Below are 56,711 nucleotides of genomic sequence, written 5' to 3'. Positions count from 1 at the left end.
CCTTCGCCGACTGCGAGGTCGTCGTCGAGCTGGCGTTTGACAACCCCCGGATGACTGCGGCCCCGCTCGAGCCTCGCACGGCCCTTGCCTCGTGGGACGCCGGCGCACAGCGGCTCACCTACTGGGCATGCACCCAGTTCCCGCATCAGACCCGCGACACCATCTCCGCCTTCTGCGGGCTGGAGCCCAGCCAGGTGCACGTCATCACGCCCGATGTGGGCGGCGGATTCGGGGCCAAGAACGCCCAGTACGTCGAGGATTTCGTGATTGCCCGCCTGACCTGCCGTCTCGGACGGCCGGTGCGCTGGGCCGAGACACGTTCGGAGGCCATGATCGGCTTCACGCACGCTCGGGCAATCTCGTATGCCGCACGCCTCGGGGGCACCCGAGACGGCGACGTGACGGCATACGAGGTGGATGCGCTGCAAGACGCCGGCGCCTACCCGATGGTCGGTTCGGTACTGCCGATGTTCGTCCGCATCATGGCGACCGGCGTCTACGACATCCCGAACGTGGCGGTCTCCACGAACTCGGTCACGACGAACACTGCCCCGGTGGGCGCGTACCGGGGCGCTGGGCGCCCGGAGGCGGCGCTGGCGATCGAGCGGATGATGGACCTGTTCGCGGCGGAGATCGAGATGGACCCGGGCGAGCTGCGCCGCCGCAACTTCATCCCTCCCGAGGCGTTCCCGTTCACGACACCGACCGGCGCGGACATGGACTCGGGCGAGTACGCCAAGGCCCTCGACGCCGTGATGGAGGCCGCGGACTATGCCGGCCTGCGGGCCGAGCAGGAGCGGCGCCGCTTAGCGGGCTCGCCGAGGCTGCTCGGACTGGGCTGGAGCGCGTACGTGGAGATCTCGAACCCGATGGGCGCGCCCGAGTTCGGCAGCTTGGAAGTTCGCGACGACGGATCGGCGCTGGTGCTCACCGGCTCGTCCAATCACGGCCAGGGCCACCACACGGCATACGCCCAGATCGCGAGCGACCTCACCGGCATTGCGTTCGAGAAGATCGAGGTACGCCACGGGGACACCGACGAGGTCAAGCGTGGCGGCGGCACCGGCGGCTCCCGCTCGCTGCAGACGGGCGGGGTGGCAGTCTTCGAAGCAGCGCAGGCTGTGGTCGAGCAGGCCAGGGAGGCGGCCGCGACGATGCTCGAGGCCGATCCCGCCGACATCGTGCTGGACGTCGACGCGGGCACGTTCGCCGTGGTCGGCACCCCCGCCTGGTCACTCGATTGGGCTCAGATCGCTGCTCATGTCATCCGCTCCGAAGGCGGCGAGCTGCACGCTGAGAGCGATTTCCAGCCGCCGGCCGCCACGTTCCCCTTCGGCGTGCAGCTCTCGGTCGTAGAGATCGACAGCGACACCGGCCAGGTCACGCCGCTGCGCCATGTGACCTGCGACGACGCCGGCGTGATCGTGAACCCGATGATCGTGGAAGGCCAGGTGCACGGCGGGGTTGCGTCGGGGATCGCCCATGCGCTCGGCGAGGTGTTCGTCTATGACGAGGACGGCAACCCGCTGACCGGCAACTTCATGGACTATGCCATCGCATCAGCCGCGGAGCTGCCGAGCTTCGAGCGGATCCCGCTCGAGACCCCGACCGATCGCAACCCGCTCGGCGCGAAGGGGATCGGCGAGTCGGGCACGATCGGGGCTACACCGGCAGTGCACAACGCCGTGGTGGATGCGCTGTCGCATCTCGGTGTGCGCCACGTCGAGCTGCCCTGCACGCCCGAACGGGTCTGGCGGCACCTGCAAGAGCACTAGCGACACCCATGCCGCGTGGCGGCGCTTGGGGGCAGGTTCAGCGCGGCTCGGTGGTGTTGAGCCCGCTCGCCAGCACGGCGATCAGGGCTGCAACGCCGATTCCGGCCGAGGCGAGGTAGGTGGCAGTCGGGCTGACCGTGAAGAGTGGCAGCCAGACCACCGAGCCGATGGCGTGGCCGACGAAGCGGTGGGACAGGGTGAACGACAGCGCACCCCCCCGGTTGTCAGGCGCAGCCACCGAGGCCAGCGACTGAAAGCTGACCACGACGGTCTGCGTCGCGGCGCCTGCGACAAGCCAGATGGCCGCCAGCGTCCAGGCCGATCGGGCAGCCGGCAGCATGGCGACCAGTCCCGAGCAGACGGCGATGGCCACGGTGGCGGCCTGGCGCCCGCCCCAGCGATCCAGCACGATCCCCCACAGCGGCGCTGCTGCCATGCCGGCCACCCCGCCTGCGAACAGCAGCAGGCCGGTCCTGGATCCCGTCAACCCGATGACGTCGCGACTGCTCAGGCCCACGAGCACCCGCGCCCCGATGGGTCCGAGGGCGCTCAGCAGCGCGGTGGCTGCCAGCAGCAGCACCGGGCGGCGCAGCAAGGTACGCATGCGGGGACGTGCGCCGAGCGTCTGGGTCGTGCCGGCAGCGCTGGTTCCTGCGTCGGCGGGGTTCGGCATCAGCAGGGCAATGGCGGCACCGACGACGGCCGTCGCCAGGAACGCCAGCCGCCAGTTCACATCGGCGCTCAGGCCGCCCAGTATCGGAGCCGTCAGCTGGCCGAGCGCCTGACCGGCGGCATAGCGGCCCACGATCCGGCCCACGCCCGATGCGGCCACCGCCTCGGTCAGCGCTGCCAGCAGCAGCGGGGTGATGAACGCGTTCATCGAGCCTTGCGCGACACGAGCCACCAGGAACCACAGGTATGACGGGGCGATGGCACATGCCGCCGTCGCGACGGCGTACAGGGCGATCGCCGGACGGAGTATCCGGGATCGGCCCCAGCGGTCGGCAATCGTGCCCGACACCAGCAACAGGCCTGCGAACGGCAGCAGGTAGCACCACAGCGCCCACCCGATCTGAGCGGTCGTGACCGAGTAGGTCGTGCGCAGCTCGGGGATCATCGGCAGCATCACGAAGGTGCCGAGCGGCCCCATCGAACCGCCGAGATAGAGCAGCGCACGGCGCCACTCGCCGTTCACCGCCGTCTCCCCATAAGCCCCCGCACGCTACTTCGCAGCCGCTGGAAGGTCGGCTTCGTAGCGCAGGTCGCTATACCTGTGGCGTGACGCAATTGGTCGTACAGGTTGATGACGGCCTGCTCGTCCAGCTTGACGAGCTTGTAGCTAGCGGGGACGCACAGTCCCGCTCAGATGCGATAGGGCGCGCCGTTGAAGAGATGCTTGACCGAAAGCGACGGCGCCAGACTGGCGAGGCCACCGCCGAGGCGTATCGCCGTATCCCCGAGTCCGACGACGAACTGGAATGGACCGCCCAAAGCACTCGGGCGATGATCGCCGAGGAGCCGTGGTGACACCCATCACACGTGTGCGGCGCGCTCGGCACCATGGTGGATTGCTGAGTCGTCCAACAGTTTGTGGGCCTTCTGGCCTACAGATTGTCGGCGCTTAAGCCAACAAACCGATCCAGACACCCGTGGGTCAACACTCGGATGAGCGAGGCACCTCAGGCGGAGGCGGCAGCTTGGACGGTGGTGGTGACCTCGGGCGTCAGGTCGAGGCTGTGGAAGTTCTGCAGGCGCTCGATGGTCTCCGCGTAGCGCTCACGCTTGCGGGCGTCCCGCTTTGGGGCACGCTCGGCGAACTCGGGCATCACCTCGTTGGCGAACAGCTCCATTGACTCGCAGATGTCCTCGTGGCGGTTGCGGCCCGCCTGGCTCACGAAGATCAGCTCGTCGACGCCGGCGTCCTCGTAGGCCCGCACGAACTCGCGGATCTGGTCCGGTGTGCCGATGCAGCCCCGCAGCGAATCCAGACCGCCGGCCGAGACCAGGTTCTCGGCGCCTTCGGAACCGACGGCTGCCTGCACCGTGGCCGTCAGCTTGGCGAATCCCATCTCCTCGCGGTTCTCCTCGAACTGACTCCAGATGTCGGTCGCGCCGGGCGTGTGGGTGCCGAAGGCGTAGTAGTGCAGCAGCGAGTACGCGAAGAAATGGAAGCCGTCGAGGCCCCGGTCGATCGCCGTCTGCTCATCGGGGTGGCACATGAAGCCCGTCGTCACCGCGATGTTCGGGTTCGGCGCCAGTCCCGCCGGGTCGGTGCAGGCCTCGAAGGCGGCGTAGTAATCCGACACCCACTGACGGGCCTCGTCAGGGTCGATGAACGAGAAGCTCAGCGCACCGAGGCCCCGCTGGCCCGCCATCAGGATCGTGTCGCGCTGGCTGCACGCCACCCACATCGGCGGGTGCGGGCGCTGCAGTGGCTTGGGCACCACGTTGCGCGCCGGCATCGAGAAGAACTTGCCGGTGTGTCCCTCGTACGGCGACTGCGCCATCATCTTGGCGATCTCAGGCACCGCCTCTTCCCACATGGCGCGCTTGTCGGCCCGCTCGATCTCGAAGCCGCCGAGCTCCATGTCGCTCGACGTTTCGCCGGTGCCGAACTCGACCCGGCCGTTCGAGATGATGTCGAGCGTGCCGATGCGCTCGGCCACCCGGGCCGGATGGTTGTAGCCGGGCAGCACCGGAACGATGCCGTGGCCGATGCGGATGTTCTGGGTGGTCGCAGCGCAGGCCGACAGGAACACCTCCGGCGCCGAGGAGTGCGAGTACTCCTCCAGGAAGTGGTGCTCCACCTCCCACACCGTGCTGAAGCCCAGCTCGTCGGCGAGCTGCACCTGCTCGAGGGCCTCGTGGATGACGCGGGCCTCGGCGCCGTCGTCCCAAGGACGGGGCAGTTGGTGCTCGTAGAAGATGCTGAAGCGCATGTCGGTTCCTTTCGCGTTCAGTCCAAAGCTGCGATGCTGGCGAACGCAGCGTCCACGATGCGCCCGCCCCGCGGATCGCCGGTGATGGCTGCATCCATCCTGTTCATCACGTAGGCCACCGACGCTCGCACGTCGAAGTCCACCACGGCAATGGATCCGCCCCAGCCGCCCCAGTACATGTGATTCGGATTCGGGCTGGTCACCCAGCCGTCGAGCTGGCGGGCGAATCCCAGGCCGTGCCGCAGGTGCAGCAGCAGCACCTCGTCGACATTGTCGATCTGCTCTTCGAGGCCCCTGCGCGCCCCGGCCTCGGACATGATCCGCACGCCGTCGACGGCGCCGCCGCACGCCAGCATCGAGTGGATGCGCGCAACCGCACGGGCATTGCCGATCCCGCCCGCAGCGGGAATCTCGGCCGCTCGCCACTCACGCGTGCGAGGCTCGGTGGCGTCCAGCGCGCAGCTCGACAAGGTGCGCACAGCGACCGAATCGGGGTCGATCGGCACGCCGCTCGCCTCGAGCACCTCCAACAGGGACGGCGGCGGCAACAGCTCGCCGACTCGGTGATCCTCCGAGGCGGGCAGGCTCATCCAGAAGTCCGCATCCAGCGGCTCGGCGATCTCCTCGCGGAACCAGTCGGCCATGCGCTTGCCGGTGATGCGGTAGAGGATCTCGCCTTCGAGGTTGCCTTGGGTGACAGCGTGATAGCCCGATTTGGTGCCCGGCTCCCACCACAGCTCTTGGGCAGCCAGCCGTTCGGCGATGGCATCAAGGTCGTACAGGTCCGCAGCCGTCACCGGCGGCACGAATCCGGGCAGCCCCGCCGTGTGCGACATGACGTGGCTCACCAGCACGCCCTCCTTGCCGTTCTGGGCGAACTCGGGCCAGTACTCGCACACGGGCGCATCGAAGTCCAGCTCGCCGCGGTCGGCCAGGGCGAGCATGCAGGTGGCCGCCATGGTCTTGGTGGTGGAGTACACGTTGACGATGGTGTCCCGTTCCCACGGGGTGCCGTGCGGGTCGGCATCGCCGGCCCAGATGTCCACGACAGCCTCGCCCTCGAAGGTCACCGCCGCCGCCGCGCCTACTTCGAGGCCTTCGGCGAAGTTCCGCTCGAAGGCGTCGCGGACAGCCTCGAAGCCTTCCTTGCACGTCCCGTGAATGTCCATGACCTGCCCTCTCTGCTGTGCCGGCCCGCATTCGCTGCGGTTTGCGGGCACATGATGGCAGCGAAGTCCCGCCGAGACGCAACGCCGCCCAGCGGGCACGTGACGCGTAGCGTGTCGGTGAGGTCAGCAGATGAGCATCACGGAGACTTCAGCTTCGAGCGTCCCTGACGGCAGCGGCGTCACTGCGGCCGCGCTGGACGTGCGGAACCTGGTGGCCGGCTGGGGCGGTGTCCCAGCGGTGCGCGGACTGTCGCTGCACGTGCATCCGGGCGAGGTGGTGGCGCTGTTGGGTCCCAATGGCGCCGGCAAGACCACGACGCTGCTCACCATCGCAGGGGTGCTCAAGCCCATCGACGGCGAGATCGACGTGCTCGGCTCGCCCCTCGGACACGCCAGCGCTCACCAGATCGCCCGCCGCGGCGTGGCGCTGCTGCCCGAGGACCGCGGCATCTTCTTCCAGCTCTCCGTGGCAGAGAACCTGCGCCTGCACCGCCACCGTCACAGCGAGGTCGCTGAGGCTGATGTGATCGGCTGGTTCCCGGCCCTGGAAGAGCTGCTGGACCGTCGAGCCGGGCTGCTCTCGGGCGGCGAGCAGCAAATGCTGGCACTGGGATGCAAGCTGATCGCTGACCCCAAGCTGCTGATGGTCGACGAGATGAGCCTGGGCCTCGCGCCGATCATCGTGGAGCGCCTGCTGCCAGTGGTGCGGCGCATCGCCGACGAGACGGGCACGGCCGTTCTGCTGGTGGAACAGCACGTGCACGCGGCGCTGGCCATCACCGACCGGGCCTACGTTCTGAACCACGGCGAGCTGGCGCTGTCGGGCACGGCCGAGGAACTGTCGCAGCGGCCCGAGGTGCTCGAGGCCAGCTACCTCGGGGAGCGCATGCTCGACCAGGAGTAGCGTCGGGGCCGCTATGCGCTCTGCACTGACACGATTCCTGGCCCTGCTGCTCACCCTCGGGCTTGTTGCCGCCGCGTGCGGTGGTTCCGGCGACGGCGACGACGGCGCCGACACCAACGACCCCGCGGCCGCGTCATCGCCCGACGACGACACCGGCGATGAGGCGTCGGCGACCGACGGCGGGGACGGCGCATCTGCCGGCACAGCGGGCGACGACGACGGCGCCGGCGATGCCTCGGCGGCCACGGCCACCATCGACCGCACGGGCGAGGTCATCAAGGTCGGCTACGTCAACAACGAGGGCGGCAACATCTCGCTGCCGGAGCTGCGCATCGGCGGCCAGGTGGCCATCGGGGTCATCAACGACGCCGGCGGGATCCACGGCGCCAGGATCGAGCCGGTCATCTGCCTCTCCGACGGCACGCCCGAGAGCGCCATCAACTGCGCCGTCAAGCTCATCGAGGAAGACGTCGTGATGGCCTACATGGGCGTCGAGCTGGCCTCAGAAGCAGCGCTCAGCCTGTGGCTGGACGCCGGTATCCCCTACGTCTCGTCTCATTCGTGGGGCCCCACCGAGCGCAACAGCCCCGGCGCCTTCCTGCTCCACGTCGCCACCGGCGCCTTTGCCGTCGGCCCGGCCAAGACCTTCAAAGAGCTCGGCATCGATCACATCGCCGTGGTCATCCAGGACTCGTCCACCGCCCTGGACTTCATGGACAACATCATCGCCCCGGTCCTCGAGCACCACGGCATCAAGATGACGCGGGTCGTGGTGGACATCGCCGCGCCCGACTGGACCGCCGCGATTGCTGCGGCGCAGTCCGCCGGCGTCGAAGGCATGATGGGCCAACTCGACGAGTTCGGCTGCATCGGCATGGTCGGCTCGGCCGCCGCGAGCGGCTTCGACAAGCCGATCTTCGCCGGGTCGTGCACGCTCTACATCGACGTGCTCGGGCCTGCCGCCATAGGCACCTACACCCAGGGCGACCAATGGGTCCCGTGGGTTGCCGAGTTCGCACCGCCGGAGATCCAGGAACGCCTCGACGAATATGCGGATCACATGACAGCGGCCGGGCACGAGCAGCTGATCGAGGGCTTCGGCATCGCGCCGTACGGGGCATGGCGCGAGATTGAGTTCATCCTCGAGACGATCGAGGGCCCGATCACTGCCGATTCGATCACCGATGCGTTCACCAATGCGGGCGAGACGCCCGGCTGGTTCGGCCCCAACCTGCGATGCGGGCTGGCGCCGTGGCCACCGGAGTCCTCGCACTGCATGTCGCACATCATGGTGTGGCAGGTCGTCGAGGCCGACGACGGAACGCTGCGCCGGATCGTGCTCGGCGACGGACTCTTCGACGCCTACGAGCTGAGCGGGCTCTAACCGCCATTATCCACACCGCCTCCGGCTCATCTGCGAGCATCTGCGGATGAGTGATCGGCGGCTCTGAGGTGGATCAGTACCTTCTCTTCGCGATCATCGGCTTGGGTTCGGGCTGCATCTACGCGGCCCTGTCGATGGGCCTCGTCATCACCTACCGGGGCACGGGCATTGTCAACTTCGCCACCGGGGCAATGGCGATGTGGGGCGCCTACGTGTACGACGAGCTCAACCGCACCGGCGACCTTGTGCTGCCGGTGGTCATCATTCGCAGCCGCGTAGGCCTCGGGGGATCCTCGGGCTCGGTGCCGTTCGCGGTGGCGATCATTCTCGCCGTGCTGTCATGCAGCCTCATCGGGCTGATGGTGCACTTCTTGGTGTTCCGGCCGCTTCGACGTGCCCCGATCCTGGCCCGCGTCGTGGCATCGGTGGGCGTGCTGCTGGTGGTGCAGGCCCTGATCGTGATGCACTTCACCAGCGGGGCCCGGGTGGTCGCGCCGATCCTGCCCAACGAGCCGGTCAGCTTCGCCGGCATCAGCTTCCCGCGTGACCGCCTGTGGCTCACCGGCGTCGTGCTGGCGACGACGGTCGCTGTGTGGGCGTGGTTCCGCTTCACCCGCATAGGCCTCGCGACGAGGGCGTCCACCGAGAACGAGCGGGCAGTCAGCCTGGCTCGCTACTCGCCGCAGGTGCTCGCCGGCTCCACCTGGGTGCTGTCGGCCACCGTCGTCGGCTTCCTCGTCATCTTGGCGTCGCCGATCGCCCCGCCGAACCCCAGGACGTACATCCTCGCGATCGTGCCCGCGCTCGCCGCGGCGGTCATCGGCCGGCTGCTGTCCATCGCGGTCACTGTGGCCGCCGCCTTCGCCCTCGGCATCTTCCAGTCGATCGTGGTGTATCAGAGCACCAGTCCGTGGTGGCCCGACTGGGCCGTCTCCGGGATACCCGAGGCGCTGCCGTTCGGTGTCATCGTGATCGCCCTTTTCGGCCTGGGGCGCACGCTGCCGACCCGTGGCGCTGTCCAAGCCGACCCTCTGCCCGAGGTCACCAGGCCCCAGATGCGCGCGGGAGTGGTCGCCGCGATGGTGGCGACCGCCGGCGTGCTGATAGTGGTGGCCCAAGGCGGCTACCGCATCGGGATCATCACCAGCATGATCATGACCATCGTCATGCTGTCGCTGGTGGTGCTGACCGGGCTGGTCGGCCAGATCTCGCTGGCACAGGCCGCCATCGCCGGCGCCTCGGGCTTCGCGCTCAGCAAGCTGGGCGACTCGCTCGGCATCCCGTTTCCCGTCTCGCTGCTGCTGGCGGCCCTCATGGCCACCGGATTCGGGCTCGTGGTGGGCGTCTCCGCCCTGCGGATCCGCGGCGCGCAGCTCGCCGTGGTCACCCTGTCGGGTGCCGTGGCGCTCGAGGAGTTCGTCTTCCGCAACACCGCCATCACCGGCCTGTTCGGGAACCCCATCTCGGGCCCGACCCTGCTCGGGGTGGACCTGAGCATGCGGGAGGGCAGGAACTTCGCACGGCTGCAGTTCGGGTTCCTGGTGCTGGCCGTGGTGACCGTGTGTGCCGTCGCCGTGGGGAACTTGGCGCGCAGCGCCACCGGGCGACGGTTCCTGGCCATCCGATCGAATGAGCGTGCCGGCGCGTCCATCGGCATCTCGGTCGCGAGGACCAAGATGCTGGCCTTCGGGATTGCGTCGTTCCTGGCCGGGATAGGCGGCGCGTTCATCGGCTTCAGCCGCGGCCAGCTGTCTGCAGAGAGCTTCGCCGTGCTGATCGGCCTGAGCTTCCTGGCGCTGGCCTACCTGTGCGGCATCACCAGCGTCGCGGGGGCGATCATCGCCGGGCTGTTCGCACCGCTCGGCATCGTGTACATCACCGCCGACCGGGTCGCCCCGCTGGGAAGGTGGTACCAGTTCGCGGCCGGAGTCTCGCTGGTGGTCGCGGCCATCTTCTTCTCCGAAGGCGTGGCAGGCGCATACCGTCAGAATCTGCGCAGGCTGAAGGCGTGGCGCGCCGCTCGGCGAACCGTCAGCGCCATCCGGGAGGGCAGCGATCCTCTCGAGCGGCTCGGCGACACCGCTGAGTACCCGAGCGGTCAGATCCCTGCTGGATCGCGCTACCGGCGCAAGCTGCGCCCGACGAGCTTCGCTCATGCACCTGTCGTGCTGGACGTCGCCGATCTCACGGTGAGGTTCGGGGGGCTGAAAGCCGTGGACGGCGCATCGCTGCAGATCCGCGAGGGCCAGATCGTCGGCCTGATCGGGCCGAACGGCGCCGGCAAGACGACGTTCGTGGATGCGCTGACCGGCTTCGTCCCCTCACGCGGGCAGGTCACGTTCTGCGGGAAGCCGCTCACCAGCGAGCCACCGCATGTGCGCGCCCAGCTCGGCCTGACGCGCACATGGCAGTCGCTCGAACTGTTCGACGACCTGACCGTGCGAGAGAACGTGCAGGTCGCTGCCGAGCATTCCTCGTTCGGCTCGGTGCTGGCCGACTTCGTGAAGCCGACGAGACCCGCCGAGGAGTCCCGGGTGGATGCAGCGATGGAGCTGGTCGGGCTGGCGCGTGACACCGAGGCGAAGCCCGCAAACCTGCCGCTCGGCAGCCAGAAGCTCGTGGGCGTCGCACGCGCGATCGCACCAGCGCCGCGGGTGATGCTCGCCGATGAGCCCGCTGCGGGGCTGACCACGCCGGAGAGCATCGCGCTGGGCGTGCGGCTGCTGGATGTGGCGTCGGAGGGCGTGTCGATTTTGCTGATCGACCACGACATGGGCCTCGTGCTGGAGGTGTGCGACTACATCTACGTGCTCGAATTCGGCCGGATCATCGCGCAGGGCAACCCGGCTGAGATCCGGGTCAACGAAGCCGTGGTGGACGCCTACCTCGGCTCAGGCGCCCACGCCTGATCTGCTCACGCCGGCTCAGGATCGCGGCGCCGGGCCACCTCAGCGGCGATCAGGAGCGTCGCTATGGCGGCGACAATGCCGAGCACCAGCACAATCACCCGTGCAGCGGGATCATCCGCATCGGGATCGAGCGTTGCAGCATCCTGCAGGATGTCATCGAGCAGCGTGTTGACGTCAGTTTGCAGCGCGAGCGTCGCCTGACGGCCAGACTCGATCGACTGCGCCTCCTGAGCGATCAGGGGAAGCCGGTGACGGAGCGAATCGAAGAGGTTCTCATCCCCATCGCCCAAGGCGATGAACTGGCGTACCAGCGGAACCAGTTGCGGGTGTACCTCGCTTCCGCCCTCTCGCTCCAGGTACGCGGCGCTCGTCTCGAGGCGGTGCGCCGCCGTGGCAAATCTCTCCTCGGCTTCGGCGATCAGTGTCGGCTCGGAAATGACAAACGTGATGATGAATCCTGAGAAGGTTCGGAAGAGCGAGCTGAATACGAGCGTGAGGTGCCGGTACCGCATGAGCTCGGCATGCGACAGCGGATCCGAATCGGCCGGCGCGCCCTCGGCGAACTCGCTCCTTCCGGTCAGCATGTAATACAGCTGATTGTCGAGGCTCGACACGACCGCCGGCCGAAGCTGGTAGTCGAAGAACGCCCTCAGTTGCGCCCGTTGACCCTCGGCGGCCTGCAGTGCTCCCACGAGCTCCGGGCGGCCGTCATGGATGTGCTCGACGTCGGCCTGCACCTGGTCGACCGACGTGCGCATCCGGGCGACGGCGTCACCGTGGCCCGCGGCATCGAGGATGTCCAGGTTCTGGTGGATGCCGGAAATGTCGGCTGCGGCAGCATCCCGGGCTGCCGGCAAGTCGCCCAGCGGCGTCGTCGGAGCGCTACGGACCGTGGCAGCCGCCGCGACGGAGCCCACGTGCTGGTCGACGGCCAGTGCTGTATTCAGGACTTCGGCAATCCCGCTGTACCCGTCGACTGATCCGATGCTGGCAATCGCTTGGGAAAGGAACGTCGCGGCCTGCGTCTGCAGTGACGCCAAGGTCTGGTTGAGGGCAGCGATGTTCCTCGCTTCCTGCACGCCTGAGCCCAGGCGCACCTTCATCAAGTCGACCATGTTCGCATCGCCGTAGGCAGCGTCCACCAAGCCACGTGAGAGCGGAATCAGCGTCGGATCCAGATCTTGGTGGGTGTCTTCGGCAAACACCTCGAGGCTGTCGGACAGCTGGTACATCACGAGATCGATGTTCTCTTCGACCGTGGCGACGAAAGCGATGTTCGGCTGCCTCGCTGCGACCTCGAGAAGGACCGAGCCTTGGTCGACTTGCTGCGTCATGAGCGCGAGGCGTGAGTACCGCAGCAGGTCGTCGGGTGTGACGGCATCGCTGCGGCCGCTGATCAAGCCGAAGAACACGTCGTCCTCGCTCGCCACTGACGCGGGCACGAGTTCCCAATTGGTCATGGCGATGATCTCTTGCCGACGCCGTTCCGATTCGCGGAGAACCTCTGCAAGCTGCGAGCGGCCGTCTTCGATCCCCGACGCCCTGCTCACCAGCTCGTCGGTCAGCTCGCGCATACCCGCCGAGGCCTGCTCGTAGCCGGCGCTCTCCAGTACATCAAGCTGCCCGTACAGCGCCTCGACTGCAGCGTCCATGGACGCTCGGGACTCCGCGAGCACGTCCGGCGTCATTCCTCGATGAGTTCTCGCCGTGGCAGCGTCCGCCAGGGACTGCACTTGCCGCACGACTGCCAACGCCGTGGTCACCGCCTCAATGTCGGGTTCGTCGGCTGTCTGGGCGGCCGAGTCGCCGACGGCAACCCAGGCCACAGCCGTGCTCGCAGCGATGACCGCGAACACGACCAGCGTGATCGTCGCCAGCCTGGCCGAGACCCGCAGACGGCCCATTACTGCGTGTCCCCAAGGTTGGCTGCCGGAACGAATCTGCCCTCGTCGTTGATCACGGTCAGCAGCACTACGTCCGAGCCCTGATTGTCGCCGGGCCCGTAGTGCAGGCTGACACCCGAGAGGTCGATGGACGCCAACTCGCTGAACGCGCCCAGGAAGCACTCACGTGTCAGGTCTGCCCCGCACGTCTCCAGTGCGACGATGGCCAATCGTCCCGCCAAGTACCCCTCCAGCGAGACGAAGCCGGGCACAGCATCGGGGTCGAACTCGCTGATCGCTGAGCGATAGTCCGCGACGACCGGTGTGTCGGCGTCATCGGGAATCGGCACCACCTGTGTGACATACACACCGCCCGCGTCGTCGCCCAGTTCGGTTGCCAGCGCGTTGCTGCCCACGAACGACACCGCCATGAAGACCGGATCGACGTCCTCGCGAAGCAGCGTGATCGCCTTGGCCACCGGCTGGTAGGCGCCGATGAAGATGACCGCTTCGGGTTCTGCGGCTGCGATATGGAACACCGCGGCCTTCACCGCACTCGAGTTCCGCTCGTAGTACCAGGTGGCAACGGGTGCGAGCCCCCGCTTGTCCAGGGCCTCGGTCACCCCGTTCAGGCCTGACTGGCCGTAGGAGTCGTTCTGGTACATCACCGCGACCCTGGTGACGCCGAGGTCGGCGGTGAGCCGCTCCACCATGTGCTCGGTTTCCTGCGCGTAGGAGGCTCGCAGGTTGACCACCGAGTTGAGGTCGGGATCGCGGAGGAAGCCGGCACCGGTGAACGGGGCCACGAACGGCACGGCCCGCGACTCGGCGAGCGGCACTGCGGAGCGAGACGTCGGCGTGCCCACCTCGCCGATCAGTGCGAACACCCGCTCCCTGGTGATCAGGTCGCGCGTGTTGGCGAAGGCGAATCCCGGCTCGTACCGGTCATCCATCGTGACCAGTTCGAGCATGCGGCCATGGACACCGCCTGCCTGGTTCTGTTCGTGGAAGGCAGCCTCGATGCCCAGGCGCATGGAGTGCCCCAGTGCCTGCGCCGGGCCGCTGAATGCCGCCGACTGTCCGAACAGGACACGATCGTCGAAGACGCCCGGCGTGGCCTGATCACCGGCCATCGGTGCTGTGGTCGGCGCAGAATCTCCGGCGGCGTCGGCCGGCCGCGCATCATCGGGCGCAGTGCCGGTACACGCCGCCGCAAGGATGGCTACGCCCGCAACCAGAGCTGCGAGCCCTCGGCTTCCTGGGCGGGGGTTGGCCATGACTCTGGGCATAGCGTCGTTCCTTTGGCGAGCGTCGCGGGAGCGATCCGTCAATCGATGGATGGCGCGACCGTAGATGCGCCGCAGAGGCATCCCGTGATAACCGCGCGTATCCGAATGAGCGTTCTTAGTCGTCAGCGTGAACGTCAGTAATGCGGCCTAGCAATGGGCTTCTGTTGAGAGCGCTGCGTGGATGCGGGCGGGGCTCAGCGGCAGCTCGTCGATGGTGATGCCCAACGGCGCGAGCGCGTCGCAGACGGCATTGGCGATGGCGGCATAGGGGCCGAGCGTGCCGCCCTCGCCGACGCCGCGAATCTGGTTCAGATTGTGCGCCGGGTCGGCCACGTGGCCCAGCTCGATGGACGGCATCCGGTCGGCGGTGATGGCCAGGTAGTCCATGAAGGTGCCCGAATGCAACTGGCCGTCGGCGTCGTAGACGAAGTGCTCGTACAGCGCCCCGCCCACGCCTTGGGCGATGGCGCCGTGCATCTGGCCCTCCACGATCATGGGATTGATCACGCGGCCGGTGTCCTCCACGCAGACGATGCGCTCCACGTCCACCTCGCCGGTCTCGAGGTCCACGGCGACTACCGCAGCCTGCGCACCCGCCGCGAACGTGCCGGTCATAGGGTCGTAGAAGCGCATGGCCTCCAGGCCCGGCTCGAGGCCGGGCGGGAGACGGTGGGGCTCGAAATATGCCACATGGGCGACCTCTGCCAGCGTGACGCCGACGGCGGGCGCATCCTGCGTGTGGATGAGGCCGTCGTCGATGCTCAGCCACTCGGGCTCGGCTTCGAGCAGATGCGCCGCTATGACGAGCGCCTTGGCCAGCACGGCGCGAGCTGCCAGCGTGGCTGCGCCCGAGCCGATCACGCCTTGACGGCTGGCGAATGCGCCCATCCCGAACGAGATGCGGTCGGTGTCACCCATCTCGACGATCACCTGCTCGACTGCCACGCCGAGCTCGGCGGCCACGACCTGCGCCATCGTCGTTTCCAGGCCCTGGCCCTGCGAGGTGACGCCCATGGCGGCAGTGACCTTGCCCGACGGGTCGATGCGCACTTCGGCGGACTCGTGGCCGGTGCGGAACGGCAGTCGCGGGCCGGCCGAGGCCTTCTGGCCCAGCCCGGTCAGCTCGTTGTAACAGGCGAAGCCGATCCCGGTGGCTGCCGTCTTGCCAGGGGTCGTGCTGGGGGCCGGCCCGGATGCTGCGGCACCAGCACTGCGCGCCGCCTGCTGGGCCTTCCGGAAACCTTCGTAGTCCACGAGATCAGCCGCCTGTTGCAGGCACTCCACGTAGGTGCGTGAATCGTGCACCAGTCGCGTGGGTGCCGTGTACGGCAGATCCTCGGGTGCAACCAGGTTGCGACGGCGGATGTCGAGGGGGTCCACGCCGAGCGCGGCGGCCGCGTCGTCCAGCAGGCGCTCCATCACGAACACCGTGGCCGGACGGGCCACACCCCGGTAGGGACCGGTCGGCGTGGTGTTGGTGGCCACGCCCAGCACCTCGCAGCGGTAGTGGGCGAGCTTGTAGGGGCCGGTCAGCAGTCCCCCGGCCATGAGCGGCTCGATGCCCGCTGTCCACGGCGGCGAGCTGTACGCGCCCACGTTGGCATGCAGCACCGCGTCGACCGCCACGAGCGTGCCGTCGGCGTCGAATCCGGCTCGCACCGTGTAGTGGTGGTCGCGGGCGTGCAGCGCCGTGGCCATGTGCTCCGAGCGGGTCTCCACCCACCCGATCGGACGGCCGAGCCGCCGCGCCAGCTGGCTCACGGCGGCATCTTCGGGATACAGCGCTCCCTTGATGCCGAACCCGCCGCCGACATCGCCGACCATCATGCGCACGGCGCTGTCGGGCAGCCCGAGCACCTTGGCCAGGCCGCTGCGATGCAGATAGGGAACCTGGGAGGTGGCGTGCAGCGTCAGCTTGGTGCCGCCGGGGTCCCAGACGGCCACCGCGCCGCGGCCCTCCATCGGCGTCGCACCGTGCCGGTTCGTGCGATACGAGCGCTCCACCACCAGGTGCGAACCGGCCAGCGCTGTGTCGACATCACCGGAATCGAACGTGCGGGTGACGATGAGGTTGTCCGGCGCGATGTCGTGCACCGGCTCGACCGGCTTCGCAGCAGCGGCCACGGCATCGACGTGCACCCGCAGCTCGTCGTAGACGACCTCCACCAATTCGGCGGCATCGGCCGCTGCTGCAGCCGTCGTGGCAACCACCGCCGCGACGGCCTCGCCCTGGTAGCGCACTTTGCTTGCCGCCAGCACGGGCTGCGGTGTGTTCACATGGGTCGGCAGCGCCGACTCGGCGACGAGAGCCAAGCCTGCGAAATCGGGGTCGGCCCCAGTTGCCACATCCACCACGCCGGGGGCGTGCCGAGCAGCCGAGACGTCGACCGAGACGATCCGCGCATGAGCCACAGGACTCCGCACGAACGCCACTGCAAGCTGGCCGTCATAGCGGACATTCGCGACGTAGCGGCCGCGCCCTCGCAGCAACCGGCTGTCTTCGCGGCGGGGCACCGGCTGGCCGAACGGTCCGCCGCTCGTGGGGACCGTCTCGTCGAGTCTGAACGGCTCGTCTGTCACGCTGCACTCTCCCCGGCCGGGGTTCCGGCGCCGTCTCGACGGTCGACTGTCGTCCGATCGGCCGCTCAGACCATCGAGTAGCCGCCGTTCACCGAGACGGTCTGGCCGGTGGTCCATCCCGACAGCGGCGAGGCCAGCAGCAGCACCATCGGCGGCACGTCGTCGGGCACGCCGACCCGCCGCAGGGGATACATCTTGGCGATGCGGGCCATGCGTTCGTCGTCGGCATTGCCGGTGTGGTGGGCGAAGCGTTCTGAGCGCACCAATCCGAGCGACACCGTGTTGGCGCGGATCCCGTTTCGGCCGAACTCCTTGGCGACCGACTTCATCAGACCCATTGTGGATGCCCGCGTGGTGGCCACTCCCGCCAAGCGGCTCTCGCCCACCCGGCCCGAGTCGCCCATGAGCGACACGATCGATCCCGCAATGCCGGCGTCCACCAGGTGACGCACGACCGCCTGGGTCATCCGCATGGTGCCCATCACGGTCACATCCACCATCCGCGCCAGCTCGTCGGGGTTTGCGTCGACGAATGGCCCGGTGTCGGTGTAGGCGGCATTGTTGATGAGCACATCGATACAGCCGAACTCGCTGACCACCTGGTCCACCGTGCGCTCCACATCGTCCTGGCTGGTGACGTCGCATCGGACGGCGAGTGCTGCCCGGCCCGACTCCTGGGCTGCGGCAGCACCCTTCTCGGCGCCTTCGCTCGAAGCGTTGTAGGCGAAGGCCACGTTCGCGCCCTCGTCGGCGAACGCCGCAGCGATGGCCAAGCCGAGCCCCTGGCCGGCTCCCGTCACCAGGACGTTCTTTCCTGCCAACTGCAGATCCATCACACGCTCCGCTCTGTGAACCGCCGCCTACCCGAGGCAGCGCAAGTCTGCCGCGAGCGGAGCGGGAGCGCCCACGCAACATCAAGCCGCGCCGCCACGACGGCCAACAAGTACAGCCGTAATCCGGTGCAGCCGCTCCGCGGGCTACCGCTATGGTGGCGAGCATGGGGTACGAGCCGACGGAATACCATCCGGCCTTCGAGGAGTACTCCGAGACGGTGTACGAGCTGGCGGAGGACGGCGTCGAGGTCATCCAGGCCCGCATTGCCGAACGGCTGGAGGTCTCGCGCCCGGCAGTGTCGGAGATGATCCGCCGGATGCAGCGTGAGGGCTTGGTCAACGTGGATGACCACGCCCACATCAGCCTCACCGACGAGGGTCAGCAGATCGCCACGACGGTCGTGCGACGGCACCGGCTGGCCGAGCGGTTCCTGACCGACATCTTGAAGCTGAACTGGGCGGATGCCCATCACGAGGCCGGCCGCTGGGAGCACGTCATCTCGCCCGTCGTCGAGCAGGCGATGATGGAAGTGCTCGAAGATCCGAACACGTGCCCGCACGGCAATCCGATTCCCGGTACCGACTATGTCGCGCCCACCGATGCCAAGCCGCTCGCCGAGATCGGCGCCAGCGGCGCATTCACCGTGCAGCGCATTCCCGAAGAGCTCGAGTTCGAAACGGGACAGCTCGAGTTCCTCGAGCAATCAGGGCTGATGCCGGGTCGTGCGGGCGAGGTCCTGTCGGTGGCTCCCGACGGCACCGCCACCGTCCGGATGCCCGAAGGGACGGTCGGCGTGAGCGCCTACACCGCTGCCCGCATCCTGGTCACTGCCGCGATCTGAGCCAGCCAGTCGCGCTCGCAGGCCGAGAGTGAGCCTTGCGTTTGCGCGACCTCATTGCGCTTGCGGCGTTAGCGATGCCTAACATGGAGCATCAAGATTGCGTGTACCGCCCGGCGGTGTGCGCATGAGTCGCCCGAGAGGCCGCCGTTGCCATGATCGTCTGCCAGTGCCTCGCCACGAACGAGGCAACCATCCGGCACTTCGCGACACACGGTGCGGTGACGGTGGCGGACATCGGTCGGGTGTGCGGCGCAGGCACCGATTGCGGCAGCTGCCTGATGACGATTCGCGCCGTGCTGGATCAATGTCGAGATGTCGAGCTTGATCCGGCGCACCACACGGTGCACTCCATCGCGTTCGACCCGATCGCCGTCGGCACCTGACCGCTGCAGGCGGAGCACGGCGCGACGTGCGCTGCGACGATGGGCGCATAGGGTGGAGCCATGCGAGGTTCGCCTGAAGTCATCGAGTTCTTGAACGAAGCGCTGACAGCCGAGCTGACGGCCATCAACCAGTACTTCGCCGCCTCGAAGATCGCCGAGAACTGGGGCTACGGCCGCTTGGCGTCGCAGTATCACGAGGAATCCGTCGAAGAGATGCGCGATGCCGAGAAGCTGATGGAGCGCATCCTGCTGCTGGACGCGCTGCCCAACATGCAGCGGCTCGGCACGGTGATGATCGGCGAGACCGTGCCCGAACAGCTCGCACTCGATCGCCAACTCGAAGAGAACGCCATCGAGCGGTACCGCAGCGGCGTGCGCCTGTGCCTCGACCACGGAGACGCCGGCACCCGCGAACTGCTGGAGCACCTGCTGGTCGGCGAGGAAGAGCACCTCGACTGGATCGAGACCCAGCAGAGCCTGATTGAGGACATCGGCGTCGAGCGGTACCTGCAGAGTCAGATCGGCGACGACTAGGGCCGCAGTTCGATGGCAGGGTCGTAGGCGGCGGCTGCGAACCAGAAGGTGTCGATGTGCTCGATGGGGACAAGCTGTGTTCCTGCCAGCGGGCCATCGAGCGCTCGGCCCAGCACGGACCAGGTCGAGCCGGTCTGATCGTCGGTAAACGCCCCCGGCCCCTCTGAGCTGGCGGCGTCGGGCAGTCGCGTGAAGCTCAGCACCTGACCGTCCACCATGGGGTCGAACACGCCGGTTGCGCCGACATCGCGGCCGAACGCCACCTGCACGCTCTGGATGGGCGTGGCCGTACCGGGAAGATGGAACACGACCACCGGCGTCCCGCCCAGGTCCAACGGCAGCACGCCCTCGGACTGCAGCGTGTCGAGCTGCACCGCGACCGAAGCGCCGCCGTGGCGCACGACCAGCACACGGGTCTGCGGCGGCAGGCGCGAATCGGGAGTGCCGCTGAAGAAGAGCGGGTTGCCGTCCGGCTGGTCGTAGTTGGCGTACGGATTGGTGCCGTATTGCCGGCCGAAGCCGCCGGGGCGCGTCATCACCAAGCCGTTGGGATGCTCGTCGAGGAACGTCTCCCAGGCGACGGTGGCGACGGGGATCAGCTCGAGCTGGGATCCGGTGAGCGCGCCAGCGATGGCCTGCCCGGTGTAGTGCGCCCACAAGCTCTCGGTCTGGCGGTCGTACATGACGAGCGCCGAGTTGTAGAGCCGGCCCGAGGTGCCGAAGTCGAAGATGCGGTCGCCGAGCTGCCGGTAGTAGCCGATGGCCGTGTTGCACAGCGGGCAGTAGGTGATGGTGACCGGCTCGCCGCCGACGGTGTCGTTGACGATCTCGTGCCACAGCAGCACCTGCGCGGGGTAGGCGCGAGCGTCGCCGTTGAGAGTGAGCGTGACGACGGCTTCCTGGGGCTGCAGGAAGCCGACATCGGTGGCCCGTTCGAACTCCGGCGCGTCGATGGACGGGATGCCGTCGGGCGGCGGCCCGCCGGAGAGCACGTCCAGAGGCGATACCAGCGGCTGGGGCAGCAGGGGTGCGGTCATGCCCTCGCGCAGCGCGGAGACGGTGGACTCGCGAGGTCCGCCGGGGATCTGCGTGACCTTGACGTCGACAATCACCTCGCCAGGAGTCGTCGACCGGGGTGCTGCGGCCGTTGTTGCCGGCGCCGTGTCGGTGCTCGCTGCCCCCGTCGCATCCGAGCCAGTGGTGTCCGACCCGGTCTGCTGATCGTCCGATGAGGCATCAGCGCACCCCGCCGCGATAAGCATGAGCGCCGCTGACAGCAGTACCAGCACGCCGCGGGCACCATGCCGTCGTGCGGCCGCTGACGTCAGCCGGAACCGATCCGGACGGTGGCAGGTCGTCGTGCCAGCGCGGATGTCGGCCGGTACCGATGCCGCTGTCGCAGGAGCCATCGTGCGACGGTACTCCGGCTGCCCGCGCCGCCATGTTCACACGCCGATGCACCTGCGTCCGGCCAGCCGCCACAGCGCCCAGGAGGCCGCAGGCTCATCGATGAGATGCCGGGCGTTCGTGCAACGCTGCGCCAAGTCATCGTCTGCGATGACCAGCTCGGAGCAGGGTCGGTCTCCGGCATTCAGCGTGACCCGTTCGTGAGCGATCTCGGGCAGCTCCAAGCGGTAGAGCCACAGCGCGTAGTCGGGCACCGACGTCCGGTCGTGGGCGAGGCAGGTCAGGCCGTCGTCTTCGACCGCGTCCGACACGGGTTCGGCGGCGGCGACCTGGTCTCGTGCGACGGCGCCGACGTCGGCAAGGTGACGGTGGTTCGACACCGTCGCAACCGCTCCAAGCGCCAGCACCGCTGCAATGAGCGCTCCCACCGCGATCTCGGGAACATGTGCTGCGCGCGGAGACGTCGCCTCCCCGCTGGTCGGTGCTCGCCTGCGCAGCGCGACGGCGACGAGCAGTACACCGAGAAGCGTGGAGACGAGGGCTGCAACTGCCACTGCGCCCAGACGCTCGCCGAGCCACGTCCACGCCGGGCTGAACGACAGCGTCATGATGCGGCGAGGTGCCGCGTCGTAGCCGCCTGCGACACCGATGACTGCAGCGCACGCGAGTACCGCCACGGCCACGGCGGTCCCGACCACGGCCGAACCGCTTGACGGCAGCGTGCTCCGAGGAATCGCGGGCGGACATGGAGAAGCAACGATGCCGGACGTCGCCGATTCGCTGCGAGGCAGTGCTGGCCGGGCCGCAAACCATGCCAGAGCGGCGACGGCCAGCGGCACCGCCCATGGGTCGACATAGCGCCCGTAGAGCAGCGCATCGGCGCGCTCGCTGCCGGTCAGCGTCCATCCGCCGAGCAGCACCGCTCCGAGCGCTCCGAGCGCCAGGCAGACCAGTGCAACGGTGAGCGGTTCGAGTCGCCGCGCGTGGGCTAAGCCGATCGCCATCCATACGCCAGCAGCCAGGCCGATGATGCCGAGGCCGACGGTGCCCCCGCCCAGCGCCAAGAGCTGCCCGGCCACCGTCAGGATCGGCTCGGCGCCGCGGTCGAGCTGTGCCGCTTCGCTCAGCCGTTCCGTGGGCCAGGTGCCGGTGAGCGACAGCGCCACCGCGGTTGCGGCGCTGCCGAACAGCAGACCGCCGCCGAGACTGGCCCACGCTCGGCGGCCGATCCGGCACAGCAACGCCGTCAGCACCACGGCAGCCACCAGCACGATCATCCGGGCGTGCAAGGCGACGGCCAGCGTCGCTACCAGTCCTGCCCGGGCCCACGCCTGCCGGCTGGCCCCAGAACCGGCCGCCTTCGCGGCGAAGGCCACCGCGAGCGCCACAGTCAGCACCGCCAGACCCAGCAGTGTCTCGGGCCAGGCGATGCGCGAGGCGCTCGACAGCGACGGGTGCACCGCGGCGATCAGACCTGCTGCACCGGCCACCTGCCAGCTTTGTGGCCCCAGCCGTTCTGTTGCGCCGACGACCCTCCGGCGCTGCGAGCAGACCAGGCCCAGCCGGCCCGCCACCACCACGGCGGCCGTTGCAGCCAGCGAGTTGACGACCAGCGCGAGGTAATGCACCACCTCGCCCTGGGTTCCCAGCAGCGAGACCTGCGAGATGGCCACCAGCGGCGCGATCAGCAGTCCGTACCCCGGCTGAAAAGGGATGCCATCGGGGGTGAGCCCGTCGCCGCCGACCCACTGGGCGATGCCCAGGTATGCCGGGATGTCGGGAACCGCCACCGGTCCCCCGGCCACGACGGCCGTGCGCAGGTGCACCACGAGCACCGCGAGCAGCACGCCCATCCCCACTGAGGCCCACACAAAAACCTGCGGTGTGTCGCGCTGCATGTCGCTGGGAAGGCTGTCACACCCCGGCGCGCCGCTGGGCGCCTCCCCTAACATCGAACGGGGCACTACGGAGGTCGCACGATGTCAGAGGGCCAGGTGGCAACAGAGGCGGGCACGCGTCCGGCGATCAGCATCGACCCGCAGACGGGTCGCAAGATCTTCAACACCAAGGCGGCGAAAGCCTCTGAGAAGATTGCCGGCAAGGGCTACTCGGTCAACGCCGACGAGCACGCGAAGGAGCTGCCGCCTCCCCCGCCGGGAGCCGTCTTCAACGCCGAGGAGCAGGCCAAGTACCGCGACTTCAAGGAGGCCCGCCGGGGCGCGGCCGACTACATGGCCATGGAGGGCGAGTTCTCGCGCTACCTCGAAGACGTCTATTCCGAGCCGCCCATCGAGCGGGAGGCGCTCAACGACGAGTGCGAGATTCTGTGCATCGGCGCCGGGTTCGCCGGGCTGCTGCTGTGGCACAAGCTGCAGGCCGCCGGCTTCACCGATGTGCGCTTCTGCGAGAAGGGCGGCGATGTCGGCGGCACCTGGTACTGGAACCGCTACCCCGGCATCGCCTGCGACGTGGAGTCGTACAGCTACCTGCCGCTGCTCGAGGAGATGAAGTACATCCCGACGATGAAGTTCGCTTCAGGCTTCGAGATCCTCGAGTACTGCCAGGCGATGGCCGACAAGTTCGGCTTCTACGACCAGTGCCTGTTCCACACGACGGTGGATTCGACGGTGTGGGACGAGGAGACCGGCCGCTGGACCGTGTACACCGACCGCGGCGACGCCATGAAGGCCCGCTACGTGATCCTGGCGAATGGCATCCTCACCAGCCCGAAGCTGGCGCGCATCGACGGCATGGCCAGCTTCGCCGGCGAGTCGTTCCACACCTCACGCTGGGACTACAACATCGACCTCGAAGGCAAGCGGGTGGGCATCATCGGCACCGGCGCCACCGCCGTGCAGGTCATCCCTGAGATCGCCAAGGTGGTGGGCGAGCTGTACGTGTTCCAGCGCACGCCGTCGTCGATCGACGTGCGAGACCAGCGGGCCACCGATCCTGAGGAGATCGCCGAGTGGTCGAAGGAGCCCGGCTGGGCGCGGGCCCGGCGCAAGCGGTTCTCGCGCATCTCGTCGGGCCGCACGGCCATCAAGGCCAATGACGACTACCTGGCCGGCCGGGTCGACGATTTCAAGGAACGCAAGCAGCACGCCCGCAAGCTGTCGCCCGACGAGCTGGTGCAGAAGCAGCTCAACACCAACTTCCGGATCATGGAGCAGATCCGGGCCCGTGTGGACGCCATCGTCGACGACCCGGCCACCGCTGAGGCGCTGAAGCCCTACTACCCCTACGGCTGCAAGCGGCCCACGTTCCACGACGAGTACCTGCCCACGTTCAACCTTCCCCATGTGCACCTGGTGGACACCGCCCCGATGGGCGTGCAGGAGATCAACGAGCGGGGCGTGGTGCACGAGGGCATCGAGTACCCGCTGGACGTGCTGATCTACGCCACCGGCTTCCAGTGGATGGCGACGTCGACGTTCAACATGATCAGCGGCCGCGACGGCGTGACGCTGAGCGAGAAGTGGCAGACCGAGGGCACCAAGACGTTCCTGGGCCTGCACAGCCACGGCTTCCCGAACCTGTTCATCGTGTCGGGGCCGCAGGGCGGCGGCGGCAGCTTCAACTTCACCGACGCCATCGACACCCACGGCGACTACATCGTGTGGATGCTCACCGAGATGCGCGACAAGGCGTGGAACGTGGTGGACATCACCTCCGACTCAGAGGTCAACTACGCCGAGCACTGCCGGGTGGCTGACATCACCACGGCCCCGCTGCGCGACTGCCTTTCGTATTACAACGGCCACGGCGACGCTACGCCCGGGAGCCTGGCGTACTACGGCGGCGGCTACTGGCACAAGTGGCGGATCGCGGCCCAGGAGTCGCTGGACCCGTACCTGTTCGAGTTCAAGTCCGACCAGGTACCCCAGCCCGCCGGCTAGCGGCAGGCCCGTTCAGTCCAAGGAGCGGCGAGCGATCAGGGTCTGTGATCGACCCCGACCACGAAGATCCTGTCCTCGACCGATCTGTAACTGCCGTCGCGCACCTCGCCTCGATGCGATTGGTACAGGATGCGTCGCCCGTCGGGAGACCAGTGCGGGTTGAAGTGATCTTCGCCTCGCGGCGTGATGTCGGTGGCAACTCCGCTGGCGACATCGACGATGGCGATGCTCTCGTCTTCGGACATCCGCCCGGAGGGTGCAACGAGGCGGCGGCTGATGGCGATGCGGGTGCCGTCGGGAGACCACGAGATCCTGCTGCCGCTGAACCTGAGCCCAACGTCGAAGAGCACGCGGAAGTCGTCCTTGAAACTCTTGGCGTCCACGTTCGCTATCGCCAGCCGGTGCATGTACTTGAACGCGATCTGCTTGCCGTCGGGCGACCAAGCCGGTTCCGATTCCCACGACCACGCCGTCCGGTTCGCCCAAGCGGCGTCGGCCAATTCGCTGAAGATGCGCTTCAGTCGCTTGCCGTCGGACGTCATGGTGACGATGTAGCGCTCACTGCCGCCACTGCGGGTCGCGAGATCACCGAATTCGAGACGATGGAAGGCGATCTTCGTCCCGTCAGGCGACCAGCTCGGGTGTTCATCTTCAAAGGGACCGGACGTCAACTGCTTGAGGTTCGAACCGTCGGTCGCCATGACGTAAATGTGCCCACGTTGTTCCCTGCCAGCGGCAGTGGTAACGAACTCCAAGTCCGAGAACGCAATCCTTGTGCCGTCAGGCGACCAGTCCGGGTCTCGAGGATGAATGCCTGAGGGGGTCGAGACTCTGGTGGCGCCGCTGCCATCCGCGTCGGCCAGCCACAACTGCCCACGCTGAGTGAAGGCGATGCGCCTGCAGTCGGGAGACCACACCGGCGCGGCGACGGAATCGCGGTCCCGGAACAGCATCGTTGGCGGGTCGGTGCTGCTCCCTCCGCAGTCCAACGCGTCATAGGCATCGAGCGCCTGCCAGGAAACAGCGGCTGCTCCGCCGAAGACGGTCATTGACACGGGCGCGTCGGCATCGGCGCGAACGTCGTCGAGGAACGCAGACGTGCTGGACGGAATCTCACCGGGTTCGGTCAGCAGCAGCGGCGCGCACAGGCGCGCAAGCAACGGCGCAGCGCTGAACGAGTCGAAGGGCACACGCGCACGCGCCAGCCCGACCTGGCTGCCATCGAAACAATCATTCGAGAAGGTCCGATCTGCGTGGGCGGCCGTCATAGTCGCCGTCTCGAATCGTGAAGCACCCGCAATCCGGTCCACGGCGAAGCCGATGGCCGTGAGCTTCCTTTCGACCTCCTCCGATATTGCCGCCGTGCCTCCCATCAGAAGTACGTGGCGAAAGCCTGCGTCGGCCAGATATTCGGCAACATCGGGGTGGAGCTCGGCTTGGGGCGTCAGCAGCACCGGCACCTGTGCCTTCGCCGACATGGGGCCTGCGACGAGCGCGTCGGCGAACACCTCGCCGCTCGCGACAATCGCCGAAGGCCCCGTGTCCGACAGTGAGCCTGGCGATGCCAGGGTTCGAGCCACTGCAATGCCCGTGAGGTACCTGTCGGCGCCGCCGACGCGAGTCGCGTCGATGCCGGCGTCGTCGAGCGCCGAGAACACGAATTCGGATACCGTCGTATCCGCCCCGATACCGCTCGTCACCACGGTGACCTCCGTCACCCCGACTCGCTGCAAGAACTCGAGCGCATCGGCGCGCAGCCGGTCGGGCGGCGTGATGAGCACCGGGGCGCCCGCGGCGCCCGCGATCGATGCCGCGACGACCGCATCGGCCCAGTGCCCGCCCGACACCATCACCACCGATTCCAGCTCGCCGCCAGCATCTGTTGCGACGGCTTCGGCTATGAGCAGCGAGGTGGCGTACCGGTCAGCGCCGCCGTAGCGAGTGATGTCGACGGTCGCGAGCGAGGCGTTGGACTGCGCCGCCGCCGGAAACGGGACGACCAAAGCCGCTGCGCACACGGCGAGCGCCATGGCCGCCCGGATCAATCGCACGTGTGTCATGACGGGCGAACGTAGTGCTTCGCCCCATTCTGGCGCGTTCGCTGCGGTGGGCGGCGTTCAGCGGTTGGACCATTTGACTTGGCGGCGTTCGAGGAACGAGGCCATGGCCTCGCGGCTGTCCTCGGTGAGCGAGGACATGATCTGCGTGCGGTTCTCGAGGTCGATGCCGGCGCGCAGGCTGCCGATCTCGAGGTTCGACCACATGACCTCTTTGGTCATCCACACGCCGAAGGGGCTGTTGGCGGCGATCTCGGCCGCGACGCCGAGGCAGGTGTCCATGAGGTCGTCGTCGGGGGTGACGGCGCTGACGAGCCCGATGCGGTCGGCTTCGGCGGCGTCGATCACCCGGCCGGTGAGCATCAGCTCCCAGGCTCGGGAGGCGCCGATGAGGCGGGGCAGCATCCAGCTCACGCCGATGTCGCAGCCCGAGATGCCGAGCCGTACGAACGCGGTGCCGAACTTGGCGCGCTCTGCGCAGTAGCGGATGTCGGAGGCGCAGGCGAGCGCGAACCCGCCGCCGGCTGCCGCCCCGTTGATGGCGGCGATGATCGGCTGGCGCACGTCGCGCATGTGGTGCACGAGCTCGGCGATCTCCTGCTGCACGGCCATGCCGCGCTGGGGCGCGCCTAGGTCTTCGGTCCCGGGCACGCCGCCGAACCCGGTGAGGTCGAGTCCGGCGCAGAAACCGCGGCCGGCGCCGGTCAGCACGACCGCACGAGTGTCGTGGTCGGCGTCGACGGCGCTGAATGCGCTGTGCAGATCGGCGACCAGCCCGTGGGTGAGGGCGTTCAGCCGCTCGGGCCGATCCAGAGTGATGCGCGTCACGCCCTCGGCGGGAGCGTCGATGCTCAGGTTCTCGTAGGTGTCGGCCATCTCTGCATCCTCTCGCCGGCGTATGCGATGCGGCGACAGCACAGTAGCCAGCGCCGTCGCAGCGCTCCCGGGCCGTACCGCAGAATGTGGCCGTGACAGGCAGGGACGGCACAGGTCGCGGTGGGCGACGGGGGCGTTCGAGCCGGGTCGCTGCGCGCACCGCAGGCCCGGTGCTGTCTGCGGAGCAACCCACACCGCGCCGCCGCATCCCGCCGTATGAACTGCTGGACGATGGCGCGCTGACCCGCTTGGAGTCGCACGCCGACTGGATCCTCGACGAGATCGGCGTCGAGTTCCGCGGAGATGACGAGGCGCTGGAGCTGTTCCGGGCGGCTGGGGCGCGGGTCGACGGCGTGCGGGTGCGCTTCGACCCCGGTCTGGCTCGAGAGCTCTGCGCCACCGCGCCGAACCGGTTCGCTCTGTGGGGCCGCGACGGACGGCGCGTCGAGATCGGCGGCGACCACGTCGTGTTCACGCCGGTGTACGGGCCGCCGTTCGTCACCGATCTGGACCGGGGCCGGCGCTATGCCACCATCGCCGACTTCGAGAACTTCGTGAAGCTGACGTGGATGTCGCCGTGGCTTGCCCATGGCAGCGGCACGGTGTGCGAGCCGGTGGACGTGGCGGTCAACAAGCGGCACCTCGACATGGTGGACGCCCACCTGCGCTGGTCGGCCAAGCCGTTCATGGGCGCCGTGACCGCTCCGGAGCGGGCCGAGGACTCGATTGCGATGGCCCGGATCGTGTTCGACTCGGCATTCGGTGCCGACTTCATGGACACGCACTGCGTCATCCAGGGGAACGTGAACGTCAACTCGCCGCTCGTATGGGACGACACCATGAGCGGTGCGCTGAAGGCCTACGCCCGGGCAAACCAGGGCTGCCTGATCTCGCCGTTCATCATCGGCGGGGGCATGGGCCCGGTCACCCAACCGGCGCTGATCGCGCAGGCCCACGCCGAAGCCATGACCGGGATTGCGCTCACCCAGTTGGTGCGGCCCGGCTCGCCGATGATCTACGGCAACTTCCTGACCACCATGGACCTGCGCTCGGGCGCGCCGACCTTCGGCACCGCCGAATCGTCACTGGCCACCTATGCGATCGGCCAGCTCGCCCGGCGGTTGGGGCTGCCGTTCCGCTGCGGCGGCCACTACACCGCGTCGAAGATTGCCGACGCCCAGGCCATGCAGGAATCCGCCGATGCGATGACCCCAGGGCTGCTGGCCGGTGCGAACTTCATCCTGCAGGCGGCCGGCTGGCTCGAGGGCGGCCTGACTGTCGGGTACGAGAAGTTCGTGATGGACGCCGACCGCTGCGGGATGCTGCACCGCCTGCTAGAGGGCCTCACCATTGACGACAACGAGCTCGGCGGAGCGGCGTTCAGCGAGGCCGGGCCGGGCGGGAACTACTTGGCGACGGCTCACACCATGGCCAACTTCGAGTCGGCCAACTTCGAGGCAGCGCTGTGCGACACGCGCTCGTTCGAGCAGTGGTCCGAGGAGGGCGCGCTCGACATGGCCCAGCGCGCCAACCAGCAATGGAAGCAGATGCTCGCCGCCTACGAGCCTCCTCCACCGCTCGATCCCGCCGCCGACCGGGAGCTGCAGGCCTTCGTCGAGGATCGCAAGGCATCGGTGCCGGACGCCTGGTACTGAACCGTGCGAGCCCATCCGGTTTCGGGCTGCCCAACTAGCGTCCCGTAACTGAGCAAGGAGCACGGTATGGCGCAGTCGCTCAGGTTCGGGATCGTGCACGACTTCCGCTGCCCGCCGGGCAGCGACGTGACCATGCCGCAGGTGTACGCCGAGACGTTCGAGCAGGTGGTGCTGGCCGAGCAGCTCGGGCTGGAGCAGTGCTGGTTCACCGAGCACCACTTCATCGAGGACGGCTATCTGCCCAACTTCGTGCCGGTGGCCGGTGCGGCGGCGGCGCTGACCTACACGATGCGATTCTCCACCGACATCTGCCTGATGCCGTTCCGCGACCCGGTGCGGCTGGCCGAGGACCTCGCCGTGCTCGACAACATCTCGGGCGGGCGCATGGAGCTGGGCATCGGCATGGGCTACGCCGCGCACGAGTTCGCTGGCTTCGGCCTGCCGGTCAGCCGGCGGGTGTCGCTGACCGAGGAGGCCATCGATGTTCTCCGGCTGGCGTGGTCGGGCGAGCCGTTCAGCTATGAGGGCAAGCGCTACTCGTACCGGGACCTGCGGGTCACGCCCGACCCGGTGCAGCCCGGCGGTCCCCCGCTGTGGGTGGCGGCCACCAGCGAGGCGGGTGCGCTGCGGGCCGCCCGGTTCGATACGAACCTGCTGCCCCAAGGGCCGAAGGCCGCTGTGCTGGATCCATGGAAGGAAGCGCTGGCGGCTGACGGCCGGAATCCCGGTGACAAGCGGGTGGGGATCATCCGGGGCGTGTACGTGACCGATGGCCGGGACCCCGCCGAGGATCCGACGTGGGAGGCGATCGCCGCTGCGGAGAAGTACCGGCGGGATGTCTACATCGGCATCATCAAAGCCAGCGCTGACCACAAGGCGACCGCCCGTGAGCGTGCTGCCCGCACCGGGCCACGCCAGCCAGATCCGCTGAACCCGCTGGTGTGGACCGTCGGCGGCGCCGACCACTGCGTGGCCGAGCTGACCTCGATGATCCGGGACCACGACGTCACCGACCTGGTCACGTGGGGCGGCCCGCCCGGCCTCCCGCCGTCGGTCATGAATGCGTCGCTGGAACGATTCGCCAGCGACGTCATCCCCCGGGTCCGCGCCAACCTCACCCGCTGACCGTCCGGTCCAGCAATCAGGGCCTTCGGCCGCGCTCGCCGGGAAGCGCACGCATCGACTCGCCTATGGTCCCCGCATGGACATTGCTGACCGTCTGGAATTGCACGAGCTGCCGGGCCGCTACGGCGACATCATCGACGACCGCGACTGGGACCGGCTCGGGACGATCTTCACCGACGATGCGGTATTCGATCTCACCGATCTGGGGGCGCCGCGGCTGGAGGGCCTGACGGCGATCCGGGATTTCATGGCCGACGAGGCCGAGCACCCGCGCACCCACACGATGACCAACATCTACGTGAACGAGACGGACGCCGGGGTGGAGCTGAAGTTCAGGATTCTGGCGCTGCTGGGCGGCGGCAAGGTCGGCACCGCCTCGTATCACGACTTGGTGGTGAAGACCCCCGACGGCTGGCGAGTGCAGGACCGCATGCTCAAGCACCGCCGCACCCAGGTCCACCCCGACTGAGTCGTCGCGAGCCCGGTTCTCGGGCTCGACAGGGAATCAGTCGATGCGTCAGTCGGTCTGCGGGGCGCGGTCGGCGAGCCAAGCGCGCCAGCCAGCGTCGTCGCGCTCAGCCGCTGCGGCGGCCTCGGGGCCGTAGAGGTAGAGCCAGACCGAGACCATGGTGAAGCCGCCGCCGTCCTCGGACGTCAGGAAGGCCGTGCCAGGTGCGGGGGCGTCGGCCAGCAGGCTGATGCGGCGTGGGCCGGTGTCGATGACCGTGCCGCCCAGCCTTGTGTCGTCGCCGGCGGCAACGTCGAGCCGGTCGCCGACCGCTGGCATCTGGTCGATGCCGAGCCCGCCGGCGAGGATCTCCCACCCTTCCTCGGGGGTGACCGGCCACATCACCATCGGCAGCGCAGAGGTCGCGGTCTGGCCGGCGAAGTGCTCGAGGTGGAGCTGCAGGTTGGCCATGAACAGCTTCCAGCCGTCCACCATGGCGTCGTACTGCGGATCGCCCTCGGCGAAGCCGGCGTTGTGCAGGTGGACGGTGCAGGTGTTGTCGTCGTGCGGCTCGACCGTCCACTCGAACGTGAGCCCGCCGACACCCTCGCCGCCGTCGAACACGATCCGGTGCGGCGGCTCCCACACGGCGACCCGGCCGGCGATCTGCATCTCGGGCTCGGGCCCGAACGATGCGACCCCCGCTCCCCCAGCACGTTCCTCAACAGTGTGCGGCACATACCACGACGAGATCCCCGGGCCCGTCGCCACCGCCCGCCACACCGTCTCCACGTCGCCGATCACCTCGACCGACAGATCAATCACACGTCCCGCGTCCGTCATGGGTTCAGCTTGCCCGATCGCGTCGATCTACGCACACACGACGCGTGTGTCTCTAGACGGCAGACGGCGGGGTTGGGGACAGGGTGTTGAGCCAGAAGTTCGTCATGTCCTCGACGAAGAGGGGTGCGAGTTCGGGGGTGCCGCCGATGTGGGCGCCGCGAACGCCGTAGCCCGCGTTGATGGAGTACAGGAAGCCGTCGAGATCGACCAGCGACGGGTCAGGCTGGTCGGAGGTCGGCGGGATGAAGGCGCCGTTGTCGGCGATGTACACGGTTGGCGCTCCCGGGGTCACGGCGGCGTCGGGGATGTGCTCGAGTGGCGTCGCACGGTCGAAGCTGTGGTGGGCGTCCGCCACGATCCGCAGCGAGGTGTCGCCGCCGGCCACCCGCATGGCGTGGATGTGAGCCTGCACCTGCATCGGCGAGCACCAGTCGTCCTGATCACCGATGATCGCCCGGACACGCGTGCTGCCGACCGCGGGGTCGGCGAACTGGTGGCCCGACCACGGATAGGCCGCATAGACGCCTGCCAGCTTCGGGGCGCTGGACGCTGCGGCGAGATGCACCGACGCGGCGCTGAGCACTGCCGAGCCGCCCCGGCTGTGTCCTTGCGCGCCAATGCGGGACGCGGCGATGTCGGGCCGGGCCGCCAGCACTTCGGCTGTGGCCAAGACGTCCCAGGCACTCGCCGCAAAGGAGAACTGGACCTGATTGGCGACCGTCGAGGTGACGCTGCGCGGGCCGAAGGGATCAATGCCGCACGCGGCGATGCCGAGGTCGGTGATCGCCGACGCATGAGCGAGATGGTGGGGCTGAAGCCCGAGACTGCCAGGTACGACGATCACCACCCCGAACGGCCCCGGTCCGTCGGGCAGGAAGAGCTTCGCCCAGATGTCCTGGCGGGGCATGGCGTCGGGCTCGGAGATGGCTTGGTGGAAGTTCGTCGGATTCGCCGAGGGGACGGTCAGCGCTTCGCCCGCGCGGCCGTTGACCAAGCGGTGGTCGTCTTCATAGACAGCGTCCACGTCGGCCGGTTCGGCCGGCACGTTGCTGGCGTCCTCGGTGTCTGGCACCTACACAGCCTGCCGCGTCCCGACCCGGCCGGCGTCCACGAAGGGCCGGCACGCGCGTCAACGGCCGCTCGTCAACCGCAGCGCGCTGCCAGACTCGCCCCGTGTCTGACGAGCTTGAGCCGTCGCAGCCGGGGCCGTACCTTGGCGTGACCAGCGCAGGGCCCTTCCGGCGCTTGACGGCTCACCTGATCGATGGGTTGTTCGGCCTGCTGGTGTTCATGTTCTGGTGGTTCATCTTCGTGTACCTGGCGTGCTGGCTCTTCTTGCTGGCATGGGGCCAGACGCCGGGGAAGTTCCTCACCGGCTTGGTGGCCGTGCGATCCGACGGCACCCCATTCGGCTGGGGCCGTATGTTCGTCCGGGAGATTTTCCAGCGCCTCTTCTGGAGCGTCTCGCTGGGTTTCGGGGCGATCTTGGACGCGGGTGTCCTGATGCTCAGCGGCGACCGCCGGTCTGTCACCGATCGGGTCGCCGGCAGCACCATCGTCCGCGTCTCGGCTGTGCGGTCCTAACCAACCCCATCTCATCAGCTGTCTGCGAGAATGCCGGCCGTGTCAATGGAGCCCGAGACTCCGCCCGAGCGCGAGATCTCGCTCGATGACTTCGCCGCCGGACCCTTCCGGCGCCTGACGGCCTATCTGATCGACAACTTCCTGATCCTCACGGCCCTCGTCTTCTGGTTCCTCATCTTTGTGTATCTCGCGTGGTGGCTCCTCGTGCTGGGACGAGGACGAACGCCCGGCAAGCAGCTCGCCGGGATCTTCGCCGTACGGCGAGACGGCTCACGATTCGGCTGGGGCCGGATGTTCATCCGCGAGAACTTCAAGCTGCTCTTCTGGACGTTGACCCTCGGGCTCGGCAGTGTCGCCGACATCGCCGCCATCCTGTTGCGCAAGGACCGGCGATCCGTGACCGACCTCGTCACAGGCAGCGTCCTCGTCTACGCCCCCAGTGGGTGAGATTCCCCACAGACGAGACAGCTGCCCACCGCCAAACCCGCAAGGGCTACCTGCGCGCAGGCATGGCGCTGGGCAAGCACCGGCGATTGCCCAGAAAACCAGCGCGATGCAATGCAGCGGCGCCTCTACGGTCGGCGGGATGAACCCGGCCAGGCCAAGCCTTGAGACACCGGCGGGAACACCCTCCGTCCTTCCGGGTGTGCTGGAATCTCAGGATTTGCTACAAACGTCGCATATATGCGACACTTCTCTCATGGAAAACGTGGCCTCACGGGAGCTTCGCAACCAGACTCGCGAGCTGCTTGATCGGGTCGCCGCGGGCGAGTCGATCTGCATCACTGTGCACGGCAGACCGGTCGCCGAACTGAGGCCCATCGAAGAACGCCCTCAGTGGATGAGCCGCGAACGCTTCCTCCGCGATGTCTTGGCCCATCAGGCCGACCCCGGCTTGGCCGATGACTTGGCAGATCTCAAGTCCGAGACGACGGACGATCTGCCGTGGCCATGAGTCAGGGGTTGGCGGACACCTCGCTGTTCATCGCACGCGAGGCCGGTCGCCCCATCCGCAGCGACGCACTCCCCGATCGGCTGAGCGTGTCAGCCATCACTATCGGCGAACTTCGCGTCGGTGTGCTGAAGGCATCCGACACCGTCGTGCGCGATCGCCGACTCTCCACGCTCACGAGCGCACTGGCGCTGCATCCGCTTCCCGTGGACGGCGACGTGGCTGCGGCATGGGCACGGTTGCGGGTCACTCTGCGGGAACGAGGCTTATCAATGCCGATCAACGACTCGTGGATCGCAGCTACGGCGGTCGCCCACGGAGTTCCTGTCGTCACCCAGGATGCCGATTTCCTTGAACTCGACGATTTGGGCGTCGTCAGAGTGTGACCCGAAGAATCGGTCGTCGGCGATTCGGCGTCGGGAGCATCTAGCTTGCGGGCGTGTCGAACTTTGAGGTGGCGGTTGTCGGGCGCGGGCTGATCGGCAGTGCTGCCGCCCGCCATCTCGCAGAGGCCGGGCGCTCGGTGGCGCTCATCGGGCCTGGCGAGCCGGAGGACTACGCCACGTCAACCGGTCCGTTTGCTAGCCACTACGACGAGGGCCGGATCACTCGGATGATCGACCCGGATCCTGCTTGGTCGCACTTGGCCATCCGCTCGATCGGCAGGTACGGCGACATCGAGGAACGCTCGGGCATCCCGTTTCACACCGGCGCCGGGCTGGTCTATTCGGGTGCCGATCCGCAGGCGGATCTTGCCCACGCGCTCGAACTCGACGTCGACGCGCGTGAAGTCACCGCTGCCGAAGTTGCGGAGCGCTACGGGATCGACATGTCGAGTGCGGACACGATCATCCTCGAAGCTGCACCGGCGGGCCACATCAACCCACGGCGGATGGTCGCGGCGCAGAGCCGCCTGACGGCCGCAGCGGGCGGGACGGTGGTGGACGCGCCCGTCTCCGCTGCCGTGCCGACGCCCGGCGGCGTGCAGCTGACCGTCGGGAACGACACGCTGCTCGCCGATGGCGTGCTGTTGTGCACCGGGGCGTGGGCGGCCGACCTGGTCGGCGTCGACCTGCCGCTCGAGCGCAGCCTGCGGACCATCCTGATGGCCGAGCTCGACGACGGTCCGGCGCTGCCGAGCCTCATCTCCCGCACCGAGCCGGCCACCTGCGAGGAAGATCCTCGCCACGATGTGTACTGGGTTCCGCCGGTCCGGTTCCCGGATGGACGGGTCATGCTGAAAATCGGCGGCTACGACCCCGCCGCCACCTTCGCCGACGATGTGCCCGCCGTTGTCGACTGGTTCCGCAGCGGCGGGAGCCAGGCCGAGGCCGATGATCTCGAGGACCGTCTGCGGGAGTTCCTGCCCGACCGCACGATCCTGTCCAAAGACATCAAGCCTTGCGTGGTCACGAACACGCCGCACGATCTGCCGTGGATCGACTGGGTCGACGATCGCGTCGCTGTTGCAGTGGGCGGATGCGGCTCGGCGGCGAAGTCGGCCGATGAGATCGGGCGGCTCGCGGGCATGCTCTTCACCGAGGACGGCTGGACCGACCGGGTGCTCAAGCTGGAGTCTTTCCGGCCCTGATCGACGCCCGCTCAGGTGTGCGGTTCCAGCAGCTCTAGGCGGTTGCCGAATGGATCGTCCACATAGACGCGGTCGTAACCCTCGAGCGGTTCGTCTCGCACCGTGACGCCTGCGGCTCGCAACCGCTCGACCAAGGCGGCGAGATCGTGCACGAGCAGGGCGGGGTGGGCCTTGCGGGCAGGCCGGAATGGGTCCTCGACACCAAGATGAATCTTGACAGCGCTCGTTCCCGAATCGCTCTCGAACCAGCAGCCGCCACGGACCTCCAGGTGCGCCGGCTTGGGCACCCGGGGCAACCCGAGCAGGCCCTCGTAGAACGCTTGCGCGTCAACCTCACGGCCCGGCGGCATCGCCAGCTGCACGTGTTCGATGCCGACGATGCTCATGGCGCCTTCCTGAGACCGAGGCCGACAGTCCGCGCACGGCCAGCGCAGCATGAGTCAAACGATGTGTAGGCGGCACACCTCGGATGCGCCATGCTGCCATCCTGCCAACTGTGACGAGCGATCGGCATCAGGCAGCAGACGCCGGCGGCCGCGGCATGCGGGAACAGCGCGGCAGCGTTGGGAAGGGAAGGCGAGCATGAGCAGTGTGGTGGTGACGGGGGCGAGCTCGGGGATCGGCGAGGCGATCGCCCAGCGATTCGCGGCTGATGGCTGGGACGTATTGACCGGCAGCCGCAGCGAGCCGAACATCCAAGGCGCAGCGTGGCTGCAGACCGACGTCGCCGACCCGGCCCAAGCCGACGCCCTCGTCGCTGCCGCAGTCGAGCGATTCGGTTCGCTCGACGCCGTGGTCAACAACGCCGGGGTCCAGGTCGAGAAGACCATCGCGGACACCACCGATGAGGACTTCGATCTCGTCGTGGGCGTCAACGTCCGGGGCGTGTTCAACATGTGCCGGGCTGCGGTACGCCAGATGCCTGACCAGCCCAGCGGCGGCGTCATCATCAACATCGCGTCGATCGCCGCCACGCACGCCGATGCGAGCATGGCCGTCTACAGCGCGTCCAAGGGCGCTGTCGAGGCGCTCACCCGGGCCATCGCCATCGACCACGGCCACGAGGGCATCCGCTGCGTCGCGGTCAGCCCCGGCTGGATCAACACCGCCCTCGCCGACGCCGCTTTCGAGATGCAGGCCGACCCCGAAGCAGCCCGCATCGAAGCCCTCCGGCGTCATCCGGTTGGGCGTCTCGGCACACCCGACGACATCGCCGAAGCCGTTGCGTGGCTGGCCTCCCCGATGGCCGGATTCGTTTCGGGCAGCGTGTTAACTGTGGACGGTGGTCTCACCGCCCAGAGCCCCATCGGTTGAGCTGGCGACCGAACTGTCCGCAGGTGCCGCGACCCAGCATGGCGCGGCCGGCGACATCACCACCTACAACCCGCACCTCGGCAACCGGCTCGGCATCGCCGACGCACCTGCAGTGACCGGCGCGGCGATCGACAGGCGGGAGATACACGTCGATTTCGCCGATGGGCAGCACCGAGCCTTCGCCGGCCAGTGGCTGCGGCACTGCTGCTGGTGCCCAGACTGCGGCAACCCGGCCGACGGCATCCGATTCACGACGGTTGCCAGCTTCCCGTCGGACATCGCGCCAGCCCATGCTGAGGTCTGCAATGGCGACTTGGTGCTGACATGGCCGGATGGCCACCGGTCCACCTACGGCAGCGACTGGCTCATGGCCAACGCCTACGACGAGGCGGCTCGTCGGCGCCGCGCCGCATGGCAGCCCACCACCTGGCGGGCCGAGCTCACCGAGCACTTCCCCACCGTGAGCTGGACGGATGCGTGCGACGGCGGCGCCGGCCAGCTCGAGGCGTACCGCGCGCTGTGCGACTACGGCATCGTGCGCATCGATCATCTCGGCACTGAGTCCGAGCAGACCGAGCAACTCGCCAACCTCGTCGGCCCCATCCACGAGACCACGGTCTATGGCCGCATCTACGACGTGCGGGCCGAGCCCGTGGCGAAGCTGGGCGCCAAGACCGGCATGGCCCAAGCGCCCCACATCGACGACGCCTTCTACTACTCCCCGCCGGGCATCGACATCTTTCACTGCCTGGTCAACACCGACGTCGGCGGTATGAGCACCTACGTGGACGGCTTCGCCATCGCCGAATCGCTGCGCACCGACGAGCCCGACGCATTCGAGGCACTGACCACGCTGGCGGTCACCCATGTGCGGCGTCACCCCGGCGAGATCAACCTGCGCAACCGCAGTCCGGTCATCCGCTTGGACGAATTCGGGCGCCTCAGCGGCATCCGTTACTTCGACCGGGCGCTCGGCCCGCTTGACGTGGCACCAAGCGACATCGACCGGATCTACGACGCCATCCGGGCCTTCAGCGACCGCATGACGAGCCCCGAATTCACCGCCACCGTCCGGGTCGAGCCCGGCCAGGGCATGCTCATCGACAATCACCGGGTGATGCACGGTCGCACGGCATTCGATCCGGCCTCCGGCCGCCACATCCGCCTCTGCCACGTTCCCCGCGACGAGTTCCACGGCCGCCTGCGCGAGCTGAGCCTGCGCCTCGATCCCAAGAACCACGACCTGTACCTGCCACAGGGCTCGTGAGCGCTTCCAAGGAGACCGCGACCCGGTGAGCAAGCCTGCCAAGTGGTCCGACCAGGCGAAGAAGCTGTTCCCGCACCAAGTCGGCTTCACCGCACCGCCGATGGACTTCGACGCGGCGCCCACCGACTTCCTGCGCATGTGCCCGCCGTCGGTGGGCGTGCACGGCCGCCTGATGCATGCCCCCGGCTACGCGCACCGGCTCAGCGACCGGGCCGGGCTGTTCCACCTGCTCGAGGAGACCGTTCACTGCCTGTCCAACAGCGGCGCCGATGTGGTCGGGCAGGTGGGCACGAACTGGGTGCATGCCGCCGGCACCGACGCGTCCGACATCCGCCGGTTCACCGCGGAGATGTCAGAGAAATACGAGACGCCGTTCCACATGGCCGGCCTGACGCTGGTGGAAGCCTGCGAGGCACACGGCTATGAGCGGGTGGCTCTCAACGCCGTGTACTTCTGGCCCGACTGGCGCGATGGCGTGGTGCGGTTCCTGCGCAGCGCCGGCATCGACGTGGTGTGGGCGCAGAACTTCGTGGACCAGGGCTGGTACGCCACCCAGGACGAGGTGAACGACCGCACATGGATCTTCCCCGGCGACCTGGCGCTGCGGTCGTGCGAATACACCGTTAACCAGGCGCCCGACGTGGACGCGGTGCTGGTCAACGGCATGTCCAACTACCGGGGCGACGACGGCCTGCCCCGGCGCTTCGTCAGCCTGGCGGCCGGCATCGAAACGGAGCTCGGCGTGCCGATCATCTCGTCCGACATCAGCCTGTACTGGCGCATCTTCCGCTCGCTCGGGGTGGAGCCGCAGGGCCGGCAGGGCTCGCTGCTGGCCTCCGTGCAGCAAGCAGGAACGGGTGCCGAGATCGCCGGATGATGCGACGGAACCGAGGACAGTGCCGGTGCGTTGGAATAGATGAAGCAGCGACCGGTACCGCGCGTCGCGGTGCCCACGAAGGGCGACCGATGAACAGGATTCGACGAGCGGTGGCGACCGTCGGCGTGACATCCGCGCTCGCGCTCGTTGCGGCGGCGTGCGCGCCCTACGACACCACTACGGAGTCGGTCATCGAGCCAGTAGGTGCCGACGCGTCGGTAAGAGGCACCATCACCTACCGAGAGCGCATCGCGCTGTCGCCCGGCGCGGTCGTGACCGTCCAGCTACGCGACACCAGCTACGCCGACGCTGCAGCGGTGCTCATCACCGAGCAGGTCATCAGCAATCCCGGACAGGTGCCGATCGACTTCGACCTGCGCTACGCCAGCGACGAGATCGACGACCGCAACACGTACTCCGTCTCGGCGGTCATCACCGAGGGCGACGGTCGCATGGCCTTCACCAACGACACCGCGTACGACGTCATCACCCGCGGCAACCCCCGCCGCGTCGACATGACACTGGTGATGGTGGAACCGCCGCCCGAGCTGGCACCCGAAGGCTGGAGCCCCACCGACCCCGAGCGAGTCGAGGCGCCGGTGCACGTCACCAGCGCGGAGATGCTCTGGGAGGGCACAACCAGCTCTGGCAGCGACGGCTACCTGAGGATCAACTTCGCCATCTCACGCGAAGACGGCTGCTACCACATCGGCCGGGAAGACGTCACCCGCGACGGCAACCGCTACGACGTCACGGTGACCGCCTTCGTGCCTGCACCGCTGCCGTGGGCGCAGGACTGCTCAGACCGTGACCTCGAGCTCGACGCCATCGTTCACCTCGGCGAGATCGCCAGCGGCGAGTCCCTCCACGTCACGGTCAACAACCAGCACGACTACAGCTTCACTGCGCCGTAGCAGGCCGGGCCTCAGGTCCGAGCGGCCCGCGAGCGAAGCGAGCCAGAGCGGCAAGCACGGAGCCGCGGCCCGAGCGATGTGCCTGGGCGGGCGCTGCTGGTCAGCTAGCGGCGACTGCCGCTCGCTGCTGATGTTCCGGGCGTCGCATCGCCCGGCGCACGCCGGTGTAGGTGAGGAACGTGGCCAGAATCAGCGCCACGCCGAACAGCGCGTTCGCGAAATTCACGCCGCGGTACTGGAACGTCTCATACAGCGCACCCGAACTCAGCCCCGCCATCGCACCTGCGCCGAGCATCGCGAAGTCGCCCACGCCCTGCACCGACACCCGCTGATGGATCGGGTACAGCTCCACCAGCAGGCTCGACGCGGCGACCACGCCGAAGCACCAGCCCAGCCCGATGAGGAAGTTGCCCATGAACACGCCCAGCACGCCCGCAGGCGGCGTCACTGCCGCCCACCACGCGCCCCAGGTGCAGAGTCCTCCCGCGAGATACAGCATCGGGTACTTGCCCACCGTGTCGGTGAGCCGGCCGACCAGGGGCGACAACAGGTACATGCCCAGAATGTGGAAGCCCATCATGTGGCCGATGACGTTCTGGGACTGATCGCCCGCGTTCATGTGCAGCGGGGTCAGCGCCATCACCCCCACCATCGTCACCTGGCTGACGATCATGGCGAACACGGCGAGCCGGGCCTCGCTCCGCTGCATGATCAGCGAGATCGCCTCCCGCACGGTCGGCTTCGCCTCGGCCTTGCGGGTCCCGTTGGCGACGCCCTCGGCCGCCATCTCGTTGGCCATGTGCAGCGGGTCGGGCCGCAGGAAGATCTCCACGATCGCCGCCGCCAGCAGGAACATCACGCCCGCGAACACATACGAGCCGGTCTTGTCGGGCAGGCCCAGCGACACGCCCACTTCGCTCGCGTAGCCCGACACCACCGACCCGGTGTAGGAGCCGAAGGTGGTGGCCCACACAATCATGCTGATGGTGCTGGCTCGGCGGTTCTCCTGCGCCAGGTCCGACGCCGCGTAGCGGGTGGCCAGGTTGGCGGCGTTGCCGGCGCCGGCGCCGAACACGCCCAGGCACAACAGCGGGTAGCTGAGCAGGATCGCTCCGAGCACCGCCAGCGTGGCGCCCCCAGCGCCCACCAGGTAGCCGAAGCGCAGGCCCGACCGGCGGCCGTACTTGTTCATGAGCTTCGACATCGGGGCGGCGACCGACGCCGAGCCGATGGACAGGCTGCTCGCCGCGATGGTTGCCAGCGTGGAGCTGCCGGTGATGTCCTCTGCCAGCAGCGCGCTCACGATGTAGGTGGCCACCAGGCCGAAGCCGCCGGCGGCCTGGCTGGCGATGAGCACCACGACCGTGCGCCGCTGGACACGCTCGCGGTACGCAGGCGTGTAGACGGAGGCACGCTCCACGGCGAACACTGGACTCGTTGACGCAGCGTCCCCCGACATCACAACAGCTTGGCGCACCGGATCGCTGCATGCACGACTGCGCGGAGCACCGAGTCACCGGCACCCGTCACAGGTCTTGCGTACAGTCCCGCGGATGCACGTCGGCATCACGCCCATCAACTCGGCCGCCTACCTCGACCCCGGGTACCTGCGGTCGTTCGCCCAGCAGCTCGAGGAGCTGGGCTACGAGTCGGTGTGGACGTTCGAGCACGTGATCGTGCCGCACGACTACGAGAGCCGGTACCCATACCACCCCAGCGGCAAGCTGGCGATCCCGTCGGACCGAGGCTTCACCGACCCGTTCATCGCCCTGACCTTCGTCGCCGGGGCCACGCAGCACCTGCGGCTCGGCACCGGCGTCAACATCGTCACCCAGGCCAACGCCCTGTACTTCGCCAAGCAGGCCTCATCGCTGGACCACCTGTCGGGCGGCCGGCTGGAGCTCGGCGTCGGCGTGGGCTGGCTGGAGGAGGAATTCGACGCGCTCGGCGTGCCGTTCGACCGCCGGGGCGCTCGCGCCGACGAGTACATCGACGCCATGACCGCGGCGTGGACCGGCGAGGACGTCGACTTCCGGGGCGAGTTCGTGGACTGGACGGGCTTCTCCATGCTGCCGACACCGGCCCAGCGGCCCCGCATGCCGCTGCTGATCGGCGGCACGACGCCGCCGGCCATCCGGCGACTGGTGGCGCGGGGCGACGGCTGGTACGTGATCCACAAGGATCTCGACGACTTCAAGCGCCTGATCGAAGAGATGCATGCCGAATGCGACCGGCAGGGACGTGATCCGGCTGAACTGGCGCTGACCGCGTATTGGAACTATCACCGCGAGGGTCTCGAAGGACTTGAGGTGTACCGCGATCACGGTGTGCGGCGGCTGCTGGTCAACACGGCGGCGCTGCGCATGGGTCGGCCCGAGGACGCCGTTGCGCAGTTCGCGGACGAGGCCCTGCCGGCTTGCAGGGAGCGGTAAGAGGTCACGCGCGCCCGCTGCGGCATCTGTGCTCACCGTTCCGAGTTCCGGTGGGCCGACGACGGCTCAGGCTTCCAGATTCACTCGCCGATGGAAATGCTGATGCTGCCGGAGGGGTGCAGCGAGCAGTAGGCGCTGATGGCAGCCACCTCGTTGAAGGAGTGCTCCGACTGCTCGCCAGGCCCGATCTCGAACGGGCCGATGGTGTGCGCCACCGAGTCACGGTTCACGATGATCAGCACATCGCGCAGCGTGAGGTCCAGCTCGTCGGGAATGACATTGACGTCGTTGCCGGCTGCAATCGCGGCGGCCGTGCCCGGCGGGATGTCGATGGTGTACGTGTCGCCTGGGGGTTGGTCGACGAAACGCGCCACCACAACGGGGATCGCCGCGATCAGCAGCCCGCCCACCAGGTACAGAAGCAGAGTTCGCTGGTTCGGCCAGCCCCTGTCACGACGGCGCGGTCCAACGGCGTCGGCCCCTGAGTCCACCCCTGAAGGGTCGCCGGGCCCAAGAGCTTCGGGCTCGACACCATCGGGCTCAGCGCCGCCGAACTCAACCATCGTGACGCTCAGTCGTCGGACCAGGTGCGGGCGTCCGGATCGTCCCGGTCGAAGTAGCTGCGCACGGCTGTGCGGGAGCTCTCGCTCTTGCCCATGTAGCCGACGGCGACGTGGTCGAGGTGGTTGATGGCCCGACCGAGCGGCATGGCCTGCGCGTTGATCGATGCCTTCGACGACGTGACCGGCACCGGCGGCTGGCTCACAATGGCCTCGGCCAGACGCTCGGCCGCCGGCACCAGCTCGTCGTCGCTCGACACGGTCTCGGTGAAGAAGCCCCACCCGTCCAGCTCGTCCATGCCGTAGGTGCGGCCCAAGATCAGCATCTCCTTGGCACGGTGCGGCCCGACCAGGTTCACCAGCGCCGGTACCGAGTGCCACGTCAGGTTGAAGCCGATGCTGACCTCGTTGAGCGTCAGGCTCATCGACGGGCTGCCGATGCGGAAGTCGCACGCGGCCGGCAGCACCCCTCCGCCGCCGATCATGTAGCCGTGGCAGAGGCAGATCGTGACCGCGTTGAGATGCATCAGCGTGTCGTACATGCGGGCACCTGCCTTGGAGCCGAGCATCGCGTCGAGGCTGGTGCCGCGCTTCTGCTTGAGATCAGCACCCGAGGAGAGGCTCTTCCCCTCACCACGCACGATCACCACCCGCACGCTGGGGTCGGCATCGAGCGCCAGGCAGGCAGCGTGGACGTCGGCGATGAGCTGGGAGTTGACGGCGTTGTGAACTTCCGGGCGGTTCAGCACCAAGTGGCGCACCGGCCCGTCGCCGTCCACCCGCACGGTCTCAAGCTCCAACGACATCGCTGCTCTCCTGTCAGCCGACTCCCATTCCCGCCCCCATCATGTCGCCAAAATCGCCGACGAGTCCGGAGCTAGGAGTTCTCGTAACCCGGCGCGGACGCCGAGGCCTCACCGATGTCGGGTCCCATCAGGTCGCCAAAATCGCCGATGATCTCATCTGCGGGCGGCGCCTCGATAGTGATGTCGGCGCCGTAGTCGTAGTAGTTGATGACGTTGGTGATGTCGAGCATGCTCGCTATCTCGTCCTCGTGACCCTCGGTCTCGGCAGCATCGAGACCGGCGACGAGACCCTCCATGAACGAGCCCAAGTCCACGCTGATGCGACGCGTGAAGCCAGCGCTATCGATCCAGGCGTCGTAGATGAACTCGTCGGGGAGGACGTCTCCGACGAATGGGAGCGAACTGTCCGCCCCGTCAGGCTCCGCGAGGTAACCCTCGCTCATCGACGCGACGTCGAGGGTGTAACGGATGTGAGTCATCGACTCGCCGTCGATGGATTCGGAGCCCAAGATCTCGGCACTGGTCACGAACTCGATCTGGTTCGTGTTGTCGTTCGGCAAGCGACACGCACCATCATCGGGGGTATCGCCCGGCAGTGCTGACGGACAGACGATCCCCATTGCTGCAGCGGTCTCGGCATCGAAGACGAACCACCCCTCGGGCAGCTCATCGCCGACCAGCGCACGCAACTCCTCGGGCACCACGAATTGCAGATACTGAACGCCATCGACGAACCGGATCTCGAATCCGATTCCGATGTCGCCGCCACCCATCATCTCGTCGAAGCTCATGAACATCGAGAAGTTCTGCGCGCCGTCGCTCTCGAAGTGCATCGCAACGGTGGCCAGTTCGCCCATGTCCATCTGCATGTCGCCGCGAACCGACCTGCTCGCGCTGTTCTCGAAGGCGACTTGCAGCAGTTCCATGGCGTCAGTCGGAAGTGCTGCAGCGGTTGTCGTCGGCGCGGTGACGGGCGCAGCCGTCGTCGTCGGCGCGGTGGCGGGCGCAGCGGTTGTTGCCGGCGCTTCAGTCACGGCGACTGACGCCTGGGTGACGACTTCGTCGGCTGTCTCGTCATCGTCGGTGCCGCCGCCGCACGCAGCGGCGACAAGAACCAGCGCCGCGAGGCCTGCGACGCATCTCGCCCAGCGAGCCTTCACGATCATCATCTCCTCGCCGGAGCGGCGGCGCCGTCTGTTGAGCGCCGCTGACACGGACCGGCTCTCCCGCCAGTATCTCAGTAGTTCAGGTGTGTGCAGGGTCACATATTTCGCATCGCCGGCTCGCCGAATTCATTACAGGGAAGCTGACGCCGTGCCGGCGACGAATGGCCGGGCTTGAACGAATGGGCCTGGGCAGCCGGGCTACAGCGGGTGGGGGCCGGGGTCCATGCCGAGGCGGGTGCGGCCGTAGGCCTCGCCAACCGTGTCGAGATCGGCGACCTGGTGCTGGGAGGCCATCGTGACGTCCCGGAAGGCCTGCTGCAGGCGGCTGCCGTCGAAGAGCGCCCGGCCGCCGGCGGCGTTGGCAACCTGGTCGAGTGCCCGGCGGCACAGCTCGATGGCGTAGGTGCCCTGGTATTTGGCGTGGGCTCGCAGCGCCTTGGAGTCGTTGCCTTCTGCGGCCTGGCGCAGCAGCTCGACGGTGTCGGCGATGAGCAGCTCGGCGGCTCGCACCTCGGTGTTGGCCTCGGCCAGGCGCATGTGCAGTCCCGGGCGGTTGGCTTTGGCGGTTCCCATGTAGCGATCGTCCTGGACGCCGAAGCGGTCGGCGGCATCGTCCAGCCCGGCCCGTGCGAGGCCGAGCGCCGTCGCGGCGACATGCACCGACAGTCCCGGCAGCACCGGCGTGTGGTACAGCGAAGTGCGGTGGCGGGCTGACCACGGCGAGCGGGCACCCAGCAACTCGCCCGAGTCGAGCATGCGGTGGGTGGGCACGAAGGCCTGCTCGGCGACGACATCGCACGAGCCGGTGCCGCGCAGGCCGATCGCGTGCCAGTTGTCGTCGACGCTGATGTCGGCGCGAGGCATGACGACGTGGATCAGGCGGGGGCGTTTCCCGGGTTCGAGCACCTGGGAGCCCAGCAGGAACCAGTCGCCCCACACTGCGCCGCTCGTGAACGGCCAGCGCCCGTCGACGAGCCAGCCGCCGTCGGTTTCGGTGGCCGAGCCGACGGGGGCCAGCGAGCCCGGCACGATCGTGTCGAGGTCGGCCCCGTACACCTCGTCCTGGAGGTCCTCGCTCATCGAGCCGAGCATCCAGCTGTGCCCCACCAGCACCATCAGCACCCAGGCAGCCGCGCCGTCGTAGAGCGCGGCCTCGCGCACGTTGGCGACCATGTCGGCGAAGGTGAGCTCGTCGCCGCCGACCCGCTCGGGCACCAGCAGCCGCAGCGCGCCGGATTCGCGCAGCGCCGAGAGGGACTGTTCGGAGAGGTGGCGGTGCTCCTCGTTCCAGGCCGCTTCGGCGGCGAGCACCGAGCCGATGCGCTCGTCGATGCGCAGGTCTGCACTCATCTCGCTCTTCCCACGTCGCTATTCCTACTTCACGATGCCGTCGGCACGCAGATCGGCGATGGCGGCGGGCGACCTGCCCAATTCCGCCAGGATCTGGTCGGTGTCGGCGCCGCGCTCGACGGCGTGGCGCAGCTCGGGCATGCCGCCCGCGAACAGCGCTGCGGGGCGGTGCTGGCGGATCGGGCCCACGATGGGGTGGTCCACTTCGCGCACCACGCCCGAGTGCTGCACCTGCGGGTCGGCGGCGATCTCGTCGGGGCGCAGGGCCGGTGCCACCGGCACGTCGGCTGCGATGAGCCGTTCGACCACATCGTCACGGGCCACGTCGGCCACCACCTCGCCGAGCGTGTCGATCATGTCGCCGAAATGCGCCGCCCGCGGTCCCGGTTCGGCGAAGCGAGGGTCGGTAAGCAGGTCGGACCGGCCGAAGGCGTCGGCGACGCCTTTCCAGTGGGCGTCGGTGAGCGGCATCATGGCCACATAGCCGTCCCGGCAGGCCAGCAGCCGGTAATCGGCCAGCAGGTTGGGACGATGGTCGGCGTCGTCGGCCAGCACCGTGTGGTCCATCATCGCGTCGGGCCACATGAAGCTGACCGCCGAGTCCAGCAGCGACAGCTCCACATGCTCGCCCCGGCCGGTGCGCTCACGGGCGAACAGCGCCGCGCAGACCGCCTGAGTCCAGGTGAGCGAGGTGACCTTGTCGGGGATGAAGCTCTTCACGAACTGGGGCTCACCGTCGCCGCCCTGCACTGCGGCGATGCCGGACCAGCCCTGGATGACGGCGTCGTAAGCAGGCCGCTTCGAATACGGGCCGTCGCGGCCGAAGCCGCTGATCGACACGTAGACGATCTTCGGGTTGCGCTTGCGCACATCGGCCTCGCCGATGCCCAGCCGTTCGGCCACACCGGGCCGGTACGCCTGCACGAACACGTCGGCAGTGTCGAGCAGGTCGGCCATGACTTCCCTGCCGGGTGCCGAGGCAATGTCCATGGCGAGCGAGCGCTTGCCGGCGTTGATGTTGGCGAACCAGCCCGACATGCCGCCCCGGCTCGACCCGAACATGCGCAACGGATCGCCGATCTGCGTGTCTTCCACCTTGATGACCTCGGCGCCCTGCGAGGCCAGCAGGTGCGACCCGCCCGGCGCGGCAATGAACGTGGCGATCTCGACGACACGGATGCCGTCCAGCGGTCCGGGGCCGGTCAAGTCAGGCATGTGCAGGTTCCCGTCCGTCCGCAGCAAGAGGCAAGCAAGAACCGTTGCGAACCTACTCGCCGGGGCATCGGCGATCTTCGCCGTAGTGACGCTGGCTCGGTGTGCCGCTGCCCGGTGCGAGCGGTGCCTTCGGTGACAAGCTGACGCCATGAACATCCTGGTCATTGGAGGGACGGGGCCGACTGGGCCTCACATCGTGAACGGGCTGGTGGATCGTGGGCACACCGTGACGATCCTGCACACGGGGCGCCACGAGGTGGACACCATCCCCGATCACCTCGAGCACATCCACACCGATCCGTTTGACGAGGAAGCGTTCCGGGGTTCGATCGAGGGCCGCACGTTCGACGTGGTGTTCGCGATGTACGGCCGGCTCCGAGCCATCGTGCAGGTGCTTGCGGGCCGCACGCCACGTCTCATCTCGATCGGTGGCGTGCCGGTGTACAGCGGGTACGCCGAGCCCGCCGTCGAGTTCCCCGAGGGGATGGCGGTCCCGACGAACGAGGACGATCGGCTGGTGGGCGACGAGCGCTCGGGACCCAAGCCGCTCAAGATGACCGAGTCGGAGGAGCTGACGTTCTCGCTGCATCCCGATGCCACGCACTTCCGCTACCCGTACATCTACGGCCCCAACCAGGTGCTGCCCAGGGAGTGGACGCTGGTCAAGCGTGCGCTCGACGGCCGGCGACGGATCATCGTGCCCGACGGCGGCTTGACAGTTGCGACGTCGGCGTTCGTCGAGAACGCCACCTCGGGGGTGCTGCTGGCGGTCGACCACATCGATGCGTCGGCGGGCGAGATCTACAACGTGGGCGACGATCGGCAGTTCACGTACGCGCAGATCGCGCAGATCATCGGCGACGAGCTCGGCAATCCCTTCGAGCTCGTCTCGGTGCCCGGTGAGCTGGCGGCGCCTGGCGGGCCGTTCCTGCTCAACCACTCGTCGGCGCACAGCATCCTCAGCACCGAGAAGATCCGCCACCAGCTGGGCTACCGCGACAAGGTGGACCCCACCGAAGGCCTGCGGCGCACCGTGCAGTGGCAGGCGGAACACCTGCCTGGCGACGCCGGCGTGCTGGCCCGGCTGCAGGACCCGTTCGACTACGCAGCCGAGGATGCGCTGATCGCTGCGACCGAGCGCTACGCAGCTGAGGTGGGACGCATCGAGTGGGAGCAGATGCCGGGCTGGACCTTCGGCTACTACGGCCCTCGCGAGAATCCCGGCGGGCGCCGCGGGAGCTTCCGGGGCTGAACCTCGCCCCGCTGACACCACGCGCATCACGCGCAAGGCTGGATGAGCACGGCGCTTCGTGGAGCGCGAGACTTCTCGCCGCGTTCCGGACCATCCGGAGGATCGGCTCGGGCCGGGCGAGGCTGGCGAGTTGGGGGCTGGGTGACGGCAACGATTGCTGATTTGGCGGCGGGATACCGGGACGGGTCGCGGTCGCCGGTCGAGGCGACCGAGCAATGCCTGGCGGCGATTGCGGCGCTGGACGGGCGGGTCGGCGCTTGGCAGGCGGTGTATGCAGATGAGGCCCTGGCGGCGGCTGAGGCAGCCGAGGTGGCACTGACGCTGGCGGCAGGCGAGCCGGTGGGACCGTTCTGGGGTGTGCCGTTCGGCCTGAAGGACATCGTGGACGTGGAGGGCCGGGTCACCACGGCGGGGTCGGCCGAGTGGATGGACCGGGTCTCGCCGGCCACGGCGGTGGTCGCGCAACGGCTGCTGGATGCGGGCGGGGTCTTGGTGGGCAAGACCAAGACCGTCGAGTTCGCGATGGGCGGCTGGGGCACGAATCAGCACATGGGCACGCCCTGGAACCCGTGGGATGCCGACGTGCTGCGCACGCCGGGCGGCTCGTCGTCGGGTTCGGGTGCGGCGGTGGCGGCAGGCATGGTGCCGTGCGCGGTGGGCACCGACACGGGCGGGTCGGTGCGGCTGCCGGCTGCGCTGTGCGGGATCGTCGGGCTGAAGACCACCGAGGGACTGCTGCCGATCGACGGGATCGTGCCGCTTTCGCACACCTTGGACACGCCTGGCCCGCTGGTTCGCACGGTGCTGGATGCGGCGCTGATGTTCGATGCCATGTTGGGGACGCAGGCGGGCGAAGTCGAACGAGACTGGCTGGCGGGGACCGGCCGCTACGGGGCACTGCGGGCAGCGCTCGAGGACGGCCTGTCGGGGCGGCACATCGGCTGTCTCAGCGACGCCGAGCGGGCGGGCGTGGATGCTGCGCAGCTTGCCGCCTATGACGCTGCGCTCGAGGTGCTGGCGGGGTTGGGGGCCAAGGTGGTGCCGTTCGACCCGCCGACCTCGTTCGAGGAGATGAAGAACACCCGCTTCGTGATCGTGACCGCCGAGTCGTACTACTACTACGGCTCGATGATGGAGGACCCGGCTTCGAGAGTGGACGAGCGGGTGCGGGCCCGGGTGCTGCCCGGGGCGAACATCTCGGCCAGCGAGTACATCGCAGCGGTGGTGCAGCGGCGCATCGACCTGGCCGAGTTCGCCGCGGCGTTCGAGGGCTTCGATGCCATGGTGACGCCGACCACGCCGATGCTGCCGCTGCCCGTCGACGGGGCCGACGAAACCAACACGCCGGCGCTGTTCACGCGGGCGGCGAACTTCCTGGCCCTGTGCTCGACGACCGTGCCGACCGGGGTGTCACCGCCGGGACCGGCAGGCGCAGGTGGCGGCCTGCCCACGTCGATCCAGTTCATGTGCCGGGGCGGCGACGAGACGCTGTCGCTGTCGTTGGCGGCCGCCTACGAAGCTGCCCGGGGGCCGATGCCGAACCCGCCGCTGTGGGCCGGAGGCGGATGATGAAGATCATCTGGATGCGCACAGCAGCTGATGGACAGACAGTGTTCGAGGACCTGGAGATCGCGACACGGCACGGCGAGCGGGGAGCCGAGACTGCGGCGTTGCCGGTGGCCGGAGTCATCTTCCGCACCGAACAACCGGCCTTGGACCTGGACTTCCACAACGCCCCGCGACGCCAGCTCGTGATCCCGCTGGACGCCGAGGTAGAGGTGGAGGCGGGAGACGGGATCGTGAGGCGAATCGGCCCTGGCGAGGTGCTGCTCGCCGACGATCTCACCGGGCAAGGGCACAAGTCGCGCTTCCGGCCCGCGGGAGCCTCCATGCTGTTCGGCGTGCTGCCCGACGAGGTCGACCCTGCCGCCTGGCGCGCCTGAGGGGGACGGCGCACCGGCAGACTCAGCCCCGACATCCCGGATCGACGAGGAGCAGCAGCCATGGGCAAGGCAACGGTGATCGGCAGTTTCAGCTGCCAGGACGGCAAGGCCGACGAGATGGAGGCGGTGCTGTCGGCGATGGTCGAAGCCGCCCGCGACGAGCCGGGCGTGGAGATCTACTCGTACCACCGGGGCGAGGGCAACACGTTCTGGTTCTTCGCTTTGATGAGCGACGCCGAATCGATGCAGCATCACGGCCAGACACCGGCCATGCAGGAGGCGATGGCGGCCTTCATGCCGCTCATGGCCGATCCCCCGCAGATGCAAATGACGACGCCGGTGGCGGCGATCGGGCTGAGTCTCTGAGCGACCGGTCGTGCCGCCGCCCGTAGGCGCGGGCGGCGACGACGCTGTGCTCAGCCGCAGACGGCCACAGTTCGGGCGACGAGGTCGTCGAGCGTGAGTTCGCCGACGCCAGCCAGGGTGACCTGCACCCGGCCGTTCCATGCGCTGGGCCAGTGTGCTGGGATGGGTCGGCCGGTGAGGCCCCACAGGGCGCCCACAGTGGCGCCGTTGCAATCGGTGTCACACCCCGCGGCAACAGTGTCTCCGATGGCGGTCGAGAAGTCGTGATCGCCGGAGAGGAGGCCCCATGTCACCAGTGCCAGATTGTTGACCGTGTGCACCGGCGACATGCCGTCGTAGGCGTCGTGTATCGGGGCCGGGCCCTCGTTCGCAGCTGCGCAGCGGATGCCGAGCGCCATCGCCTCGACGCATGCCGAACCGGCGGGCAGCAGTTCCATGGCGGTTTCGACTGCGGCCAGCAGGGTCGGGCTCGACGGTATGGCTGCACCGATCGCCGCGACAGCCTGGGCGCCGTAGACGCCTTCGTCCCGGTGGGACAGGCGAGCGTCTCGGGCCGCTAGCTCGGCAGCGAATGCGGGGTCGCCCGGCGTCACCCAGCCGTACATGTCGGCTCGGATCTGCGCTCCGATCCAGTCATTGAACTCGTTGTCGCTGCACTCGTCGAGGTCGAAGCCCGCGGGCTGGCCGAACGCGAACGGCGTCGAGGCCTTGGTCATCAGCACGGCGTAGGCGGCGCGCTCCGCGGTGAAGGTCATGCCGCCCGGCAGCCAACGGAACCAGGCTCGGGCCACGTCCTCGGTGGTGAAGCCCGTGCCGTGCTCCTCGAGCAGCATGAGCGACAGCACCGTGTAGTTGATGTCGTCGTCGGGCACGGCGACGGCGAGGCGGTCCTTGCAGGCGTCGGCGTTGCGCTCGACCGCTGACGGTGCTGCTGGCAGGAGCGGCACGTAGTCGCGCAGCGGCAGGGCGGCGGCTTGGGCGAGGTAGTCCTGGAGTGCGGCCGGGCCTTGGCGCATCGACAACAGCTCGACGGGTTTGCCGAGCATGCATCCGCTGATGCGGCCGATCCAGGCATTGCGGATCCGCTGTTGAGGAGTTGGCGTCACGACCGGCTCCGGACGTGCATCGCCTCTGGTGTCATGCCGGGCTCCAGGCGTGCTTCGCGTACGTCGCGGTCATTGCATCACTCCCCCGCTTGCGCGGTCTCGGCGCTGTGTGGCTGTGGTCGCTCTTCTACTACCGGGCCGACACTCCCGCAGCAGAGGATGGCCGTATGGTGGGCGGCGTGCTGGCGGTGCTGATCCTGTTGCTCGTGTCGGTGCCGCTGCTGGAGCTGTTCGTGATCGTGCAGGTGGCCGGCGGGCTGGGCGTGGGCCAGACGATCCTGTTGCTGCTGGCGGTGTCGATTGTGGGCGCCTGGATGGTGCGCCGCTCGGGGCTCGGGGTGCTGAAACAGATCCGCACTCGCCTGGAGAGGGGCGAGCTTCCGGGCAACGAGCTCGTCGACGGCGTGTTGATTTTGGTTGCCGGTGCGCTCATGCTGACGCCCGGCTTTCTGACCGATGCGGTCGGCCTCCTATTGCTCTTCCCGCCGACCCGTCTAGCCGTACGCTCGGTGCTGATGCGTCGCTACTCCAAGCGCATCACGGTCGCCGGTTGGCCCGGCCCGCCGGGCCAACCTGGTGGGCACCGCCGTTCGGGGCCCACTTTTGACGCCGAGAGCTACCCAACTGACAGGGATGACTGACACCGATGGCTGACACCCGATGACCGGTCCGACTGATTTCCCGGAGCCCCACGGCATGGAGGGACCGCCCTCCGAGGGCCTGATCGCGCTGAAGGATCGACTTCCGCTCGGCGTCGCGCTGCTGGCGCTCGCCGTGGCGATTGCGGCACTGGTGGTAGCCGTCGGCAATTCGGACGGTGATGACGTTGTCGATGCCGAGCCTGCGCCCACCGCGGTCACGTCGGCACCGGTGGCGACGGTTCCGACCCCGATTCCCACCACGACGATCGGCACCGTCCAGACCTTGCCGCCGGCGCCCACGACGACGGCCGCGCAGCAGGTCGTGACCGCCACCACGGCAGTCGATGCCGAGGCTGGCGAAGGGGCCGAGCCGCCCCTGGTGCTGGCTGTCGTGGGCATCGGCTACGACAGCACGCTCAACGTGCGCGAGGAACCGGGCGGCCAGATCGTGGCCAAGCTGGACTCGAGATCCACTGGAATCGTTCCCACCGGCACGATGCAAGAGGTGTCCGACGTGCTCTGGTACGAGGTGCACGCGGCCGGCGTGCTCGGCTGGGTCAGCGGCGACTACGTCACGCCGTTGGGCGCGACCGTCGACACCACCACCGAGATCGTGGCGCGCCTCGGCCAGACGCCCAGCGCGGCGAACCTGGCGGCGCTGGGACGGGCCGTTGCGGCGGCCGTGGCATCGGAGGAGCCCGAGTCGCGGGTGCGGATCTCAGGCGAGCCCACGGTCGGCGAGCTCAGCGAGGTCACGATGGACGTCGTCGGTCAGCCTGACGACTCGATCCGCGGCTTCCGGCTGCGCGTGTTCGCCACCCGCAACAGCGACGGAACGTTCACGCTGCGCAACGTCGAGGGCACGCTGATGTGCTACATCGATCGGGGCGTCAGCGCGCAGGGTCTCTGCAACTGACGGCACGGGCCACGGGACAGCCGGGGAAGCACTCGCCGGGGCATCCCGCTCGCCGAGGCTCGCCCTGCAGGCAGTCGGCAAACGGGTGCACCTCGTGAGGAAGCATCGCCTGCGGGTGTTCGTTGTCGCCGTCGTCGGGGTAGTGGCCTTCGTGCCCGGCCGGTTCGTCTACGCGGCCGTCGACCATCCCCTGGTCGGCACGCCGTACGGCACGGCGCTTGCAGTGTGCGCAGCGGTGGCAGTGCTGAGCTGGATGGCGTCGATTCTGACGCGGGACGCCTCCTGGGTGGACCGGCTGTGGTCGATCGTGCCGGCGCTGTACTGCGGGATCGTTCTCGCCGACGCAGGACTCGGCTCGACTCGGATCACCGTGATGACAGCGCTGGTGTGCGCTTGGGGAGCACGACTCACGTTCAACCTCATCCGCCGGGGCGGGTGGCGCCCCGACAGCGAGGACTACCGGTGGAGCTATCTCCGAGAGCAGATCAGTCAGCGGAGAATTCTCGGCTGGCAGATCGGCGAGGTGGGCTTCCAGACGTTCAACGTGCTCTTCGTGTCGTTCGGCCAGATGGCGCTCATCTGGTGGTTCACCTCGCCGGTCCACCAAGCGTGGCTGCACGCCGACGTGCCGCTGGGCTGGCTGGACTACGTCGCGATCGTGGCGTTCTTGGTGTTGCTGGTGCTGGAGACCGTTGCCGACGGGCAGATGTGGCGGTTCCAGCAGAACAAGGCACGGCTCGTGGCGGCGGGCGCCGAGATGGAGCGGCCATTCCTCACCGAAGGGCTGTTCCGCTACTGCCGCCATCCCAACTGCACCTGCGAGCAGGCGATGTGGATCGTGTTCTACCTGTTCGCCATCTCGGCATCGGGCCGGCTGTGGCACTGGACCGGGTTGGGCTGGGTGATCCTGCTGCTGCTCTTCGCGGTGTCGACGAGGCTCACCGAGAAGATCTCGGGCGAGCGGTATCCCGCCTACAGCCGCTACCAGGCTGCGGCGCCGATGTTCGTGCCGAACCCGCTCAGCCCGCGGCGCCGCCGGTCACGGGCGGCGTACTTGTAGCTCACGGGTCGGGCATCTCGGCGGTGCCGTAGCCCTCGTCCACCACGCCTTCGGTGAAGAAGGCTTCCCACCACAGGCCGTTGGGGTCGGTCACCCACGACTTGTGCTGCAGCTGGTAGCCACACACCAGATCGGCCTGATCGGACCGGGGCAGGTCGGCCGCGTCGATGTGGTCGCGCATGGCCGCCAGCTCTTCGGGCGTTTCGACCTGAATGCCATAGTGAGCCGAGCCGGGTTGCCCGCTGCCGTGGGTGTCGAGCGAGAAGTTGACCCGGGGGTCGTCGAGCATCCACTTGGCGTAGTCGGGGCGCTGCAGCGTGGGCTCGCAGCCGAACAGCCGGGTGTAGAACTCGATCGACTCGTCGAGGTCGTCGACCTGCAATCCGATGTGCATGCGCCGCATGACTCGCACCATAGAGCGCCGCATAGCGGACACGAAAGGACAGGGCCGGACAAATCCACGGCAGACTCGTCGCCGCCAGCCCGGTTGCCACCAGGAGATCTCCATGCCCATAGCGCCCGCCAACACGCATGAAGCGACAGCAATCGAGCTCTACTACGAGACCCATGGCGACCCGGCCGACCCGGCGCTGCTGCTGGTAAACGGGTACTCGTCGCAGATTTTGGGGTGGCGGGCCGGCTTCCGGGAGCAGCTCGCCGAGCGGGGGCGGTTCGTGGTCAGCTTCGACAACCGCGATGTCGGCCTGTCGACGCACCTAGACGGGGTCGAGGTGGACGTAGTGGCAGTCACCAAGGCCGCGCTGGCTGGCGAGCCGGTGCCGCCCGTGCCCTACACGCTGTCCGACTTCGGCGACGACGGCATGGGGCTGCTCGACCATCTCGGCATCGAGGCCGCGCACATCGCGGGGGTGTCGATGGGCGGGATGATCGTGCAGCAGATGGCGATCGATCACCCCGACCGGGTGCTGTCGATGACCTCGATCATGTCGACGACCGGTGAGCGCGGGTACTTCGATTCGGCGCCCGAGGCGCTCGAAGCGCTGACCGCGCCGCCGCCGGTGGACCGGGACGAGTTCATCGCCAACGGCGTGGCGTCGTCGAAGATCTGGTCGAGCCGGCGCCACTACGACCCCGATGCGATGGCCGGGTTCCTGGCTGCTGCCTTCGACCGCATGTTCTATCCCGAGGGGCTTCCTCGGCAGATGGCTGCGGTGCGGGGCTCGGCGCCCCGGGCCGAGGCGCTCGGACGGCTGGGAGTGCCGACGCTGGTGATCCACGGGCGGGACGACACGCTGATCCTGCCGAATGGCGGCGAGCGCACGGCCGAGCTGATCCCGGGTGCGCACCTGCTGCTGCTGGGCGACATGGGCCATGACCTGCCCGAGCCGCTGTGGCCGGTCATCATCGACGCCATCATCAGCCACACTGCTCACGCCGGAACCCGTCCCTGACATCGACGGGTCGGGGCGAAGACATGACCGGGCGACGACCCGGCTACGACGAATCGAGGCTCTCCATATGAATCTCTTGGCGTTCGCCGCCTCCAACAGCAGCCAGTCGATCAACCGGCAACTGGTGGACTACGCCGTCAGGTTGCTCCAAGGCGGCGAGATCGACGGTGTCGACCCCGATGCGCTGGAGATCAGCATGCTCGATCTGAACGACTTCGAGATGCCGATCTACAGCATCGACCGGCAGGAGGCC

General features: G+C 68.2%; 53 protein-coding genes (2 of these 53 cut by a window edge). 31 read left to right on the top strand and 22 right to left on the bottom strand.

Features of this window, described 5'->3' with window-relative positions; all coding sequences use genetic code 11:
* Positions 1-1,775 carry the 3' portion of a xanthine dehydrogenase family protein molybdopterin-binding subunit gene (locus tag ACOGXE_RS10860; protein WP_419930929.1) on the top strand. The gene continues 496 nt to the left of window position 1, outside the view, so 1,775 of the gene's 2,271 nt are visible here — the last part of the coding sequence; the start codon falls outside the window, past its left edge; it ends in the stop codon at positions 1,773-1,775.
* A 37-nt stretch (positions 1,776-1,812) separates the two neighbouring features.
* On the opposite strand, the gene ACOGXE_RS10855 is transcribed toward ACOGXE_RS10860, so the two are convergent.
* Positions 1,813-2,970 (bottom strand): MFS transporter, encoded by a 1,158-nt coding sequence (locus tag ACOGXE_RS10855; protein WP_419930928.1) that lies wholly within the window; start codon positions 2,968-2,970, stop codon positions 1,813-1,815.
* 197 nt (positions 2,971-3,167) lie between these two features.
* Here ACOGXE_RS10855 and ACOGXE_RS10850 point away from each other — a divergent pair, with 197 nt between their 5' ends.
* Positions 3,168-3,302, top strand: coding sequence for a hypothetical protein (locus ACOGXE_RS10850; protein WP_419930927.1), 135 nt, complete (start codon positions 3,168-3,170; stop codon positions 3,300-3,302).
* 152 nt (positions 3,303-3,454) lie between these two features.
* Here the strand turns inward: ACOGXE_RS10850 and ACOGXE_RS10845 are convergent, their stop codons facing one another.
* Together ACOGXE_RS10845 and ACOGXE_RS10840 are read right to left on the bottom strand one after the other, a co-directional pair.
* Positions 3,455-4,714, bottom strand: a complete 1,260-nt coding sequence (locus ACOGXE_RS10845) for an LLM class flavin-dependent oxidoreductase (RefSeq protein WP_419930926.1) — start codon at positions 4,712-4,714, stop codon at positions 3,455-3,457.
* A gap of 17 nt (positions 4,715-4,731) precedes the next feature.
* Positions 4,732-5,883, bottom strand: coding sequence for a serine hydrolase domain-containing protein (locus tag ACOGXE_RS10840; protein WP_419930925.1), 1,152 nt, complete (start codon positions 5,881-5,883; stop codon positions 4,732-4,734).
* A gap of 130 nt (positions 5,884-6,013) precedes the next feature.
* Here ACOGXE_RS10840 and ACOGXE_RS10835 point away from each other — a divergent pair, with 130 nt between their 5' ends.
* From ACOGXE_RS10835 to ACOGXE_RS10825, 3 genes are all read left to right on the top strand, one after another.
* The gene (locus tag ACOGXE_RS10835) at positions 6,014-6,787 is read left to right on the top strand and encodes an ABC transporter ATP-binding protein (protein WP_419930924.1); all 774 of its coding nucleotides are present in this window, start codon (positions 6,014-6,016) and stop codon (positions 6,785-6,787) included.
* A gap of 13 nt (positions 6,788-6,800) precedes the next feature.
* Complete coding sequence (locus ACOGXE_RS10830; protein ID WP_419930923.1) at positions 6,801-8,171, top strand: ABC transporter substrate-binding protein; 1,371 nt, start codon at positions 6,801-6,803, stop codon at positions 8,169-8,171.
* A gap of 68 nt (positions 8,172-8,239) precedes the next feature.
* Entirely contained in the window at positions 8,240-11,080 is a 2,841-nt protein-coding gene (locus ACOGXE_RS10825) for an ABC transporter permease subunit (protein ID WP_419930922.1), read from the top strand.
* A 5-nt stretch (positions 11,081-11,085) separates the two neighbouring features.
* On the opposite strand, the gene ACOGXE_RS10820 is transcribed toward ACOGXE_RS10825, so the two are convergent.
* The 4 genes from ACOGXE_RS10820 to ACOGXE_RS10805 form a co-directional block, all read right to left on the bottom strand.
* Positions 11,086-12,984: a hypothetical protein gene (locus tag ACOGXE_RS10820; RefSeq protein ID WP_419930921.1), complete on the bottom strand. Its 1,899-nt coding sequence runs from the start codon at positions 12,982-12,984 to the stop codon at positions 11,086-11,088.
* Positions 12,984-14,096: an ABC transporter substrate-binding protein gene (locus ACOGXE_RS10815; protein WP_419930920.1), complete on the bottom strand. Its 1,113-nt coding sequence runs from the start codon at positions 14,094-14,096 to the stop codon at positions 12,984-12,986. The genes ACOGXE_RS10820 and ACOGXE_RS10815 overlap by 1 nt, the downstream gene beginning before the upstream one ends.
* Positions 14,097-14,399: 303 nt before the next feature.
* On the bottom strand, positions 14,400-16,832 hold the full coding sequence (locus ACOGXE_RS10810; RefSeq protein WP_419930919.1) for a xanthine dehydrogenase family protein molybdopterin-binding subunit: 2,433 nt from the start codon (positions 16,830-16,832) through the stop codon (positions 14,400-14,402).
* A 65-nt stretch (positions 16,833-16,897) separates the two neighbouring features.
* Positions 16,898-17,665, bottom strand: coding sequence for an SDR family NAD(P)-dependent oxidoreductase (locus ACOGXE_RS10805; protein ID WP_419930918.1), 768 nt, complete (start codon positions 17,663-17,665; stop codon positions 16,898-16,900).
* A 164-nt stretch (positions 17,666-17,829) separates the two neighbouring features.
* On the opposite strand from ACOGXE_RS10805, the gene ACOGXE_RS10800 reads away from it, so the two are divergent.
* From ACOGXE_RS10800 to bfr, 3 genes are all read left to right on the top strand, one after another.
* Positions 17,830-18,507, top strand: coding sequence for a metal-dependent transcriptional regulator (locus tag ACOGXE_RS10800; protein WP_419930917.1), 678 nt, complete (start codon positions 17,830-17,832; stop codon positions 18,505-18,507).
* Between the two features lie 152 nt (positions 18,508-18,659).
* Positions 18,660-18,890: a (2Fe-2S)-binding protein gene (locus ACOGXE_RS10795; protein ID WP_419930916.1), complete on the top strand. Its 231-nt coding sequence runs from the start codon at positions 18,660-18,662 to the stop codon at positions 18,888-18,890.
* A 60-nt stretch (positions 18,891-18,950) separates the two neighbouring features.
* Positions 18,951-19,424: a bacterioferritin gene (gene bfr, locus ACOGXE_RS10790; protein ID WP_419930915.1), complete on the top strand. Its 474-nt coding sequence runs from the start codon at positions 18,951-18,953 to the stop codon at positions 19,422-19,424.
* Here the strand turns inward: bfr and ACOGXE_RS10785 are convergent.
* Positions 19,421-20,833 carry a DUF3179 domain-containing protein gene (locus ACOGXE_RS10785; RefSeq protein WP_419930914.1) on the bottom strand — a complete coding sequence of 471 codons (1,413 nt, stop codon included), beginning with the start codon at positions 20,831-20,833 and terminating at the stop codon, positions 19,421-19,423. The two genes, bfr and ACOGXE_RS10785, sit on opposite strands and share 4 nt — an antisense overlap.
* A 36-nt stretch (positions 20,834-20,869) precedes the next feature.
* On the bottom strand, positions 20,870-22,729 hold the full coding sequence (locus tag ACOGXE_RS10780; RefSeq protein WP_419930913.1) for a hypothetical protein: 1,860 nt from the start codon (positions 22,727-22,729) through the stop codon (positions 20,870-20,872).
* An 81-nt stretch (positions 22,730-22,810) separates the two neighbouring features.
* On the opposite strand from ACOGXE_RS10780, the gene ACOGXE_RS10775 reads away from it, so the two are divergent.
* Positions 22,811-24,730 carry a flavin-containing monooxygenase gene (locus ACOGXE_RS10775; RefSeq protein WP_419930912.1) on the top strand — a complete coding sequence of 640 codons (1,920 nt, stop codon included), beginning with the start codon at positions 22,811-22,813 and terminating at the stop codon, positions 24,728-24,730.
* A 35-nt stretch (positions 24,731-24,765) separates the two neighbouring features.
* Here the strand turns inward: ACOGXE_RS10775 and ACOGXE_RS10770 are convergent, their stop codons facing one another.
* Both ACOGXE_RS10770 and ACOGXE_RS10765 read right to left on the bottom strand, forming a co-directional pair.
* The gene (locus tag ACOGXE_RS10770; RefSeq protein WP_419930911.1) at positions 24,766-26,790 is read right to left on the bottom strand and encodes a cell wall-binding repeat-containing protein; all 2,025 of its coding nucleotides are present in this window, start codon (positions 26,788-26,790) and stop codon (positions 24,766-24,768) included.
* 57 nt (positions 26,791-26,847) lie between these two features.
* Entirely contained in the window at positions 26,848-27,663 is an 816-nt protein-coding gene (locus tag ACOGXE_RS10765) for an enoyl-CoA hydratase/isomerase family protein (RefSeq protein WP_419930910.1), read from the bottom strand.
* Between the two features lie 92 nt (positions 27,664-27,755).
* Between ACOGXE_RS10765 and ACOGXE_RS10760 the strand changes: the two genes are divergently transcribed.
* From ACOGXE_RS10760 to ACOGXE_RS10750, 3 genes are all read left to right on the top strand, one after another.
* Positions 27,756-29,318 (top strand): trimethylamine methyltransferase family protein, encoded by a 1,563-nt coding sequence (locus tag ACOGXE_RS10760; RefSeq protein WP_419930909.1) that lies wholly within the window; start codon positions 27,756-27,758, stop codon positions 29,316-29,318.
* A gap of 66 nt (positions 29,319-29,384) precedes the next feature.
* Positions 29,385-30,443 carry an LLM class flavin-dependent oxidoreductase gene (locus ACOGXE_RS10755; protein WP_419930908.1) on the top strand — a complete coding sequence of 353 codons (1,059 nt, stop codon included), beginning with the start codon at positions 29,385-29,387 and terminating at the stop codon, positions 30,441-30,443.
* A gap of 76 nt (positions 30,444-30,519) precedes the next feature.
* On the top strand, positions 30,520-30,912 hold the full coding sequence (locus ACOGXE_RS10750; protein ID WP_419930907.1) for a nuclear transport factor 2 family protein: 393 nt from the start codon (positions 30,520-30,522) through the stop codon (positions 30,910-30,912).
* Positions 30,913-30,960: 48 nt separating this feature from the next.
* Here ACOGXE_RS10750 and ACOGXE_RS10745 read toward each other — a convergent pair whose 3' ends face one another.
* Positions 30,961-31,734, bottom strand: a complete 774-nt coding sequence (locus tag ACOGXE_RS10745) for an SRPBCC family protein (RefSeq protein WP_419930906.1) — start codon at positions 31,732-31,734, stop codon at positions 30,961-30,963.
* A 52-nt stretch (positions 31,735-31,786) separates the two neighbouring features.
* Entirely contained in the window at positions 31,787-32,806 is a 1,020-nt protein-coding gene (locus ACOGXE_RS10740) for a dienelactone hydrolase family protein (RefSeq protein ID WP_419930905.1), read from the bottom strand.
* Between the two features lie 101 nt (positions 32,807-32,907).
* On the opposite strand from ACOGXE_RS10740, the gene ACOGXE_RS10735 reads away from it, so the two are divergent.
* The 5 genes from ACOGXE_RS10735 to ACOGXE_RS10715 all read left to right on the top strand — a co-directional run bounded on the left by ACOGXE_RS10735 (position 32,908) and on the right by ACOGXE_RS10715 (position 35,861).
* Positions 32,908-33,318: an RDD family protein gene (locus ACOGXE_RS10735; protein WP_419930904.1), complete on the top strand. Its 411-nt coding sequence runs from the start codon at positions 32,908-32,910 to the stop codon at positions 33,316-33,318.
* 45 nt (positions 33,319-33,363) lie between these two features.
* The gene (locus tag ACOGXE_RS10730; protein WP_419865452.1) at positions 33,364-33,765 is read left to right on the top strand and encodes an RDD family protein; all 402 of its coding nucleotides are present in this window, start codon (positions 33,364-33,366) and stop codon (positions 33,763-33,765) included.
* A gap of 253 nt (positions 33,766-34,018) precedes the next feature.
* Complete coding sequence (locus ACOGXE_RS10725) at positions 34,019-34,273, top strand: type II toxin-antitoxin system Phd/YefM family antitoxin (RefSeq protein WP_419930903.1); 255 nt, start codon at positions 34,019-34,021, stop codon at positions 34,271-34,273.
* The gene (locus ACOGXE_RS10720) at positions 34,270-34,656 is read left to right on the top strand and encodes a type II toxin-antitoxin system VapC family toxin (protein ID WP_419930902.1); all 387 of its coding nucleotides are present in this window, start codon (positions 34,270-34,272) and stop codon (positions 34,654-34,656) included. The genes ACOGXE_RS10725 and ACOGXE_RS10720 overlap by 4 nt, the downstream gene beginning before the upstream one ends.
* A gap of 53 nt (positions 34,657-34,709) precedes the next feature.
* Positions 34,710-35,861, top strand: coding sequence for an NAD(P)/FAD-dependent oxidoreductase (locus ACOGXE_RS10715; protein ID WP_419930901.1), 1,152 nt, complete (start codon positions 34,710-34,712; stop codon positions 35,859-35,861).
* Positions 35,862-35,872: 11 nt separating this feature from the next.
* Here ACOGXE_RS10715 and ACOGXE_RS10710 read toward each other — a convergent pair whose 3' ends face one another.
* Positions 35,873-36,247: a VOC family protein gene (locus ACOGXE_RS10710; RefSeq protein WP_419863676.1), complete on the bottom strand. Its 375-nt coding sequence runs from the start codon at positions 36,245-36,247 to the stop codon at positions 35,873-35,875.
* A 196-nt stretch (positions 36,248-36,443) separates the two neighbouring features.
* Between ACOGXE_RS10710 and ACOGXE_RS10705 the strand changes: the two genes are divergently transcribed.
* The 4 genes from ACOGXE_RS10705 (at position 36,444) to ACOGXE_RS10690 (ending at position 40,233) form a co-directional block, all read left to right on the top strand.
* Positions 36,444-37,175 carry an SDR family NAD(P)-dependent oxidoreductase gene (locus ACOGXE_RS10705; RefSeq protein ID WP_419930900.1) on the top strand — a complete coding sequence of 244 codons (732 nt, stop codon included), beginning with the start codon at positions 36,444-36,446 and terminating at the stop codon, positions 37,173-37,175.
* Positions 37,144-38,442, top strand: a complete 1,299-nt coding sequence (locus ACOGXE_RS10700) for a TauD/TfdA family dioxygenase (RefSeq protein ID WP_419930899.1) — start codon at positions 37,144-37,146, stop codon at positions 38,440-38,442. The genes ACOGXE_RS10705 and ACOGXE_RS10700 overlap by 32 nt, the downstream gene beginning before the upstream one ends.
* A gap of 25 nt (positions 38,443-38,467) precedes the next feature.
* A complete protein-coding gene (locus ACOGXE_RS10695; protein ID WP_419930898.1) occupies positions 38,468-39,319 on the top strand; it encodes a hypothetical protein in 852 nt (283 codons plus the stop codon).
* Between the two features lie 89 nt (positions 39,320-39,408).
* Positions 39,409-40,233, top strand: a complete 825-nt coding sequence (locus tag ACOGXE_RS10690) for a YbaY family lipoprotein (RefSeq protein ID WP_419930897.1) — start codon at positions 39,409-39,411, stop codon at positions 40,231-40,233.
* 100 nt (positions 40,234-40,333) lie between these two features.
* On the opposite strand, the gene ACOGXE_RS10685 is transcribed toward ACOGXE_RS10690, so the two are convergent.
* Positions 40,334-41,653 (bottom strand): MFS transporter, encoded by a 1,320-nt coding sequence (locus tag ACOGXE_RS10685; RefSeq protein ID WP_419930896.1) that lies wholly within the window; start codon positions 41,651-41,653, stop codon positions 40,334-40,336.
* 133 nt (positions 41,654-41,786) lie between these two features.
* Here ACOGXE_RS10685 and ACOGXE_RS10680 point away from each other — a divergent pair, with 133 nt between their 5' ends.
* The gene (locus tag ACOGXE_RS10680; RefSeq protein WP_419930895.1) at positions 41,787-42,665 is read left to right on the top strand and encodes an LLM class F420-dependent oxidoreductase; all 879 of its coding nucleotides are present in this window, start codon (positions 41,787-41,789) and stop codon (positions 42,663-42,665) included.
* Between the two features lie 80 nt (positions 42,666-42,745).
* Here ACOGXE_RS10680 and ACOGXE_RS10675 read toward each other — a convergent pair whose 3' ends face one another.
* The 5 genes from ACOGXE_RS10675 to ACOGXE_RS10655 all read right to left on the bottom strand — a co-directional run bounded on the left by ACOGXE_RS10675 (position 42,746) and on the right by ACOGXE_RS10655 (position 47,762).
* Positions 42,746-43,228, bottom strand: coding sequence for a cupredoxin domain-containing protein (locus ACOGXE_RS10675; protein WP_419930894.1), 483 nt, complete (start codon positions 43,226-43,228; stop codon positions 42,746-42,748).
* Between the two features lie 8 nt (positions 43,229-43,236).
* A complete protein-coding gene (locus tag ACOGXE_RS10670) occupies positions 43,237-44,031 on the bottom strand; it encodes an enoyl-CoA hydratase/isomerase family protein (RefSeq protein ID WP_419930893.1) in 795 nt (264 codons plus the stop codon).
* Positions 44,032-44,102: 71 nt separating this feature from the next.
* Positions 44,103-45,245, bottom strand: coding sequence for a hypothetical protein (locus ACOGXE_RS10665; RefSeq protein ID WP_419930892.1), 1,143 nt, complete (start codon positions 45,243-45,245; stop codon positions 44,103-44,105).
* Between the two features lie 150 nt (positions 45,246-45,395).
* Positions 45,396-46,547 carry an acyl-CoA dehydrogenase family protein gene (locus tag ACOGXE_RS10660; protein WP_419930891.1) on the bottom strand — a complete coding sequence of 384 codons (1,152 nt, stop codon included), beginning with the start codon at positions 46,545-46,547 and terminating at the stop codon, positions 45,396-45,398.
* A 24-nt stretch (positions 46,548-46,571) separates the two neighbouring features.
* Positions 46,572-47,762: a CaiB/BaiF CoA transferase family protein gene (locus ACOGXE_RS10655; RefSeq protein ID WP_419930890.1), complete on the bottom strand. Its 1,191-nt coding sequence runs from the start codon at positions 47,760-47,762 to the stop codon at positions 46,572-46,574.
* Positions 47,763-47,910: 148 nt separating this feature from the next.
* On the opposite strand from ACOGXE_RS10655, the gene ACOGXE_RS10650 reads away from it, so the two are divergent.
* From ACOGXE_RS10650 to ACOGXE_RS10635, 4 genes are all read left to right on the top strand, one after another.
* Entirely contained in the window at positions 47,911-49,014 is a 1,104-nt protein-coding gene (locus ACOGXE_RS10650) for an epimerase (RefSeq protein ID WP_419930889.1), read from the top strand.
* 141 nt (positions 49,015-49,155) lie between these two features.
* A complete protein-coding gene (locus ACOGXE_RS10645; protein ID WP_419930888.1) occupies positions 49,156-50,583 on the top strand; it encodes an amidase in 1,428 nt (475 codons plus the stop codon).
* Between the two features lie 14 nt (positions 50,584-50,597).
* A complete protein-coding gene (locus tag ACOGXE_RS10640) occupies positions 50,598-50,957 on the top strand; it encodes a hypothetical protein (protein WP_419930887.1) in 360 nt (119 codons plus the stop codon).
* Positions 50,958-51,017: 60 nt separating this feature from the next.
* Positions 51,018-51,323, top strand: coding sequence for a putative quinol monooxygenase (locus ACOGXE_RS10635; RefSeq protein ID WP_419930886.1), 306 nt, complete (start codon positions 51,018-51,020; stop codon positions 51,321-51,323).
* 50 nt (positions 51,324-51,373) lie between these two features.
* On the opposite strand, the gene ACOGXE_RS10630 is transcribed toward ACOGXE_RS10635, so the two are convergent.
* Complete coding sequence (locus ACOGXE_RS10630; RefSeq protein WP_419930885.1) at positions 51,374-52,429, bottom strand: ADP-ribosylglycohydrolase family protein; 1,056 nt, start codon at positions 52,427-52,429, stop codon at positions 51,374-51,376.
* 167 nt (positions 52,430-52,596) lie between these two features.
* On the opposite strand from ACOGXE_RS10630, the gene ACOGXE_RS10625 reads away from it, so the two are divergent.
* From ACOGXE_RS10625 to ACOGXE_RS10615, 3 genes are all read left to right on the top strand, one after another.
* Entirely contained in the window at positions 52,597-53,070 is a 474-nt protein-coding gene (locus ACOGXE_RS10625) for an FxsA family protein (RefSeq protein WP_419930884.1), read from the top strand.
* 19 nt (positions 53,071-53,089) lie between these two features.
* Complete coding sequence (locus ACOGXE_RS10620) at positions 53,090-53,986, top strand: SH3 domain-containing protein (protein WP_419930883.1); 897 nt, start codon at positions 53,090-53,092, stop codon at positions 53,984-53,986.
* Between the two features lie 94 nt (positions 53,987-54,080).
* Positions 54,081-55,046 carry a DUF1295 domain-containing protein gene (locus ACOGXE_RS10615; protein WP_419930882.1) on the top strand — a complete coding sequence of 322 codons (966 nt, stop codon included), beginning with the start codon at positions 54,081-54,083 and terminating at the stop codon, positions 55,044-55,046.
* A 1-nt stretch (position 55,047) separates the two neighbouring features.
* On the opposite strand, the gene ACOGXE_RS10610 is transcribed toward ACOGXE_RS10615, so the two are convergent.
* Entirely contained in the window at positions 55,048-55,449 is a 402-nt protein-coding gene (locus ACOGXE_RS10610; RefSeq protein ID WP_419930881.1) for a VOC family protein, read from the bottom strand.
* A 103-nt stretch (positions 55,450-55,552) separates the two neighbouring features.
* Between ACOGXE_RS10610 and ACOGXE_RS10605 the strand changes: the two genes are divergently transcribed.
* Positions 55,553-56,458: an alpha/beta fold hydrolase gene (locus ACOGXE_RS10605; RefSeq protein ID WP_419930880.1), complete on the top strand. Its 906-nt coding sequence runs from the start codon at positions 55,553-55,555 to the stop codon at positions 56,456-56,458.
* A gap of 67 nt (positions 56,459-56,525) precedes the next feature.
* Positions 56,526-56,711: the 5' end (the start) of an NADPH-dependent FMN reductase gene (locus ACOGXE_RS10600; protein WP_419930879.1), read on the top strand. Its footprint extends 381 nt past the window's final position; 186 of the gene's 567 nt are visible here — the first part of the coding sequence; the start codon lies at positions 56,526-56,528; its stop codon lies beyond the right edge, outside the window.

This window comes from Candidatus Poriferisodalis sp. (assembly GCF_965208555.1).
Classification (GTDB): domain Bacteria; phylum Actinomycetota; class Acidimicrobiia; order Acidimicrobiales; family Poriferisodalaceae; genus Poriferisodalis.
Note: the sequence above shows the minus strand (reverse complement) of the source record. Positions and strands in the feature narration are given on the sequence as shown.

Bases quoted from the DNA above. Each gene is read 5' to 3' on its own strand.
- ACOGXE_RS10850 (WP_419930927.1), top strand. From the start codon at position 3,168: ATGCTTGACCGAAAGCGACGGCGCCAGACTGGCGAGGCCACCGCCGAG.
- ACOGXE_RS10845 (WP_419930926.1), bottom strand. From the start codon at position 4,714: ATGCGCTTCAGCATCTTCTACGAGCACCAACTGCCCCGTCCTTGGGAC.
- ACOGXE_RS10840 (WP_419930925.1), bottom strand. From the start codon at position 5,883: ATGGACATTCACGGGACGTGCAAGGAAGGCTTCGAGGCTGTCCGCGAC.
- ACOGXE_RS10835 (WP_419930924.1), top strand. From the start codon at position 6,014: ATGAGCATCACGGAGACTTCAGCTTCGAGCGTCCCTGACGGCAGCGGC.
- ACOGXE_RS10830 (WP_419930923.1), top strand. From the start codon at position 6,801: ATGCGCTCTGCACTGACACGATTCCTGGCCCTGCTGCTCACCCTCGGG.
- ACOGXE_RS10820 (WP_419930921.1), bottom strand. From the start codon at position 12,984: ATGGGCCGTCTGCGGGTCTCGGCCAGGCTGGCGACGATCACGCTGGTC.
- ACOGXE_RS10815 (WP_419930920.1), bottom strand. From the start codon at position 14,096: ATGGCCGGTGATCAGGCCACGCCGGGCGTCTTCGACGATCGTGTCCTG.
- ACOGXE_RS10805 (WP_419930918.1), bottom strand. From the start codon at position 17,665: ATGGATCTGCAGTTGGCAGGAAAGAACGTCCTGGTGACGGGAGCCGGC.
- ACOGXE_RS10800 (WP_419930917.1), top strand. From the start codon at position 17,830: ATGGGGTACGAGCCGACGGAATACCATCCGGCCTTCGAGGAGTACTCC.
- ACOGXE_RS10795 (WP_419930916.1), top strand. From the start codon at position 18,660: ATGATCGTCTGCCAGTGCCTCGCCACGAACGAGGCAACCATCCGGCAC.
- bfr (WP_419930915.1), top strand. From the start codon at position 18,951: ATGCGAGGTTCGCCTGAAGTCATCGAGTTCTTGAACGAAGCGCTGACA.
- ACOGXE_RS10785 (WP_419930914.1), bottom strand. From the start codon at position 20,833: ATGGCTCCTGCGACAGCGGCATCGGTACCGGCCGACATCCGCGCTGGC.
- ACOGXE_RS10780 (WP_419930913.1), bottom strand. From the start codon at position 22,729: ATGCAGCGCGACACACCGCAGGTTTTTGTGTGGGCCTCAGTGGGGATG.
- ACOGXE_RS10775 (WP_419930912.1), top strand. From the start codon at position 22,811: ATGTCAGAGGGCCAGGTGGCAACAGAGGCGGGCACGCGTCCGGCGATC.
- ACOGXE_RS10770 (WP_419930911.1), bottom strand. From the start codon at position 26,790: ATGACACACGTGCGATTGATCCGGGCGGCCATGGCGCTCGCCGTGTGC.
- ACOGXE_RS10765 (WP_419930910.1), bottom strand. From the start codon at position 27,663: ATGGCCGACACCTACGAGAACCTGAGCATCGACGCTCCCGCCGAGGGC.
- ACOGXE_RS10755 (WP_419930908.1), top strand. From the start codon at position 29,385: ATGGCGCAGTCGCTCAGGTTCGGGATCGTGCACGACTTCCGCTGCCCG.
- ACOGXE_RS10750 (WP_419930907.1), top strand. From the start codon at position 30,520: ATGGACATTGCTGACCGTCTGGAATTGCACGAGCTGCCGGGCCGCTAC.
- ACOGXE_RS10745 (WP_419930906.1), bottom strand. From the start codon at position 31,734: ATGACGGACGCGGGACGTGTGATTGATCTGTCGGTCGAGGTGATCGGC.
- ACOGXE_RS10730 (WP_419865452.1), top strand. From the start codon at position 33,364: ATGGAGCCCGAGACTCCGCCCGAGCGCGAGATCTCGCTCGATGACTTC.
- ACOGXE_RS10725 (WP_419930903.1), top strand. From the start codon at position 34,019: ATGGAAAACGTGGCCTCACGGGAGCTTCGCAACCAGACTCGCGAGCTG.
- ACOGXE_RS10720 (WP_419930902.1), top strand. From the start codon at position 34,270: ATGAGTCAGGGGTTGGCGGACACCTCGCTGTTCATCGCACGCGAGGCC.
- ACOGXE_RS10710 (WP_419863676.1), bottom strand. From the start codon at position 36,247: ATGAGCATCGTCGGCATCGAACACGTGCAGCTGGCGATGCCGCCGGGC.
- ACOGXE_RS10705 (WP_419930900.1), top strand. From the start codon at position 36,444: ATGAGCAGTGTGGTGGTGACGGGGGCGAGCTCGGGGATCGGCGAGGCG.
- ACOGXE_RS10690 (WP_419930897.1), top strand. From the start codon at position 39,409: ATGAACAGGATTCGACGAGCGGTGGCGACCGTCGGCGTGACATCCGCG.
- ACOGXE_RS10680 (WP_419930895.1), top strand. From the start codon at position 41,787: ATGCACGTCGGCATCACGCCCATCAACTCGGCCGCCTACCTCGACCCC.
- ACOGXE_RS10675 (WP_419930894.1), bottom strand. From the start codon at position 43,228: ATGGTTGAGTTCGGCGGCGCTGAGCCCGATGGTGTCGAGCCCGAAGCT.
- ACOGXE_RS10670 (WP_419930893.1), bottom strand. From the start codon at position 44,031: ATGTCGTTGGAGCTTGAGACCGTGCGGGTGGACGGCGACGGGCCGGTG.
- ACOGXE_RS10660 (WP_419930891.1), bottom strand. From the start codon at position 46,547: ATGAGTGCAGACCTGCGCATCGACGAGCGCATCGGCTCGGTGCTCGCC.
- ACOGXE_RS10655 (WP_419930890.1), bottom strand. From the start codon at position 47,762: ATGCCTGACTTGACCGGCCCCGGACCGCTGGACGGCATCCGTGTCGTC.
- ACOGXE_RS10650 (WP_419930889.1), top strand. From the start codon at position 47,911: ATGAACATCCTGGTCATTGGAGGGACGGGGCCGACTGGGCCTCACATC.
- ACOGXE_RS10640 (WP_419930887.1), top strand. From the start codon at position 50,598: ATGCGCACAGCAGCTGATGGACAGACAGTGTTCGAGGACCTGGAGATC.
- ACOGXE_RS10635 (WP_419930886.1), top strand. From the start codon at position 51,018: ATGGGCAAGGCAACGGTGATCGGCAGTTTCAGCTGCCAGGACGGCAAG.
- ACOGXE_RS10625 (WP_419930884.1), top strand. From the start codon at position 52,597: ATGGTGGGCGGCGTGCTGGCGGTGCTGATCCTGTTGCTCGTGTCGGTG.
- ACOGXE_RS10620 (WP_419930883.1), top strand. From the start codon at position 53,090: ATGACCGGTCCGACTGATTTCCCGGAGCCCCACGGCATGGAGGGACCG.
- ACOGXE_RS10610 (WP_419930881.1), bottom strand. From the start codon at position 55,449: ATGCGGCGCATGCACATCGGATTGCAGGTCGACGACCTCGACGAGTCG.
- ACOGXE_RS10605 (WP_419930880.1), top strand. From the start codon at position 55,553: ATGCCCATAGCGCCCGCCAACACGCATGAAGCGACAGCAATCGAGCTC.